Origin of the sequence: Vibrio minamisatsumaniensis (assembly GCF_050337445.1) — a bacterium.
Classification (GTDB): domain Bacteria; phylum Pseudomonadota; class Gammaproteobacteria; order Enterobacterales; family Vibrionaceae; genus Vibrio; species Vibrio artabrorum.
Genome location: NZ_JAKJSY010000032.1, coordinates 1 through 47,733, shown reverse-complemented (window position 1 = coordinate 47,733; position 47,733 = coordinate 1). Strand labels below are relative to the sequence as shown.

Genomic DNA, 47,733 nt, shown 5'->3' with positions numbered 1-47,733 from the left:
GTATCAAAAAAAGGTAGCGGAGAGTGGGTTAACACAAAGTATGTCGAGAAAAGGTAACTGCTTGGATAATGCGGTTGCTGAAAACTTTTTTGCTTTACTCAAAACAGAGATGTATCACAACCAAAGCTTTGAAGATGCAGATGCACTGATAGAGAAAATTAAAGAATACATCGAGTACTACAATACCAAACGTATAAAAGTGAAACTAAAAGGCCTGACTCCGATAGAATATCGAACTCAGGCCTTGAAAGCCGCTTAACAGAAATGTCCAACTTTATGGGGTCACTTCATTCCTTGTCTCTTTAGAGTTGAAGGTATGCGGCTTTTTCATTTTACAGATCAGTTTAGGTGTTGTTATTTGTTTAACGTTTGGTCTGCAACGAGTCCGTATGGGATATTAGTAAACACTTTAGGGTTACCTTTTAAAGTCGGCGCTGCGTTCACTTGTTGCCAATCGAGTAACATGATTGCCAACACATTGCGGTGTTCACCGAGCTTAAGATTAAAATCCCCTTTCGTTGAAGGGATCATACCGTGTTTCTTATCGATAGCAGCTTGGATCGCAAGTCGAGTTTTCTCAACAACTGGGTCATCTTTTTGATCGGCGAGTAGGAAGGTGAGTCCGACTTCAGCAATCACATCTTCTTTCGCGCGCAGCAAAATAGTATCGATATTATCTCTGAAGTAGTCGTAGATCCATTGATGCTCTTGTTCGCTAACGTGGTGTTGATAGTATTCTGAGTCGCCAAAGATAATGTGAGTCATACCATAGAGTTTATTGCCGTACTGCTGGCTCGATAGCTTCTTATCTTGTTCGTCTGGGTAGACCTTTTTAAAGGTGTCGACGAATTGATCAACCACATCTTGTTCGCCCAATTGACGTAACCAATAAACCTGGTTCGCTAACTGAGCAGCCCACGCTTTGACCATGTCTTCGTTGGTGACGTATTTTGTGAAGTCATAACGACGAATAATTTCTCGCAGCTTAGCATCGTTGTTATGTTTTAAACCGTACTCATTGGCTCGGGCCATAGAGCCGAGAAGGTCGACACCAATATAGAGGTATTCAGGCATGTGCTTGGTGATATTGTAGCGTCGCACACTACGTTCGTCATGCTCGTTAATATAAGAGGCAACACGTTTTCCCGAATAGAGAGCGATTTGTTCCATCGTCTGAACATCATTAGATAAATAGCTGAGTTTACTCGCTACACGTGCCATATCACTCCATACCGCAGCAGAATACTTATCGTCTAATGTTTGGCGATACATGCGTAATCCGTAATGACCCTCTTTGAAGGCGGGAAGGGTATAAAGTTGACTTTCATAGGTCCTGCGAATGTGATCGGCTGATTGTTTGAAAGATTGTTCATTGGAGTGACGCACATCAACATGATGCTGAGTACTTGGTGTGCTTGGGGTCGGTTTTATCTCTGGTGCCTTTACGGTCTCTTGTGCGTGAACCGTAACGGCAACGGAGGTTGATAGCAATGTCCATAACGCTAGCGTTTTTAACTTCATGTTGTAAGGTGCCAAGCTAATGAGTTGAGTGTATAAAATAGCACTGCTTAATCCTTCAATGTAAGGCTTAAGTCAATACCATGTAAGCTTTATCAGGTGCATTAAGGTTTTTTTGTTGAATAAGTCTCCGTCACTCATTGACGGTGAAGTGATGAATGACTCAATAATGAATGGCGATTGAAAGCAAAGTGTAGATTTTTAACAACTTGTAGGCATACTCAAAGGATTTATAACAAATGCGCCCATTTAAGGCAGTAAACCGAATAAAGTGTTAGAGGTTCGTTAATGCCAAGTCGTTCTAGCAAGTTGTGGCCTGCTAAATTGTTAGCTTCATTATTTTTTGTCGTGGTAGCAAGTTCTATTGAGTTTTTTCACGCTAAGGAACTCACTCACCTTAAGAATGAAGCTAATTCTGAGGCAAAGAAACTATTATCGATTATTCGATCTCGTATAGAAGCGACGATCATCTCAGACATGTATGTGGTTAATAGCTTTTCAACGTTAGTGTCCATTAACCCTCATGGAAGTCAAAAAGATTGGGAGCGGATAGGTCAGAATATTATTCGCGATGGGTTTCATATTAGGCTGATTGCTTTAGCTGAAGACGACGTGCTTAATTTTGTTTATCCAATGGAAGGCAATGCGCAGATCCTTGGTATTGATTACCGCGATCATCCTACCCAGTGGGAGTCGATTGAGATTGCTCGTAATATTGGCAGTACCTTTATCGCTGGGCCCTTTGAGCTATTTCAAGGAGGACAAGCTTTAATTTCGCGTACTCCAATCTTTAGAGACCCGCCCTTTAATAAAGACTATTGGGGCGTTTCGAGTGCAGTGATTGATTTAGAGGCACTACTAGAAGACGTGGGTATTAGCAAGATAGAAAAAAAATATGAGCTAGCGATACGTGGCGCCAATAGTACAGGAAAAGAAGGTGCGGTTTTTTATGGTAGGCAAGAGGTCTTCACCAATGCATTTACAACTGAGCAGGTAAACTTCCCTTATGGTGGGTGGTATCTCGCCTTATCTGGCAATGAACATGTGCTCATGGACGTGCCCTGGTATCGTATCTATGCCGTTAGATTAGTAGGCTACACGTTAACGCTGATTCTTGCGATTGCTTACATTATGATTTACAGGCTTTATCGAATAGCAGATAGTCGCTCAATGCAAGATGAATTGACGATGTTACCTAACCGTCGCTTTTTTATGTGTAGCTTAAAGCAAGCGTTCAAAAGCGTGAAGAAACAGAGAGCACAGACATTTGCCGTGGTGAATATCGATCTCGATGGTTTTAAGGCGATCAACGATACCTACGGTCATGTGGCTGGAGACCAAGTTTTAGTCGAATGTGCTAAGCGAATTAAAAGTCAGTTACGTCGCTCTGATATTGTTGCGAGGATGGGCGGGGACGAGTTCTTAGTTCTATTACCCCGTATACTTGATGAGCAACAGGTGATATCGATTGTTAACCAATTACAAAGTGCTATTTGTGACACTCCGTTAGCCTATGAAGAGCATTTAATTGCTCTTAACATCAGTGTCGGTTGGGTTATTTATAATAACAGTTACAGTGATGTGGATAGTCTATTAAAAGTGGCTGATGAAAAAATGTACCAAAAGAAGCGTCAAGCTCGCTAAGTTGAATAAGGCCTATGATTAGAATTTAGTTGCTGAATGTGAGGAAAAGCTTCAGAATACCGCGCTTTGCTCCGTATCAATGACCAATGATTTGATAAGTAAGAGCTGCAGCAACACTCAGTTTTAGTGTTGCTCATACTAAATGTTATTCAACTGAGAAAATAATCTATGAGTTTTACCTCCCTTGGCCTTTCTGAACCGATCCTTAAAGCTATTGAAGCGCAAGGTTACGATAAGCCATCACCAATTCAAGAGAAAGCCGTACCCGCTGTCCTTACGGGCAAAGATGTTATGGCCGCTGCTCAAACAGGTACAGGTAAAACTGCAGGCTTCACGCTACCTATTCTTGAAATTTTATCAAAAGGCCCTCGCGTACGTCAGAATCAAGTGCGTGCACTGGTGCTAACACCAACTCGTGAGCTTGCTGCGCAAGTGAATGGTAGTGTGGTTAAGTATGGTATTAATCTCCCTCTGACTTCAACGGTAGTGTTTGGTGGCGTGAAAATTAACCCTCAGATGCAAAAACTGCGTAAAGGTAGTGATGTTCTAGTGGCAACACCTGGACGCTTGCTTGATCTCTACAATCAAAATGCTGTGCGTTTCGATCAGCTAGAAATATTGGTACTCGATGAAGCCGATCGCATGCTCGACATGGGCTTCATTCGTGATATCCGTAAGATCTTAGCTTTCTTACCTAAAAACCGACAAAATCTACTGTTCTCGGCGACTTTCTCGGATGATATTCGTAAATTGGCAAAAGGCTTAGTAAATAATCCCGTAGAGATCTCGGTAAGCCCTGCAAACTCGACAGCGAAGACGGTTGAGCAAAGCATTTATCCAGTCGACAAAAATAAAAAAGCCCCAATGCTCGCGAAGTTAATCAAAGATAATGATTGGCGACAGGTGTTGGTTTTTAGCAAAACAAAACATGGCGCGAATAAACTTGCTCGTTTCCTTGAAGAGCAAGACATCACGGCTGCTCCTATTCATGGTAATAAGAGTCAAGGTGCACGTACTAAAGCCTTAGAGAACTTCAAAACAGGCAAGGTTCGCGTGTTGGTCGCGACGGATATCGCCGCTCGTGGTATTGATATCCCGCAACTGCCTCAAGTGGTTAACTTCGACCTTCCACATGTATCAGAAGACTATGTACACCGAATCGGTCGTACAGGCCGTGCTGGTGAAGTCGGTAAAGCAATTTCATTGGTTTGCGCGGATGAAGTGGGTGAACTGTTCGGTATTGAACGCCTTATTCAACAAGTGCTAGAGCGTCGTCAACTTGAAGGGTTCTCACCAGTAAATAAGTTACCTGAGTCTCGATTAGATTCACGTCCAATTAAGCCTAAGAAGCCGAAAAAAACACGTGAACATGCTGATGGTCAACGCTCTGGTGAAAATGCTCGTGGGCATAAACCGGCAGGCAAAAACAAGCGTCATGTGTCAGGTACTGGAACGGCGCCAAAGCGTCAGCCTAATTCAGCAAAAAAAGCGACGGATGGTAATTCAGCGGTAGCAGCGGATGATAAGTCGGTCAGAAACAACGGCAGTAACTATAAGCGTGGTAATGCGGCGAGCAAGCCTTCTACTAATAACTCAGGCTCTCAAAACACTTTGGGTAAACCAACGGGCTCAGGGAAACCTAACAAGTCAGGTTATAGTGGACACACTGGGCCAAGCAAGTCTTCGAATAAGCCAACGACAAGCAGGCCATCGACGAATAAACCGTCTAGAGCGCGTACTAAGCCAGCAGCGCAGAAGTAGTTCCTTTTTGAGAGGATGGTTTACGGACGTTACTTTTTAGTAAAAGGAGCGGTTGGTTAACCCCTTGCTGCAAGTTGTAACCTCGAATAAACGCGAATATTGAATTTCAATGTTCGCGTTTTTTATGTTTGCGACTTCGCGAACACTGAACGTTTTTGACGGGATAAGCTGGAATATTAGGTTCCCACGGCGACTCGTTCATCGTGCTCGGATCTTGAATGCTGTCGCTTTAACCACAAATAGCTTTAACACTCATCACATTTCGCGTAACAGCTTGGCTTGCGAGGGCATTCTCCTCCTCTTGAGCAGATAAGTCTCGCCTCTGTCTCGATTCCACGTTCAATCCAATTGATATTGAGAATCTTGGCTATTGTCGTCAGATCTTTTTTGATGTTACGCGGGATTGCCACAGATCCACCATTGTTAACGCATGATGCTTTTAGTTGCTCTGCGATGTCTCTTGAATTGCCACCTTGAGCGTCAATCGCAGGGTTGAGATCGATGCCTGCACACAATACACGATTGTTGCCCGCGGGATCTGTCATATTGATGGATTCACAGCAGTAGATTCTTGGTTCATCACCCACATTTAAAATAGAGATTTGAGCAGAGCTACCCGCTCGAGGTTCTGATAATCGACGGAATACAGCCCAATGTTGACATGGATCGGCGACGGTTCTCATATTTCCCCAAGGCAGTGGAATCCCATTCCCGCGGTATACCGCTTTGAGCTTCCCTGGCCCATAAGCATCAAAGTAGTGCCAGTGAGGGTAGGGCGATACTACCGTCATTCGGCGCATCGCAACAGAGGGGGAAACTCCAGCTCTTTTGTGAACGTCGATTTCGTAACCCGTGCGGTCGAGCAGCTGTCTAAACGGGACTTTCGGGCACAGTAGCGCGCCAGCAAAGAAACTGGATTCAAAGTCTCGCCATGCCTGAAGAATGTCTTGAGAGTTGAGTTGTGAAGAGCCCGATACTTGATTGTCGTCCCATGTGTTGTTATTACCCACGGAAAGCACACTCTTAAGGCCTTCTTTGCTATGCAGAATGCAATGGCCGATATAAACCGACAGATCGTATTTTAGACGTGTTGGGTACTCTTTAAGAATTTCATTGAGGAAGATAGTGCCGGGAGGTTCGAAAAATGAAGTCACTAGTTGCTTAGCATTAATGCCAAGCTCATCAACCACGTCTTGCGGTGTACGTGTCACCCAACGGATGTTGATTCCTAGGCTTCGAGCAATGTCTATCAGGTCTTCTACGCTCAGGTTAAGACGCTTTAGGCCAACTTCCTCAGCGGCGCGCTCTAGGTCTGGGAAGTGGTTTTGGTTGCTCTCTTGGTGCGCTCGAATCAAGAGGTGCGCAAACTGACGGCCTGAAATTCCAGTTTGTGACAGCATCTCAGGAATCGCTATTTGTAGGATATCGTTCGAGAAAAGAAAACTCGGCTCGAGTGCCATACCACTGATCCCCCCGCGATTCCCTTTGTCAGGTGCAATGGCTTGTTGTTCTGATTCGTCGTCGAGGAACCATGTTGGGTTCTTCTGAAAGACCTGCGCAATCACTTCCAGCATGTCGATACTTGGAACCCGTTTTCCACGTTCAATCATGGAAAGGTAAGAAACGGAAGGTGCGTACTCTGGGTTGATTCTGATACAACGCGCAGACAGATCTTCCATGGTTAAATGATTACGTTTTCTTAGGTTACGTATTTTCGTGCCTAGGAAATGAGACTGACGAACTAAACTTTTTGACAAGGCCATATTTGTAAAATTCACATTGTAAAATTTTTGTTGTGAAATTGTATGCAAAAAAGCGCTAATCTACAAACTAAGCAATTCACAAAATGACAAATAAATTAAACGTTAGTTTGGAATAATTGCTCTAGGACACATTTTAGCTGCAGAAATCGGTGGTTATCACCGAACTGGTCAAGAGGGAAAGACTATGAATATGCTTACATTCGATAAAACAGAAATCCAAAAACAAACAAAACCCTTTATCGCTGAAGCTGTCTTTGCCGTCGAGACAATCAGTGCAAGCCAGCAAACTGAAAAGCAAGTGAAAGCAAAGCAGTTACTTGATCGACTATTCCCTCTCGAGAATGGCTCACATCAAGACGTAACCAGCTACGTCGTCGATTACCATCATGTCATGGCTTACTTCAAAGGTGGCCAACACAGTGGTCTGAAGCACCCTAAGCAATTTGTGGCTTATATGGGGGAGAAATGTGACCCAGATTCAATCTTGTTCCGAGATGGCAGTGGAAGCCACTTAGAGGTGATGTTTGGTTGTCACAAAGGGACGGGTTGTATTGAACTGGTAGAAATCGATGATATTCAGTTGGAATCATGCACCACGTTTGGTCAATCACCAATGGAAGCAACCACCACAATGCGTGAAGAGACTATTGCTGCGATGCGCCACTGGATCAGTTTGATTCAAGGTGATGCAAAGGGTAAACTAAAGGCATCCAGTGAAGATAAAGAGTTTAGAGCAAAAAGTGGTGAAGATTACTGCCTCAATTACTGCTACCAACTTTAGCAACAAGAAGCAGGTTTTCGTTGACTATAGGATTAAAGTCAGTAGTTAATAAACCGACGTACAGCCGACAAAAAAGCCCCAAAGATTAACGCAGCAGTTATCTTTGGGGCTTTTTGATGTTCTTTTTAAACGTACGTTGATTAATGTTTCACTGGTTTTCGTTGAGTCGTGTCATTGATAAACCTAAAGAGGCATGACTCGATTTCGGCCAAGAGACTTCGCTTCATAAAGTAGTTTATCGGTACGCTCGATCAGTGATTGAGCAGCTTCACCAGGCTCAAGCTCAGCGACACCAAACGACGCTGTGATATTGCCGACTTGCTTTCCGCTGCGACGGTCTTTGATCGACAGCTTTTCTAGAGAGCGTCGATTGGTATCAGCGAGTTGGCGAGTCATACGGAGTGATTTATTGGGTACGATAAGCGCAAATTCTTCACCACCAAATCGATAGGCACAAATGCCGTCTCGACAACTTAATTTCAGTTTACGAGCGATGCCTTTGAGTACCATATCGCCAAATAAGTGGCCATAAGTATCGTTGAAATCTTTAAAGTGATCGATGTCGAGAAGGATTAAACAAAAAGATTGTTTCGCTTCACACAAGGTTTCTAAATCTCGTTCGAAAGAACGACGGTTATAGAGTCCTGTTGTATTGTCAAAGAGCGCATCCCTTTGCACTTCGACAAGTTGAGCTTTAAGTTTGGTGATTTCTAACGCTGCAGCGTTCAGTTGAGAATTTAAGAATTTGGTCGAGTGGCGAATATGATGAGATTCTGAAACGAGTTGGCGGACTAGAGACATCACTTCATCAATAGAGAAACTATCATGTTCGACACCGGCTAAACCCGCAAAGCTTTTGTCGATCATATCAGAGAAAGCAGAGGTGTCTATGAGCGTATCGTTCATCGAATTCGAAACTTCAGAAACCAGCAATTCCAAATTCGCTCGAAGATCGTTGATATTAGTTTCAGCTTTGCTAGCAACATAATCGTTGTAAAGTTGTTCACTAACAGCCGGTGGGCAAATGCTGTAGTGTTCAAGAATGCCATCCATCTCTTCATTCAGTTGTGGGATCGCATTATCCACATAAGTGTACCAGAGTGCGTAATTTGCAGGTGTGGTAGACACTCTATTTTTCATCATGAGAGGTACCGCTTTTTTTAGATTAGCGGTGGATTTTTGAAATTCGTCTTTTTTCATTATTTCTACTGCATATTTTAAACTAGCTCAAGCCACTGGTTGACAAGGTTAGCGGATTTCAAAGGATTTTGCTTTAAAAATTATGAAATTAGCAGTTAGAAGCGCATAAAACACACATTTATAGTGTGGATATATTGCATACATATTGAAATTTCGAGTATGCCGATGACTATTTGGCTAGGCATCGACTTATCAGCGGGGCTACAAAAGAGGGTTTTTGTTACGGCAAAATTAGCCGGTTATCGTGGGGATTTGTCTCAACTTTGTGACCAGAGCATGGATGTTGAGTTTTGAGTTATAAGGTTTGGCGGATTAAGAGGATGTCGCTTGAAATCTTAAAGAGGGAGAAAGATTGATGGATAGATGTAAAAAAGCGCCGATATAAATCAGCGCTTTAAAGTTCTTTTTAGCTAGAAGCTAATTATTGAGCAACAACGTTTGCTGCTTGTAGGCCTTTTTGACCGTTTTCAACTTCGAAAGAAACCTTTTGGCCTTCTTTCAGAGTTTTGAAACCTTCTGAAGCGATTGCACGGAAGTGTACGAATACGTCAGCACCGCCGTTGTCTTGAGAAATGAAGCCGAAACCTTTCTCTTCGTTAAACCATTTTACAGTGCCAGTATTTGTGTTAGACATAATTTGTCCCTTATTCATAAATTTTAATTGTTGATTGCATTACTGCAATGCGCTGATAATTGAATTATTTAATATTACTGCGAAATAAGGAAAAACTACTTACAAAAACGGGTAACGATTTTACATGTCAATTTTTTACTATTCATCTAACTTAAATAACTCCGGCTAACAGAGCGAATGCATGTTAACACAGTCTTTCGAGAAGTACACGCATAGATTGTGAAATACTTCTTTTTGTTGTGTAGTGTTGGCTGGCAAAAAACACCGATACAGTGATGATTTTGTCACTTCGCCAAGCACGATAGTAGAGAAGGACAACCTCAGTATCCTTCTCTCCGGTAAGTATAGACGAGATTAGCGCTTGAAGTTGATATCTTCTGTCTGATCTAAGTTAATTTTTGTTTTAGCAGGTTGAGTCTCTGCAATCACTTTACCGTGGCGTATTGAGTACTGGACTGGTACTTGGCGGCGCACCGCATCAAAGCCATTGTCAGCAGGAAGAATCAGCAAGCTACCAGGCTTACCTTCTTCAATACCGAAGTTGTCTTGAATGTTAAGCGTTCGAGCTGAGTTCTTGCTGATCAAATCAAGTGAGGTGTTGATTTGGTCGTAGCCCATAACCTGTGTTACGTGCAGACCCATGTGTAAGACTTGAAGCATATTCGCTGTACCCAGTGGGTACCATGGGTCAAACACATCATCGTGGCCGAAACACACATTAATATCAGCCGCGAGCATCTCTTTTACGCGTGTGACACCACGGCGTTTCGGGTAATCGTCGAAACGGCCCTGCAAGTGAATGTTCACTAACGGGTTTGCCACGAAGTTGATACCAGACATCTTCAATAGACGGAATAGACGAGATGCGTAAGCGCCGTTGTACGACCCCATTGCTGTGGTGTGGCTAGCGGTTACTTTCTCGCCCATTTCAAACTTATGAGCAAGGGCGGCTAATGTTTCCACAAAGCGAGACTGTTCGTCGTCGATCTCATCACAGTGAACATCGATCAGGCAGTCGTACTTGCGTGCCAGTTCGAACACGTAATGCAGAGATTCAACACCGTATTCACGAGTGAATTCGAAGTGAGGGATAGCCCCAATAACGTCAGCGCCGATCTTCACGGCTTCTTCAAGTAACTCTTTGCCGTTAGGGTATGAAAGAATGCCTTCTTGAGGGAATGCAACGATCTGGATGTCGACCCACTCTTTCATCTCTTCACGAACTTCAACCATCGCTCTTAACGCAACGAGTGTTGGGTCTGACACATCAACGTGTGTACGAACGTGTTGAACACCGTTAGCTATCTGCCATTTCAGTGTTTGCTTAGCTCGAGACTTCACGTCTTCGATTGATAGCAGTTCTTTACGCTCGGCCCAACGCTCTATACCTTCAAACAAAGTACCAGAGATGTTCCAGTTCGGCTCACCGGCGGTTTGAGTGGTATCTAGGTGGATGTGCGGTTCACAGAAAGGAGTAACGGCAATGCCACCTTCAGCATCAAGGATCTCACCTTGATGATTGATTGGCGCGTCATTATCGAGAATGCGAGAAAATTGACCATTTTCAATCAGAATCTGTTTCAAGCCCTCTTGGTCTTGAAGTTTCGCGTTCTTGATTAATAAGGTTGTCATAGTGTGTCCTTAAGCAGCCTGAGATTTCAGAGCTGTTTTGTTCAATAGAGGATTAAGCACGAGGTAACTGATAGCACCACCTAACACGGCGTTCAAAGGAACAACGCCAGGTAGGAAGTGACCAGCGGCTACGCCTGTTGCTACCGCGATAATGCCAGCCCAGTTAACGGTTTGGAACTCTGCATTTGCAAAATCTTTGTAACGTTTGCGGTTCGCGAAGAAGTCGGCGATGATTACGCCCCCAATGGGTGGAATCGCTAGCGAAAGGAAGGTTAACCAACCAACGAAGTTGTTGTATAACCAAAGCGCGAAAATCGTACCGATAATGCCGTTAATGATAGACATTGTCGTGCTTGAGCGGCCGGTGATATTAGAAAAGCCAAGACCTGATGCATAAAGTGCATTTTCATTGGTTGTCCAGATATTCAAGCCAAGCACGATGATGGCTGGAAGCAGTAGACCTTGCGCAATCATCACATCTGAAATGTCAGCTTGACCGGTTGCTGCTGCGCCTGCTGCGCCTGCTGCGCCGAAGATAAACATCAGTGAGTTACCGATAAAGAACGCGACCATGGTAATTAACACTGCGCTCGCTGGTCTTTTACCGAAGCGAACGAAATCGGCGGTCAACGTACCCGCACTGACGAACGAACCAACAACCATTGCCAGAGCCATTGAGAAGTCCATTGGCGTCTCAGGTTTAATCAGTTGCAGTTGCTCTAGTCCCCCCACACTGTGCACGGCAGTCAGTACTGAGTAACCACCCAGAATCGCAATCGCAGGCACCGCAATCGCTGAAAGCACCATGAGTGCTTTGATACCGAAATACACCGTACCCGTCATCAACAAGCCAGATACGATAATTAAGGTGTTAGTATCAATGCCGGTTGCTTTTTGTACTGGAATAGCAAACATCGCAACACCCACACCAAACCAACCGACTTGTGTACCACCAAGTAGCGCAGAAGGAAGCCATGAGCCTTTAGTACCGAAAGAGAAACGAGCAAGAAGATGAGTAGAGAGGCCAGTAGATGAGCCGATGTAGCCAAGAAAAGAAGTGTAAATACCGAGGATTAGGTTACCGATGAGAACGGCGAGGAAGAAATCGTTGAATGAAAGACCTGTCCCGAGTGAACCACCTGTCCACATACTTGCAGAGAAGAAAGTGAGTCCTAGCATTACCATGGTGAGTGAAGCGACTCCTTTCCTAGCCGATGTAGGAACCGGCCCTAGACTGTAGTTATTATCAGCAGCCATTTTTTACCTCCGCAAATGATCAAAATTAAAATTAACGGTCGCCATATTGCAGGCAAACGTGCGCATTATTGTGATATAAATCACATAGTCAATGCTAATTTTATCAGTAAAGGTGATTTGAAATCAGTTATGGTATTAATTGTCATATAAAACATAAGGTTAATTTCTGCTTTTTTTTCAAAAAAAGAAATAGAAAACGTTTTCTATAACATATTCGTTATCGACTGTTCTTGGTTGGCCTGGAATATTGATTGTTATGATATTTGAACGGGTATCTGTATCGAAAGAAGAGCGGTGAGCCAAACTACAGGCAAAAAAATAGCCAATCGCAATACTCGCAATTGGCCTATATATTTTGTGAACAAGAGTAGGTTCACTAACAACGTCAGTTGGCTAGGTGACCCTCGGCTTAAGAAGGGTCAATATGTCCATTGCAGTTAGTGTGCCAACTTTTAAAATCACGTAAAAACGTTAGTTTTATAGCAATCTGGTGCGTATTTGAGCACCAGATTTGCGTTTTTGTAATGTGTTTTTGCAAAGTGCAATTGCATTTTGCAAAAAAAAGGCCGTGATCTGTTGATAACTTAAGGTAGCACAGATAGTCGATAGTATTCAGGAGGCTCTACCCATTGTTTAAAATGACTACAGCTTGTCGATAGAGACTGTGGGTTTACCTAACCACTGGCGCCAGGGGAGTGACAATGTCACAAAAATGGTTGCCGCATAGAGCATCGACCAACTTAAACAGATAAACACCAAGGTACAGATGACCAATGAGAGCATGGCTGTGTATCTAGAAGCGCCTGTCAGCAATCGGCAAGCGGCTAACATCGCGAGCAGATAAACCAGAACAAAAATACCGTTGGCGAGCTTGAGAAAGAACTCAAGGTCCAGATTAGAGAGTTCACCAATCACACACGAGATAAGCACGACAAAGCCAATTACTAACGTTGGGTAAAGTGGTACGCCGCGGCTGTTCAGTTGAGCCATTCTACTTGTAGGAGCATGTTGACGAGCTTGAGCCCAGATCATTCGTGATAGGCTTTGTGTATAAAGGTTGAGGCTGGCAAAGCAAGCAAAGAACCCAAGCACACTAATCACGGTCTTGAAGCCATTACCAAACAGTTGCTCTGTTACCCAAGGAATGGATGTCGCATCGAATTCAGGTGAACCGTAAGCGCCCAGTTTAAGAATCACGACGGAACAAGCCCAGTACACTAACCCCGCAACAAAACAGCCTGCAATGATGGCGATTGGAAAGTCACGTTGTGGATTTTTGAACTCCTCTCCCATGTGGGCAAAAGCTTCTATTCCGACAAAGCACCAAAACATGACAGCCAAAGCAGCGCCGATAGACCACATTGAATCGGACGAGATGGTTGGAAGAGTCACATCGGCTACCGTGATGTTGGCTTTCCAGACAAAAGCGCTAACCAAGGCGAAAATCGATAACGCAATTGCGGTTTGTAAGCGGCCAGAAGATTTACTGCCCAGTAAATTGACGGCAATAAGCAGAGCGACGGTAAAGGACTGAGCACCCAGTGGGGTGTCGAGAGGGGTGGGTAACAATTGTTGAGCAAAGCCACCTGCCAACGCAATGGCCGCTGGAATACCGACAGGAATAACGCTCACAAATAACCATGCCACGCTGGTTTCTAATCGCTCATTGAACGCCTGACGCACAAAGTAGGCTGTGCCACCCGCATTCGGGTAGCGTTTTCCTAATGCTGCGAAGGTCAGTGCAATCGGGCAAATAGCGATAAATAGGATTAACCAAGCGAGTAGAGACAACTGTCCGGCAATACCTGCTGCGATCGCAGGTATCATAAATAATCCCGTGCCTAGCAAGGTCGTCGACAGTTGTCCGATTCCTGAAATAAGCGTGATTTCTTGTTTGAGTTGTGTCATTCGCTCTCCTAGCTATTTGATTTTGGTCACGGTCTTCCAGTAACTTTCTTCTGGTGTGTGTGAAGCTATGATTGAGAGCATACATTGTCGACATCAATAATACAGCTAGCGAAACGTCGTAACAGACCGTCATTTTAACGGTATTAATCCGATTCAGCGTGAAAGTGTCGGCTGTCAGAATGGCTGTTATAAGTAGGAAAGTTGTGTCAAATTAGCCGTTATAAATAGAACAGTAAGTGGAAAGAATCAGAAGCATGGATAAATTTGATCGTCAGATTTTGGCTATTCTCAAAACCAATGCACGATGCTCAGTGAGTGATATCGCCCGAGATGTCAGCCTCTCGCGCTCGGCGGTGAACGCCAGAATCAAGAAACTGGAAAGCGACAAAGTGATTACGGGCTACTGCGCTCAAGTGGCAGAGCCTAACCAACCAAAGAATGTGTGCGCTTATATCTTGTTGAAGTTCGACATGTCGAGTAGTGACCATAGTTGTGAGTCTTACGCGGAACAAATCCAGAGTATCGATGAGGTGCAATGGTGCCACTCGATTAGCGGTGAGACCGATATGATGCTTTATGTTGAAGTTGAAAGTATGGAGAGCTTGAACCGAGTTCGCGATCAGCTGCAAAGCTATCCAGATCTGCGCCACTTAATGACTCATACGGTTTTGACCGAGTTTTTCAACAAACAGAATGCGACGGTGCATTCATGTTAGGCAATATCAACTTAAACTTACTGCGCTCTCTGCATGTACTTCTTGAAGAGTGTCATGTAAGCCGGTCTGCCCAACGCCTGCATATCACACAATCCGCTGTGAGCCGTCAACTCAGCCAGTTACGAGATTTGTGTGGTGACCCTTTGCTGGTCCGTGATGGCAATAAACTGGTGCCGACCAACCGTGCACTGCTACTCAAAGACAAACTCGACGACCTGTTTGGCGAGTTTGACCACCTGTTAGATGATAAACCCTTCGAACCACAAGACTGGCAGGGTGAATTGGTGTTGTCTTCGAGTGATTATGTCGCTCAGTATATTCTTCCAGTGATTGTGGCAGAGGTGTCCGCTGAAGCGCCGAACATCAATTTGGCTTATCGCCTGTGGCAGCCAAACTACCTTGAAGCACTGAACGATTCGGGGATTCACTTGGCTTCTAGTATGTTTCCCACAAAGCCTGAACATGTCTCAAGCATCAAACTTGGCGAAGATAAGTCGGTGTGTTTGATGCGCAAGTCGCACCCATTGGCTCAACAAGCGGTGTTGAGTGCAGAAGATATTGTTCACTACTCTCACATCAAAGTGACGGGTGGCGGAGATAAAGACAGCTACGCGGACATAGCATTGAAGAAGCAAGGGCTGAAACGAAGAGTGGCTTTGCAGGTCCCGTTCTTTTCATCCGCTGGCACTGTGTTAATGCAAGACGACTATCTGATGATCGTGCCAGAACATATCGCCTATAACCTAGGTCGACACCTCGATACTAGCTACTTTTCATTGCCATTTAATACGGAAATGCATACCTATTGGTTAATGTGGCACCCTAAATATGACAACGACTCTGCTCACAAATGGGCGCGGGAAAAAGCATTCCAAGCCATGCAAAAGTCGAGTTACAATATCAGTATGACTTGAAATCATAAGTGTGATGATAATCTTTGATTTCAAATAATACCTCCTGCGAATTATGGTCAGTGCCAAGTATTGAGTATTAAGCGTAGAGCGTTCAGCTGGAACGCTTTATTTTATTAGGAATGGAATGATGACAGTAACAATTTGGTTTTCTTTATTAGCGATTTGCTTGTTGGGTGCCATGTCTCCGGGCCCAAGCTTGGCGATGATTGCTAAGCACAGTTTAGCTGGTGGCCGTATGAACGGGCTTATCGCAGCTTGGTCACACGCCGCGGGCATCGGTATTTATGCGTTCGCAACCATTGTTGGTTTGGCCGTTGTGCTTGAGCAATCACCCATGTTGTTTAAAGGTATTAGTTTAGCGGGTGCGGCTTATCTGCTTTATCTCGGCGTAAATGCATTGCGTTCGAAAGGTGGTGTTGCCGCGAAATTAGAAGCGGGTGAACAGGTGAGTTACATACAGTCTGCTCGCGAGGCTTTCTTGATTTCTATCTTGAGCCCTAAGATTGCGCTGTTCTTTATCGCTCTGTTTAGCCAATTTGTGGCGTTAGGTAACGAGCTCAGCAATCAAGTGATTATTGTTTCAACACCGCTGATTGTTGATGGGCTTTGGTACACCTTTATCACCTTGGTACTGTCTAGTCCGTTGATTGTTGAACGTATTCGCTTGAAAGCTCAGTTGATTGATCGACTATCTGGCGTGGTGTTGATCTTGCTTGCTGTTCGTGTCGTGTGGACGATATAGCAATGCGCGATAAGAATAAGTAACGAGACATTCACGAGAAACAATACACATTAAAAAAGGCTCACTAGACATTATCTAGTGAGCCTTTTTGATTTCTATGTTTGGCTGTGACAGATTTGAGTTTGTTAGCCTTCAGAATTTAGCACGGCATCCAACTTCGCCATCGACTCTGAGAAGTAGGGGTTGTAAGTCAAACGTGCATGGTTTTTGCCGTCTTCGCGATAGCCCCAAGCTGAGTACCAAACCTCACTGGTTGCGTTGCATTGTTCTTCAAAGCCTTCTGCCTGACCATTGGAGCAAATCTTTTCGCTACCATTGATTCCGTAGTAAGGGTTGTTTGGTGAGAACAGTAAGCCCATGTGAGAGCCGTTCGAGATACGTTGCTCTGGAATTTTCATGCTGTACTGAACAGCGCGAGGATCCTCGAGAGTCGTCTCTCCTTGCCAAACCAACACATTATTTGGATTCGGCATCGATTCAGTAAACGTTTGCTGAACGTAGTTGGTGTCAATCACGCTGTCGCCTTCACTCATCATAATAAACACGGGTTTGTCGAAGTGCTTATCTTGTAAGTCATCACGTACGACTTCTGATGTCTCGTAGTAAACCGAGGCACCGTTCATAGGCAATGAGTTATAACGCAAAATATTATCTTCAGGATCTTGATCAGCCCAAGTGATAAAGTAGCTTGCTAGCCCTGCGTATTGAACAGCAGACGAGCTCGGTTGAAACGCCGGAGAGAACAGCAGTAACCCAGAGATCTTTGGATCGTTCATCGCCTGTGAAGTCACGAGGTTTGCACCCGTTGAATAGCCGCCTAGCCAAACAGAATCATACTCTTGCTCAAGTAACTTCGTATGATGAGCCACCACCCCTTGCCAATCTTCTAGGCTCGGCTGCATTAAGTCACCCACGCGACTGCCGTGACCTGGTAGCAATACGGTTCTCACTAAGTAACCTTGCTCTGCCAAATGGGTAGCGATGTCTTTAAATGAGTAAGGTGAGTCGCCTAATCCATGAACCAATAACACCGCCTTACCGTTTGGCGAGGTGGGTTGATACTCGGTTGGTGAATTGAGTTGGATCTCGAGTTGCTTGTCTTCGGTCATGAACACGCGGTTTTTCCATAGCCAATCTTGAGTTTCATTGACGTAGGCATCAAAGCTATCTTGCTGATAGCTAGGCAAGTTTGGCGATGTTTCGTAAGCGGGTATCGGTGTCTCGTTGGAGCAAGCAACGAGACTTAAAGTCGTTAAGGCCAGCAGTGCTAAGAGGGGCTTTCTTTGCATTATGTCATCTTGTCTCTGTTGTGCTTACACTCTGTTTGAAACTAGAGTTTAGGTTACTTTTTGCTTGAAAGATCTTCGTATTCACCTTCAATAACACCAGCATCATGGGTTGATGACTGACGAGTGTTCATGTGAGCTGCGAAACCTTGTTTCTTCATTTGATTCTGAATGCGCTTGCCAGTAATTAAAGCTGCAATAGCTAAAGGAATTGCAAGGATCAAGCTTGTGAATAACGCTAAAAGGCCAGTAAACAATGCAACAATCGTAACTAATATATTTTTCATATTCATTCCTCTTTTTCTATGTTGTTACTTTATCGCTTCTATTCTGAACGAAACATGAACACCGTTAATTAATTTCCGAGAGTCATTATGACACGGGTGTGTGCTGTTGTGGGTTTTATATGCAGTCATAATCACGCATAAAAAATATGGAATAAAAACTAAGTTCAATAAAATCAGTGATTTAAAAGTTGGCACGCTTGATGCTCTATAGAGTTCGCAATAAGTCACGGTAAGCAAAGTACTTACCGTTAATAAAAATTACTGGAGCCCTATATGTTCTGCATTCAATGTGAACAAACCATTCAAACCCCAACCGTAAAAGGCTGTTCTTTCGCACAAGGTATGTGTGGTAAAACGTCGGAAGTATCCGACCTTCAAGACGTGTTGGTGCATTCTCTTCAAGGTGTTTCTTTTTGGGCCAATTTGGGCCGTGCTTGTGATGTTATTGATACTGAAATCGACGAGTGGGCGCCAAAAGCGTTTTTCGCAACACTGACTAACGTTAACTTCGACCCTGTTCGTATCATTGAATTTGCACAGCAATCTCACGAGTTTAAGCAGCGTTTAGAACAACAGGTACGTGCGGCTGCTACGTTGATCGGTTTTGAAATCCCAGCACTTTCAGCTGCTGCGCAATTCGATCTGCCAACGGACTCTTCAGAGTTATTGGCACTAGCCCCTCAAGCGGCGGTAAACCGTGGTCACGACTCTCAACACGAAGATGTGATTGGTCTTCGCCTTCTTTGTCTTTACGGGCTAAAAGGTGCAGCAGCTTACATGGAGCACGCACGTGTTCTTGGTCAAACTGACAATGCTATCTTTGCTGAATACCATGAAATCATGGCTTTTCTAGGTACGGATCCATCAGATTTAAAACAACTGTTAGATACGTCTATGCAGATTGGCTTGATGAACTACAAAGTCATGGAAATGCTGGATAAAGGCGAGACAGATACATTTGGTCACCCTCAACCAACAACCGTGAATGTGAAGACGAAGCAAGGTCACTGTATCCTTGTGTCTGGTCACGACTTGCATGATCTAGAAAAGATCCTTCAACAAACGGAAGGTAAGGGCATTAACGTTTACACCAACGGGGAGATGCTACCTGCACACGGCTACCCTGAACTGAACAAGTACCCACACCTTGCAGGTAACTACGGCAGCGCTTGGCAGAACCAGCAAAAAGAATTTGCGAACTTCCCAGGTGCGATCGTCATGACATCTAACTGTCTGCTTAACCCAGATGTGGGCTCATACGCTGACCGCCTATTTACGCGTAGCATCGTAGGCTGGCCGGGTGTTGCTCACCTTGAAGGTGACGATTTCAGTGCAGTGATCGATTGTGCACTCGCGCAAGAAGGCTTCAAGCATGACGAGATCGAGCAAATGATCACTGTCGGTTTTGGTCGTAATGCACTGATGGAAGCCGCGCCTGCGGTGGTTGAGCAAGTGAAAGAAGGCAACATCAAGCACTTCTTCCTAGTGGGTGGATGTGACGGCGACAAATCTGAGCGTAGTTACTACACAGACTTCACAGCACAAGTACCTGACGATTCAGTTATCCTGACATTGGCGTGTGGTAAATTCCGTTTCAACAAAAACCAATTTGGTGACATTAACGGTATTCCACGTTTGCTCGATGTGGGTCAATGTAACGATGCATACTCTGCGATTCAGCTGGCTATTGCACTGTCTCAAGAGTTTGATTGTGGTATCAACGAACTACCACTAACGCTGGTTCTTTCTTGGTTCGAGCAAAAAGCGATCGTTATCCTGCTTACCCTGTTTGCGCTTGGTGTGAAAGGCATCTACACCGGCCCAACCGCACCCGCTTTCCTAACCGAGAACCTATTGAAGATTATTCAAGATGAGTTCGATATGCGTTCTATCTCAACGCCAGAGCAAGATCTTAAAACAATCTTAGCGGCTTAATTTAAGCCAACTCTAAGCCTCGTTGTTGTGATGTTTTTTAAAACAAACAGCGGCGGGGCTTTTTCGATTTAACTCTTTAGTCATTTAATCATCAGTAAGGTACACGAACTATGTATGCATGGTCGGATAGCGATTCAATCAATTTAGTGTGTTTAAAGAAATGGCACGAGACGCCAGATACGGTCAGCTTTGAGCTTGGCAGTATTCCACAAGACTTACATTTCAATTTTAAGCCAGGGCAATTCGTTACTCTGGGTTTGGAGACGCCGACGAAAACGGATTACCGTGCTTATTCTGTAGCGTCTTGTCCTGAAGATAACCGACTGAAACTGACGGTAAAGCGTGTGGAAGGTGGTTTGGTTTCGAACTTTATTGTTGATGAGCTTGATGAAGGTGATGAGGTTTCTGTATTGAAGCCGGCAGGCGCGTTTAACTGCATTGATTGCATACCAACAGCGACAAATAAAGTCACTTTAGTCAGCGCGGGGTGCGGGATCACCCCTGTGATGGCGATGGTAAAATATTGGCTGGCTCAAGGCGGTGAGATTGACATCGATTTTGTTCATATAGCGCGTAATCGGCATGAGACTATCTACTTTGAAGAACTTCATCAGCTCGATGAATTACATGCCAATTTCAACTTAAAACTGCTGCTAAAAGACAACGAAGGAACAACCGCCCCTCAAGGTCGTTTAGATAAAAACGGCTTGGTGAAACTGAGCCCAGATATCTTAGAGAGAACCGTTTACCTGTGTGGGCCTGTGGGTTTCATGCAAGATATTGAAAGTTATCTGAAAGAACTTGAGTTCAACATGGATAATTTCTATCAAGAAAGCTTTACGCCTGCTACTCAGAATGCTCAATCAGAAGAGTCACAGGCGGAAGCGGCTGCGGGTTCAAACGGTGCTGTTAAGGTATTTGTTCCTGCATTTGGCGCAGAAGTGGAAGCGGAAACGGGCACCCCATTGGCGGATTCATTAGAAAAAGCAGGCGTGCCAATTATTATCGCTTGTCGCAGTGGGATTTGTGGTTCGTGTAAATGCAAAGTGACCAAAGGATCCGTGGAATCAAGCAGCCAAGAGACATTGACACCAGAACAGATTGAACAGGGTTACGTACTTGCGTGTTCCAGCTCGATTCAGTCAGATGTTGAGGTGGCGTTATAACAGACGTGAAGTGTGGCTTTGCAAGAGTGATGAAGACAAGGTCTTGTCATCGAGATAAAAGTTAGGGCGCTAGATGTAAAAAGGCCACCTAGATCCGTTAGAGAGAACAGATCTAAGTGGCAACCCTCTTGTCGATACGAGGAAGTACAGCAAAAGGGGGCGAAGCTAAGCCCTCTCAGCTTTCGCAGATATCGTTATTATGCTGTGGCGCTTTTTGTGCTGGAAATATCTATAAGCGCGAAGTTGATTCAACGTTAGGGTATGTCTTGTAACGGACACCCATCATCTGTTCCATACAGTGAACAACTTGGCAGCTGTAACCAAACTCGTTATCGTACCAAATGTACAGCACCGCACGGTTGTCTTGTGCAATAGTCGCCACACCGTCAATCACTCCTGGGTGACGAGATCCAACCAAGTCTGTAGATACAATCTCAGTCGAGTCTGTGTAATCGATTTGTGCAGACAAAGCAGAAGACAGCGCCATTTCACGTAGGTACTCGTTCAACTCTTCTTTGTTTGTACCTTTCTCAAGGTTTAGGTTCGCTACTGCCATTGAAACGTTTGGCGTAGGTACGCGAATCGCATTACCTGTTAGCTTGCCTTCCATTTCTGGCATCGCTTTTGATACCGCTTTAGCAGCGCCGGTCGATGTTAGAACCATGTTCAATGAAGCAGCACGACCACGACGATCACCTGAGTGGAAGTTATCGATTAGGTTTTGATCATTGGTAAATGAGTGCACCGTTTCGATGTGACCAGACAGCACGCCAAACTTGTCGTGAACCGCTTTCAGTACTGGCGTGATTGCGTTGGTGGTACAGCTTGCTGCAGAGATGATCGTGTCTTCTGGCTGAATAACATTTTCATTCACACCAAATACCACGTTCTTGATGTCACCTTTGCCTGGCGCAGTCAGTAGAACTTTTTTCGCACCGTTACACGCAATGTGTTGGCTCAGGCCTTCCGTGTCACGCCATACGCCTGTGTTATCAACCACAAGTGCGTTTTCAATACCGTAAGCCGTGTAATCCACTTCTTGTGGTTTGTTTGCGTAGATAACTTGGATGAAGTTACCGTTAACGATGATCGCTTTGCGTTGCTGGTCTACAACAATGCTGCCATTGAATTGGCCGTGTACAGAGTCGCGACGAAGTAGGTTAGCACGTTTTTCTAGGTCGCCATCTTTGCCGCCACGTACAACGATTGCACGTAAACGAAGTGGATAACCCGGGCCACTTTTCTCGATCAATAGACGAGTGAGCAGGCGGCCAATACGACCAAAACCGTACAGTACAACGTCACGAGGTTCTGTCATCGCATCGCCTGCAAGCGATTCGATGAGTGCCGTTTGTAGGAAATCATCCAATCCATGTGTGTCTTCGCGATCTTGCCAGAATGCATGCGCAAGGCGACCCACATCGATGCGACATGGAGACAGGTTCATAGAGAGAAGATGTTGAATGATAGGTTGAGTTTGCTCTGTGGTGAGTGCTGAGCCTGTGTAACGTTTTGCGATGCGGTGAGCTTTGATAATATCGATAGTGGTCGCGTTAACTAGGGTCTTACCAAAGAGGATAACTTCAACGCCTTTTTGGCGATACAACTGACCTAAAGTAGGAGCGATGGATTCTGCAATAGTTTGACTTGTTTGCCAGTCTTGGAGGTGCTTTTCGGGACTCATCTTTACTCGGGACCTTTCACGTTAATTTTTGAAAGCACTGCGAGTGTTGGTTCGCCATAGTGCATCGGGGAATTGAGTGATCGAAGCGATAGTGATCTTTAATGCCACTTTAAATACGCTCGATATGCCTTGTGTATAACTTGTAAATTTTATGTGGCGGGATTGTAGGGTCTGAAGGGTTATTCTGCTAGGAAAAATAAAGACAGCTAGATTAGCTGTTAACTTGGGTTTATATCGCGAAAATACGGGCTTTCTATACAGATAAAGCCTATTGACTTTAATGATTTGTAGCACTTGTTTTTCGCCAAAAAATACTCACATCAAAATATGGCTTGTAATTAGGGGGAGCGCTCATCAAGGGTGTGATCACCTGCTCAAGTTACATTTAAATGGTAAACAACAGATGAATGAAGCAAGCGTTTTTCCTATTTGATCGGGGGATAAGGCAAAGCTGAGTGCGAAAAAGGGATCAAGCAAACGATTCGACCTCACAAATTTCAATTTTTATTGCCGATCCACGCCTCTTTACAGAAAGATTTAAAGAAATATCGCCCAGTTTTAAAGTTTAGAGACCCGTATTCGTTGGTGATGAATGCTCAAATTTGAACCAGAGTATCGTTGGTTGATATTCAATTAGATCAATAATCTCTTGTAATGTTCTACTCTTAAAAAGGTTGGGTAAGATTTTCGTCGGGAAGGGAGTCGTTATAAAAATGATAAATATGTCAATTAGATGGCGTCTTATTTTTCTGTCTGTAGTTTCTGTATTCATCATGTTTGGGTTTACAGCCAATGAGGTGTTAAAGAACGAAAAGAAGATGAACCACCTTGAAACAACACGGATTAAGGTTGCTGCACTTCAATCTTTTAATGCTATTTCAAGTGGTGCTTATCGATGGCTGTTTCTATCGAATGACTCCTCTGAGGCCAGCCCGTTACTTTTAACCTTACAAGCGGAATTGGATAGGCTCACTCAGTACCAAAGACAACTTCAGCAAGTTGACGCCAACTGGAGCGTCGAACCACAGATGGTGGAACTTAAGAGTGTGTTGGGGAGCCTGGCTGGTACGAACCAAAGCCTTCGCCAAATACAGTTGGCAGAGCGTGCGTTTGATTTGCTAAAAGACGTATTAATGGAGCTGTCTGAATACCGTATTACCTTAGCCGATGAAAACATCAGCCAGGCCGATGCGACGTTTGTTAATCTTATCAATTATGTGTTTTGGACTCAGCGAGAAGCGTGGTTAAGTTACCGTTTGTATCGTTCGCCAGAGCTCAACAGTCAATACTTATCAAGCTATGTTGGGGCTTTAGAAAGGCAACAACAGTTGCTAGATACATTTTTTCGATCAGGTAGTCGTTCGTCGGCTATGAGAAAACTGTTAGACACTTTCTCCAAAGATCAATTTCAAGATGATTTTAAAGTGCGACTCCTAAAAGGAGATGTTTCGTCACCAGATATATATGAGCATGTTGAAGTCTTAGAGAGAAAGAAGCAGGCTATTTCAGAAGCCGTTAGCGCTTACACTCAACAACTGCAATCGAATTTAGCCAGAAATATTGCGTTGCAGAAAAGACAAGCTTTGGTGATGACACTGTTGATTATTACGGTTTCAAGTGTTCTGTTGTGGTTGGGTATCGCAACGTCGCTGCGCTTAAATAGAAACTTATCTCTGATCTTAAAAGGGGTTTCCGAGTGTGCGAATAGTTACGGTAAACCCACGGTTATTGCCATTAAGGGGAACGATGAACTTGCTGAGTTTACTCAAACGTTAAATCGAGTGATGGAGCGCAATCATCAACACAACAAAGAGTTGATAGAAGCAAAAGAAAATGCGGTTTCGGCAAATAAAGCCAAAAGTGCATTTTTAGCGAACATGTCTCATGAAATACGCACACCACTCAACGGAATTGTCGGTATGACGGAGATTCTATCGCAAAGCCAATTGAGTGCGAATCAACAAGAAGTGCTGAGAGACATTGAATCGTCTTCTCACTCATTGTTGGTTCTACTGAATGACATCCTCGATTTGTCTAAAATTGAATCGGGCAATTTAATGTTGTCGCCAAATAATGCCGACTTGCGGGAAGTGGTTTATGACTCAGTGAGTACCATCTTATCAAAAGCGGCAAGTAAGGGGATCGAGCTTGATATTAATATCGACTCCCAAATACCACCTCAATTGTTCTTTGATGAGTATCGCGTTAAACAGGTACTGACCAATCTGCTTTCTAATGCCATCAAGTTTACGTCCAAGGGCACAATTGCAACGGATATTGCGTATACCCCGATGTCTTTGGGGCGAGGTAAGCTTGAATGCCGTGTTTCTGATACCGGTGTGGGGATTGAACCCGAGAAGCTTGACTCTATTTTTGACCCCTTCACTCAAGAAGATGGCAGTATTACTCGCCAATTCGGTGGTACAGGGTTAGGGCTTGCAATTTGTCGGCAACTTGCTGATTTGATGGGGGGGACTATTACAGCGCATTCGATAAAAGGCGAGGGGACAACGTTCACTTTTTGTTTGTATGTTGACACCGTTGAAGCCCATATTCATCGCTTCAACACCTTAAATACCATAACGATTATCTCGAACTCCTTTCACTATCTCGATCAACTGGTGAAAGAGTGTAAGCGCTTGAATGTTCGCCCCCATATTGTTGCATCGGTGTTGGATCTCGATGAAAACGTGGAAGCAAGTGATGTCATACTTTATTGCTATACACAGCATCATCCGATGGAGAAAGATCTGGTGGCGCTCAAGGGACGATATCCTCTTTCTCCTGTTATCGTTTGCCAGCATCACTTATTTAAAAGCAATTCAGTACCTGAGATGGTTCACTCGACCCATACGCTGCCATTTTTGGGAAGACGATTCTTAAGTAGCCTGCGATCGCTTGATGCAGGAGAAGAAACCATTCCGGAAGCGGAGCAAAAAGAAGAAGTTCGTTCTCTGAATCGACGTGTTTTGATTGTAGAAGATAATCTAATGAATCAGAAGATAGCGAGTTTCTTTCTCAAACAAGCGGGTTACGAATACTTGATTGCCAGTAACGGGCAGGAAGCCGTAGATGCGATCACGCAAGGCGCTCAGTTTGATGCTATTTTAATGGATTGTATGATGCCAGTGATGGATGGAATTACCGCGACTCAAGCCATTCGACAATGGGAACTTGAGCAGCAAGCTACACCAATGCCAATTATAGCCCTAACGGCCAGTGTGTTAGAAGAAGACATCAAAGATTGCTTTGCGGCGGGCATGAACGCTTACTTGCCAAAACCTTATAAATCCCACCAGCTATACGACCTATTCAGTCGCCTCAATATTGTCTAATCAATATAGGATTGAATCTATTTCAGGGGGCTCGTGACTCTTGTTCGGAAGGGTAAACAAAGTCAATCAGAGCCTATTTTGAGTTTAGAGTTGGTCATAGAGGCTAAGATTAACGTACAAAAAAACCCACTACTAAGAGTGGGCCTCTAATATTCTTGCAAGTCAATTAACGAGGTTAGATTATTTCTTACCTTGAGTTTGCTTGTCTTCTTCTGTTAGCTCACGAATACGACGACTGATGTCGCGACGAGCTTTAGAAATCTCTGCGCTCTTAATGATGTGATCATCAACACGGTCTTCGTAGTCAGCTTTCATGTTTTTGATAATGCCTAGGATTTCATCATGCGTCATTTCTGGCTTGATGTAATCAAGTAGGTTATCAAGAAGGTCGACACGCTTGCGGTTGTCACGAACTTTCTTTTCGTTGTCTAAAAGTTCACGTTTCAGTTTATTCTTACGTCGTGCTTGGCTAACAATTTCAAATACGCTGCTCATAGATACCTTTTCCTAATCGTCAAATACGTTGTCTGGTTCTGATTAAAGCACATCAATTGATGATGTAACAGTCTTTAGATCAAAGCAAAAGGAAGGTTGTTTAATTATTCGTCATTCTCGCTGATGTGTGATTGTTTTTCTCTAACGGTTCAAGTTAGTATCCTATCTAGATCCTGCATTGATACGACATGTGAAATGAATCAACAGCAACGAGAAACAAAAGATTTGGACGACAATGTGACAGAACCTTCAACCGAGCAACAAAAGCTTCGTGATGCGTATGTACAAGAGCGTACTTATATGGAAGTCGTAGAAATAGAATTAAATCGTTCTAAGATCATAATGATTGACGAACAAGGCAGAAAAAAACGAATCTCCATTCTGTCTGAGCACTAGTCATCAGTGACTGCATTGTTAGGTGTTGGGATGGAATGATTAAAATAATAAAAAGGAAAAACGATGAATACAGTACTTTCCCCTATTGAAGCGAGAATCATTGGCTGTTTGATCGAGAAAGAGGTTACGACCCCTGATCATTACCCTTTGACGCTGAACAGCTTAACAACGGCTTGTAACCAAAAAAGCAACCGCGATCCCGTTCTTTCTCTGTCAGAATCGGAGGTTTTAGATGCGGTTGATGGTTTGATAACGCGTCGTATGGTGAGCGACGAAAGCCGTTTCAATAGTCGTGTAAACAAGTATCAACATCGTTTCTGCAATACTGAATTCGGTGATCTGCAATTCACAGAGCAAGAGCGCGCCATCACCTGTTGCATGTTATTACGTGGTGCGCAAACACCGGGTGAACTTCGCACTCGAACGGGACGCCTCGCAAATTTCAGTGACGTAAAAGAAGTAGAAACTACACTTGAGAAGCTAGCTGCGAGAGAGGCGGGCGCTTTAGTGGTAAAACTACCACGCGAAGCGGGTAAGCGTGAATCTCGTTACCAACATTTACTGAGTGGTGAGGTTGATGTTGAAGCATGTTCGACGGCATCTGTGAGTGCGACAATACCTTCTGCAACCCACGAAAAATTTGAAGAACTCGAAGCCGAAATAGTAAACCTACGAGCTGAAGTCGCTGAGCTGAAAGCTTTGGTTGATTCACTGCTTTAAAATGTCTGAGTCTGATAAAAGTGCGGATTGGGTCGTGTACTTGATCCGCAATAGCCATAATGCCCTTTATTGTGGTGTGACGAATAATTTGCAACGTCGTTTTAAACAACATCAAATAGGCAAAGGAGCCAAAGCCCTCAAAGGGAAAGGCCCACTTGAACTCGTTTGGAGCTTAGTTGTCCGTTCAAAAAGTGAAGCGTTGAAAACAGAATACGCGATTAAACAATGGCCCAAATCTCGTAAAGAAAATTTGGTATCACGCAAATTAATGATTGAGTGGGACAAAGACAAAATTCAGTATATCGAAATCTCATAATTCATGGCCAGATATCCATCATTAATCGACTCATAAATCGTTGGAAGCTTCACGAACGTTTTAGTCAAGGACTGAAATGTAAAAGCTAATTTTTTCTCTGATATTAGAATGACTTGATACCTTCACTCATCACCTCGACTCTTAATTTCAAATTGACACATCACTCATTTAGAGTGCGTTCTTCGTGATTTTTGGACGCTATCATTTATCATCGTTGTCCTACATAATATCGTCCAGCCGTACAAAGAGATGGTGTCACGCTAGGTCAAAAATGAGCCAAAGTAGCTCATATAAAACGAGAAAAATATGAAACGTTTATTGATGTTGTTTGGACTGGCCGTATTTTCCGCGACCGCCCTCTCTGATGAAACCCATGTCCTTAATGGCTATTGGGGATACCAAGAGTACCTTTCCACGTTCCCCGAACAAAAAACGCTAACCGATAAAATGATTGAAGCGGTGAAGAGTTCCCCAGTGCCTTTGAAGCGTTCTCAAGACAAGCCTGTTACGATTGCTGTTGTGTATCCAGGCCAACAGATCTCCGATTATTGGGTTCGAAATATCAAAGCTTTTGAGAAGCGTCTCGATTTGTTAGGTATTAATTATAAAATAAATCAAGTATTTACTCGTGTTAATGCTGATTTGGTTCAACAAAGTATCTCGCTGAAAGAGGCGATTGAAAACAAGATGGATTACTTGATCTTCACGTTAGATACTACGCGACATCGCAAGTTTATTGAGCACGTACTGAACTCTACAGACACCAAACTGATTCTACAAAATATTACAACACCAGTACGAGTGTGGGCGGATAGGCAGCCGTTCATGTATGTGGGGTTTGATCATGTGATAGGCAGTTTAATGTTGGCGGATTATTTTAAATCGGTAGCGAAACCAAGTAGTCAATACTCCGTTCTATATCGGTCTGAAGGTCATATCAGTGATGCTCGCGGGGATACTTTTATCCATGAGTTAGATAGTGATACTGATTTTATTCTCAAGTCTTCGTTTTACACAAAATCAGACAAAGAAAGTGGCTATCAAGCCGCTAAAATCAGCATTGCGAAAGATAAGGATCTAGACTTTATTTATGCATGTTCAACGGATGTCGCTCTGGGGGCAGTAAAAGCGATTCGTGAGTCAGGTAGCGATGTTTTAATCAACGGCTGGGGAGGCGGCTCAGCTGAGCTTGAAGCTATTGAAAAAGGCGACTTAGATGTGACCGTTATGAGAATAAATGACGATACGGGGATTGCAATGGCTGAGGCCATCAAATGGGACCTTGAGGGGGCGGAAGTTCCTACGGTTTACTCGGGTGAGTTTAAAGTTGTGACTAAAGATGATACGGCAGAACGCATTTCAGAACTTAAGAAGCGAGCATTTAGGTACTCAGATCAATAATGAACAAAAGATATGCCAACACACCAAGGAACACCTTAGCCAAATTAATTACGCGAATCATTATTCTAGTGATAGGCGTGATGGCGCTTGGCGTACTTATCCATAATTATGAGACCAGCAGTAGTATCGTAAAACAAGAGACTAATCGAACAGTTCAACAAACTTCTAGTCTAATCCAAAACATGTTTGATTACCGTTTGTCTGTACTGCAAATTTATCAAGACAGTAGTTCACACAGTGAGATTATTAGCGAGTTTCTTAGAACCAAAAACGAAGATGCTCTGAGCAACTTTTTCATTGGCTTAGACCAACATGAGCCGGAGTATGCTCCTGATTTACGCTTTGCGTATACTCATAGCGGCTTAGTTTGGGAAGATGGGAACAGTCAATTTTATGGGTTAGATCATGCTTCACTTGAGACGATCTCTAACGAGGTATCGTTCAATAGTAATTGGCATTTTTTAAAGTTAACGACCAGTAGTGGTGAACGCCACTTGTTAGTTAGAAGAACTCCGATCATTGATAATCCGACCGGCGAGGTTCTTGGCCAGTTGTATATTGCCATCGTACTTGATAACAACTTCTCTCTTGCGGGATCGATTCAACGCGGCAGTAATTGCGAAAATATCGTTATTGTCGCGCATGATAGTGCAGTGACATCGACATTAAGTGGTGATGAAAGCTATACGATAAAAGACATCCTCAACTATAAAATATACGAACAATTACCCCGTCATTTCGTGACAATTGCGACGATTAAGATCAACGCCGTTGAAGCCCCCATTACCATACGAGCTGTGCAAAAAAATACGAACTTCATTGCGTTAGAGCGGAACTACGAGCATGCAATCCTGGCGGTGCTTGTGGTGATTATCTTCATGTATTATTTTGCGCGAGCTTGGATTCAAAGAAGGGTGGCGGGAGAGTTAGATAAGTTAATGCATTTTACTCGCTCAGTCAGTAATGGCGAAGAGTATAATAAGTTCGCAGGGTCCAATATTTTCGAGTTTCATCATATTGGCTGTACCTTGGAAGACACCTTTGAGCGCTTGTCGGAACAGAACCAGAAGTTTCAAGACCTCTTTAACTTCGCTCACTCTCCTATTTTGGTCTGGTCAGAGAAAGGTGACTTAATTCAGATGAACCCAGCAGCGCGCATGACATTGTTTGATGGAGATAACAACTATAGTGCGATGGCTCAAGAATTTGAGCAACGAATGTTGCCAAATATTCACATGGTGGCTCAAGGCGCGAAGCTGACGGGCATTAACGTCCCCATTGGTGAGAAGGTGTTTCGTTGGAATATGTCAGCCATTCGTGTTGAGCATGGCATCACAGGTGTCGTGGTACAAGGACAAGATATTACAAAACTGATTGAAGCAGAGAGACAGGCTGATCGAGCCAGAGAAGAAGCTGAGCATCTTGCCAGCGTCCGTACTGATTTCTTAGCGAAGATGAGCCATGAGATTCGCACGCCACTCAACGGTATTTTGGGTGTTTCTCAGTTATTGAAGCGCTCTTTACACAATGAAGATAATCGAGGTCAGGTTGATGTACTTTGCAATAGTGCGGAGCATTTATTGGCGGTACTGAACGATATTTTAGACTTCTCAAAGATAGAGCAAGGTCAGTTCAATATTAAAAAGAAAGACTTTCACTTAGGTGAGTTGGTCAATATGTTAGAAAGTGTCTATCGCCCACTTTGTGAGGGTAAGGCTATCTCGTTGACGATTGTAAACCACTTAGTGGATGATATTGAGATAAACACAGACCAAATACGTTTGAACCAAATCATGTTTAACCTGCTGAGTAATGCGCTTAAGTTCACGCATCAAGGTGGTATTTCAATCAGTTTTGAACTAGAAAATATGTGCAATTCCAAGCATGCGAACTTGATTGTTCGAGTAAAAGATACCGGAATTGGTATTGATGAAAGTAAAATAGACGTTGTCTTTGAACCTTTTATGCAAGCAGAAGAGACCACGACTCGTGAGTATGGTGGTACTGGCCTTGGGTTAACAATTGTAAAGAACCTAGTCGATATGCTAGAGGGGGGCATACAAGTAAACAGTGTTAAAGATCGTGGTTCTGAGTTCATCATAGACATTCCAGTGGAACTGAATTCCAAGCCACAATTGGACGTTAAGTCCCAAACGGATATCGAAACCAGTGCATTATTTAATCGGTCTTTAAAAGTACTGCTAGTCGAAGATAATCACACCAATGCCTTTATCGCCCAGGCTTTCTGTAAAAAGTATGGAATGGACGTTACTTGGGCAAAGGACGGTTTAGCCGCGATAGAAATGGCGAAAACCACGACCTTTGACCTTATCTTGATGGACAATCAACTTCCCAATCTCGGTGGTGTAGAGACGACTCAGAAACTAAGAGGTGAACTGAATGTTACTGCGCCAATTTACGCGTGCACGGCTGATGCTCAAATGTCGACCAGAGACAGTTTTATGGCTGCGGGAGCGAATTACGTGATTGTTAAACCGATTAAAGAAGAGTCGCTGCACCAAGCTTTTGTACATTTTAAACAGTCTTATTGGAATGATGCTAACCATTAGCCTAAGGGGGGAAGAATCGGTGAACAGACCATGATTCACTCGCTTGTTTATTGATAGCAACCTTGCTTGTTCTTATCTTCTATTACTCTTGGCAGAAAACAAGATAAACTATGGCATTTTATCGATAAAATGGAGAATGATTGAATGGAACTGAAAACCTTTTTAGAAGCACTGAAAAAAGCCCCCGAGAGCGTCGAGTTTGAAGACACAATGCAAGTGATTGATGCCTATTATGATTTCTTTGAGAGTCAATTTCGCAATGGCGATGTGGTCAACGCAGCAGGGCAAAATAATGGTTCGTGTAAGATTTTTGCTTTCGGTTTAGAGCAAGGCTTCTCTGAGCAGCAAACATTGGCGTGTTTTGGGCAATTTTATCGCAACGATGTCCTTGGCTTCCCTGACAATACCGATCATCAAAATATTCGCAACTTTATGACTCATGGTTGGGGTGGGGTCGCATTTTCGCAGCCGGCACTGATTGCAAAAGTTAAGTAGACGCAAACCTGAATAACCTCGGTATATTAAAGCGAGACAATGAATGCTCGCTTTAATATTGCTTATAATCCGGTTCGAGAATTACTCGATAGGGAGTGAGGATAGGCACTGACGACACAGGCAAACGCCCGCATTGGGAGCACTAGTGGTTTCACGCTTCTCTAATGAAAAGCACCAACATGTCTCTTTTCCCGAACGGATATCACATTGTGCGTGTTCACCGCATTGTGGACATTGGTGAGTGGAATTCGCACCACTTAAGTTGCGCATTACCGTTCCTCTTTCGCTTTCAGATAATCCTGCCCAGCCTATGATCTCGTCCATCGTTCGATGGCAACCACTGCAAATACCGCCGTTATTTTTACAAGCCGCTCGGCAAGGAGTTTTCATTGATAGGTACCGTGATGAATGAGAGCTGAAATGTAACATATTTGTCCCCTTTTGCAGAGCCATGAACCTCACGAATTGATCAAGTAAAATCGACAAATCACCTCGTAATGTCGAGACTTTTCATGTAGCATCTGGCCCCTTTTATTGAGTTGGGGGATGTCATGTTCATTGGATTTGATTATGGAACGGCGAACTGTTCTGTTGCGGCAATGGTCAATGGAGAGCCCAGTTTGTTACCACTAGAAGGTCACAACCACTACATTCCATCCACCGTCTTCGCCCCCACTCGTGAAAGTGTGTCGGAGCATCTATTTCGTCATTTGAACATCAAACCGAGTGATGCGGTGGGAGAGCAAGTATTACGACGTGCAATTGCTCTAAACCGAGAAGAGAGCATCGACTTAGAACCAGAAGATATGGCATTTGGTCAGGCGGCGTTGGATCTTTATTTAGAAGACCCTCGCGATGTATATTACGTTAAATCTCCTAAATCTTTTCTTGGGGCGAGCGGGCTGCACGATGTTCAGATAAGCTTTTTTGAAGATCTAGTGTGCGCCATGATGGCGAATATCAAACACCAAGCTGAACGTACGACTCAAGAAACGATCAAACAAGCGGTTATCGGTCGACCGATCAACTTTCATGGTCGAGGTGGTGAAGACGCCAACCGACAAGCCGAACATATTCTTGCGCGCGCAGCCAAGCGTGCCGGTTTTGTCGATATCGCTTTTCAATTTGAACCTGTGGCAGCGGGGCTTGATTACGAAAGTACCCTAACTGAAAACCAAACGGTATTGGTTGTGGATATTGGTGGTGGTACGACCGATTGTTCCCTGTTAGAGATGGGCCCAACTTGGTGTGGTAAAACAGACCGCACCCAGAGTTTATTGGCTCACAGTGGGCAACGGGTTGGCGGTAATGACCTCGATATTTATCTTGCATTCAAGCAGTTAATGTCCCCTTTTGGTATGGGGAGCAAAAGCACTTCGGGTATTGATATGCCGTTGACTCAATTTTGGAATCCCATTGCGATTAACAATGTTGAAGCTCAGAAAAATTTCTATTCTCGAGAAAACTTAGCGGCATTGAAATTGCTTCGTAAAGAAGCGTCAGAACCTCACAAACTCGATCGCTTAATGAGGGCTTATCACGATACTCTCGGATACAGTATTGTGCGCCGAGCAGAAGAAACCAAAATTGCGTTAGCCGAATCTGCTCAATATCGAACCGCGATTAACGTGGCTTCTGAGTTGGTTGAAGTCGATATCTCTGTAGAGCAGATGGTTGAAGCGATTGAGAGTCCGAAATCGAAAATGATTGAATTAGTGAATGAAGCGATTCAACAGGGGCAGAAAAAGCCAGATGTGATTTACATGACAGGAGGCTCAGCTCGATCTCCAATTTTGCGCCAAGCGGTCGAACAAGCCGTGCCGAATGTACCGATTGTCAGCGGTAACTATTTTGGTTCCGTAACCGCGGGTCTCGCTCGTTGGGCAGAGGTATGCTTCAAATAGGAATTGAGCGGGAGATCAGAATTTCATTCATGGTCATCATCTTGTCGAAGATTCTCTCTTTATGATGCGGTAAACTCTGTTCTCCAAAAAATCGTTCAGGGACAGACTATGAGCAGCATTGTAGATCAGGAACAATTAATGAATTCGAAACGGACAGCAACACCAACGAAAGTACTGTGTGTTGGGCGTAATTATGTCGATCATATTGAAGAGCTTAATAATGCGATCCCTGATTCGATGGTGGTTTTCAACAAACCGAGTACCAGCGTGACCTCATCCTTAAGCGCTTTTCATCAAGAAGCTTTACATTACGAAGCTGAAATTTGCTTCATCGTGGAAAGGGGGGAATATTCGGCGGTGGGCTTAGGGCTAGATCTGACTAAACGTGCTCTTCAAAATACACTGAAAACTCAAGGGTTACCTTGGGAACGCGCTAAGGCATTTGATGGTTCCGCCGTCTTAAGTCGTTTTGTGCCAATGGATAACTTGGATCTCGCTGACTTAAACTTAGAGTTATTCATCAATTGTGTCCGTGTTCAAAAAGGGCACGTTCAACAGATGCTTTACTCTCCACAGACGATTCTCGACGAGTTATCTTCTTACACGACTTTGATCGATGGTGATGTTGTAATGACAGGCACACCTAAAGGCGTTGGCGAAGTTCATCGAGGCGACATATTCCTCGGTCGTCTCAAGTGTGGTGAAACCACATTGATTGAGATCGAGTGGGTGGCGAGTTAACTTAGCGAATCAAAAATGAACGCATAGAGCATTCATTTTTGATTCTATTGAGTGTAAATTGTCGTCTTTGAATACCGAGTGAACGCTCGCTTTATCGATTAAGAGTTCAACTCTTTTTGGTGCTGTTCAATCAGTTTTTCCATATGCAGCTCACCGCGCAGGCGAGTGTCTTCATAGGTTTCTGTTCCTTCATATTTCGTGACGGTTTCATAGTAAACTTTAACCTTTGGTTCTGTGCCAGAAGGTCGTACGATAATTCGTGAACCGTCTGCAAGGTGATAAATCAATACGTCACTTGTCGGTAGGTGAATCGTTTCGGTGTTGCCACCAACGATGAATCGCAAAGAAGATTGCAGATCTTCAATCACAGAGATAGCCATCCCACCGATTTTTTTAGGTTGCTCTGCTCTGAGCTTGGACCCAATTGAGGGTGAATCTGGGGCTAGGGCAATACTGCGTTGGGCATTGGTATGCACGCCATGCTCAAACGAAATTTGAGCGAGGAGATCCCAAACCGTTTGACCTTGAGACTTAAGTTCTTCAACCAGTTGAGCGAAAATTACAAGTGCAGACAGCCCATCTTTATCCCGTACTTGTGTCCCAATGGTATAACCTAGAGCTTCTTCATAAGCGAACAAGAACTCGTTGTTTTCATCTTCTAATTGCATGCCGATATTGGCCAACCATTTAAAACCTGTCAGTGTTTGGAAATAAGTCGCACCATGGGATTGAGCCACTTTTTCAAGCAAGGTTGAAGAGACAATACTGTTCCCAACGAGCGGTTTTTTGCTGTGAGGTTGTGATAGTAAGTAATGCGCGAATAGCACACCGACTTGGTCGCCCGTCAGCATCTTATAGGACCTATCTTTGGTTCTAACCGCAACCGCAAACCTGTCTGCATCGGGATCGTTGGCACAAGCGATATCGGCATCGACTTTTTTCGCAAGGTTGACCACAAGATCCATCGCGCCTTGTTCTTCTGGATTTGGGAAGTTAACCGTCGGAAAGTGACCATCAGGTTCTCGTTGTTCCGGTACACTGAACACCTTGTGGAATCCGGCATCGTGGAGCAGATCTTAGGCCATTTGGGCGCCTACACCATGCATCGCGGTGTAAGTAATGGTGGTATTTGCAGATTCAATACTGTGGTTTACATAGCGACTTTGATTGATCGCTGCACGATAAGTTTGATAATAGCCCTCAGTAAGCCACACTAACTTACCTTGTTTTTCTGCATCGCACAGGCTCATTAAAGGGATGGGTTTAGTCGATGCGATGTCGATTTCATTGGCAATGCCAGTATCGTGTGGGGGAATGATTTGTGCGCCATTCTCCCAGTACACTTTGAAACCATTGTATTCTGGCGGGTTGTGGCTGGCCGTCACCACAACAGCGGCCGCAGCGTTGAAATGCTTAATACCAAAAGCGACGATAGGTGTCGCAGCGACATTCGCTGTTAGGTAGACCTTAATACCCAAAGCCGTAAGCACAGAAGCGGTATCAATCGCGAATTGCTTTGAATCTAAACGTCCGTCATAGCCAACCACGACCCCACGCAAACAGGCATTGGCTATATGTTCAATTAAATAGTGACCCAACCCGGTTGCGGTCTCTTGTATGACTAAGCGGTTCATTCTATTTGGACCACATCCAACTTTGCCGCGAAGTCCCGCAGTCCCAAACTCTAATCGTTGAATAAAGCGATCGCTTATCTCGTCGTTCATTCGCTGATCTATGAGGTGTTGAAGCTCTTCACGAGTTCTTGGATCTGGGTCCCTTGCTAACCAATTCATTGCATCTTGCATAATCACTCAACCTTTTGATGTATGTATGACTCACTGTTGATTTAATTTAAATGATATTGATTATCATTTCTATAAAGACAATCGTAAAACTCGATATAAAATAAATTCCAACGGCAAGAGGGCATGTAGATTCAGCCACTTCAAATAATTGACTGTTTAGTAAGTACACTTACCTTGAACAATTGGACATCACTAACTAGCCTTTTACATAAATATAACAAAGTTTAACCAATTCGCCGTTTTTGAATCTTTCATGGAAATATCCAATGTTTTGAGCCGGATGGGTGCATAGGTTGAAATGAGGTCAGCAGTTCGTTTACCAGCTACTTCCATGTGAGTTGTCGATTGAGATTGCGCCTTTTGATGTGTCGCGGAATAGCAATGAATGTTGTCAGGCTCGCAGTGACGTTTAAGTTGCACGTATCCAATTAGGAAGGATAAGGAGAGATCTTTTGAAAAGATTATTGGTCAGGCTAGCGTGGTTTTTGAATGGTTTGGTTGTGCTTTTAGTCTCACCTTTGGTGTATGCAAGTCGTGAATACAACATGACAAAGGGTGTCACTGAGATTAGCGGACAAGTGTATGAGCTTCATATGCTGATTTTCTACATTTGTTGTGCGATCGCTTTCGTTGTCTTTGGGGTGATGTTTTATTCGATATTGAGACACCGAAAGTCGAAAGGGGCGGTAGCCGCTCATTTTCATGAAAGCACCAAAGTCGAAATCCTGTGGACGATCATTCCGATCATTATCCTCATCGCTATGGCCATACCAGCCACCAAGACTTTGATCGCGATGGAAGACACCACCCAATCCGATCTGACCATTAAAATCACGGGATCACAATGGAAATGGCATTACAGCTATTTTGGTGAAGATGTTGAATTTTTCAGCCTTCTAGCGACCAGTGACAAAGAGATTGAAGGCATTGAAGTGAAAGGCGCGCATTACTTGCTAGAAGTTGATAAGCCGCTTGTACTGCCTGTTGACCGAAAAGTCCGTTTCCTAATGACTTCCGACGATGTGATTCACTCATGGTGGGTACCAGCATTCGCCGTTAAGAAAGATACCATTCCCGGTTTTATTAATGAGGCATGGACAAAAATTGATCAGCCCGGTGTCTACCGAGGTCAGTGTGCAGAGTTGTGTGGTCGCGCTCATGGTTTCATGCCGATAGTGGTACATGCTATGGAAGAAGACGATTTTGACGTCTGGTTAACAGAACAGAAAGCGCTCGCGCTCGCCGAGCAACAAGCCGCAAAAGATGCATTAGATGCGTCACTTTCTTTGGAAGAGCTCACAGCACTTGGTCAAGAGGTCTATAAAACTCGCTGTGCAGTTTGTCACCAAGTCAGTGGCGAAGGGATTCCCGGAGCATTCCCAGCCATCAAAGGAAGTCCTGTTGCCCTTGGCGATGTGGATGCTCACATCGATATCATTGTTTATGGTCGTGGTGGTACGGCAATGCAAGCATTCGATAATCAGTTGACGGAGAAAGAGATCGCAGCGGTTGTCACGTATCAACGAAACGCTTGGGGAAATGACACTGGTGATCTTGTTCAGGCTGCCGATGTGAATGCTTATAAAGCCAAGCAAGCTGGCGGAGGTCAAGCCGTTGACCAACAAGGATCATCGGACGAAGCACAAAACAAGGCTAAGGAGCAGTTATGAGTTCACCCATCAATAAGCCGGTGAAATCGGCTCCAGCAGAAGATCAAGCCTTAAGTCATTCAGTGCAAGGTCCTGTTGATTATCCTGATCAACCTATGGATGCCCCCGACTCACATGCCGCACCGACAGGCTGGTCTCGCTGGCTATACTCGACTAACCACAAAGATATCGGAACACTCTACCTCTGGTTCAGTTTTGCGATGTTCTTGACTGGCGGCGCGATGGCGATGGTGATTCGTGCGGAGCTATTCCAACCGGGTTTACAGCTTGTTGAGCCAGATTTCTTTAATCAAATGACGACCGTTCACGGCCTAATCATGGTGTTTGGTGCGGTGATGCCAGCTTTTACAGGGTTGGCGAACTGGATGATCCCGATGATGATTGGCGCGCCCGATATGGCGTTGCCACGAATGAACAACCTCAGTTTCTGGATCTTGCCTTTTGCGTTTCTCATTCTCATCGGATCTTTATTTACAGAGGGGGGCGGCCCGAGCTTTGGTTGGACCTTTTATGCACCACTCTCGACAACTTATGGCCCAGACAGTACCGCGTTATTCGTATTCTCAGTTCATATTATGGGGATCAGCTCGATCATGGGGGCGATTAACGTGATCGTAACCATTGTCAACATGAGAGCGCCGGGCATGACTTGGTTCAAGCTACCGATGTTCGTATGGACTTGGTTAATTACTGCTTTCTTGCTGATAGCCGTGATGCCCGTGCTCGCGGGAGCTGTGACCATGGTATTGACTGATAAGTACTTTGGAACGAGCTTTTTTGATGCCGCTGGTGGTGGGGATCCGGTAATGTTCCAGCACATTTTCTGGTTCTTTGGGCATCCTGAAGTGTACATCATGATCTTGCCATCTTTTGGCATTATCTCAGCCATCATCCCCGCATTCAGTGGCAAACGTCTGTTTGGTTATCACTCGATGGTGTACGCGACTTGTAGTATCGCATTGTTGTCATTCTTGGTTTGGGCGCATCACATGTTCACCACGGGTATGCCAGTCTTTGCTGAACTGTTCTTCATGTATTGCACCATGTTGATTGCAGTGCCGACCGGTGTGAAAGTATTCAACTGGGTAGCGACCATGTGGCGTGGGGCGCTAACCTTTGAAACCCCCATGCTGTTTGCGATTGCCTTTATTGTTCTGTTTACGATTGGTGGGTTATCTGGATTGATGCTCGCTATCGTGCCCGCTGATTTCCAATATCACGATACTTATTTTGTGGTGGCGCACTTTCACTATGTTTTGGTAACCGGGGCTGTGTTCTCAATTATGGCCGCCGCCTATTACTGGCTGCCGAAATGGACAGGGCATATGTACGACCACAAGCTCAGCCTGTGGCACTTCTGGACGTCGGTGATTTCAGTCAATGTACTGTTCTTCCCGATGCACTTTTTAGGGTTAGCGGGTATGCCGCGTCGTATTCCTGATTATGCGATTCAGTTTGCTGATGTTAACCAAGTCGTGTCGATTGGTGGTTTTGCCTTTGGGTTGTCTCAGCTGATTTTCTTATGGTTGGCTATTAAGTGTGTAAGAGGGGGCGAGCCTGCACCAAGCAAACCTTGGGACAGAGCTGAAGGTCTTGAGTGGACAGTACCAAGCCCTGCGCCTCACCACACCTTTACTCACCCACCTAAAGTGGATTAGAGGGTAGAACCATGAGTGATAAGCAAAGTGATCAAGATAAAAACCAACCCAAACGTTCATCCAAAAAGCTGACGGGCTACTTGGTGTTGAGCGTGGTTGCGATGTTTGGCTTCGGTTTCGCTTTGGTGCCACTCTACGATGTGATGTGTGAGGCCTTAGGCATTAATGGTAAAACCAATACCGTTTCAGCGGTGCAACCTCAGGGAATGCAGCCCGATTATTCTCGTACGGTTCGAGTCGAATTCATGTCCCACATCAAGCCTGATATGCCATGGCAGTTTTCACCGGAAGTTCGAGTGTTAAACGTTCACCCTGGTGAGGTGGTTCAAACCAACTACATTGCCAAAAATCTTTCTGATGCCTCATTGGTTGGTCAAGCTGTACCATCGGTTTCGCCGGGGATGGGGGCAACTTACTTCAATAAGATGGAATGCTTTTGCTTTAATCAGCAACCATTAGACGGGCACAAAAGCGCAGAAATGGGTTTGATTTTTTACATTGAGCCCGATATTCCAGAGTCGATACACACGCTTACGCTCTCTTACACGCTGTTTAACATCACGAGTCAGGTGAGTGGAGAGGCAAGTAAGCCTGAAGTGAGTACATCAACATTGAGCACACTCGCAAGTAACTAGGGAATTACAGAACCAGTATCAACATAAGGAGTTGAGCAATGAGTTCTAAAAAGGAAGTTTATTTCGTTCCACATCAAAGCCATTGGCCATTAGTCGGTGCCGTTGCGCTGTTTCTTGTCGCGGTGGGGGCTGGTTTAACTGTTCAGTACATGGGAACGGACTCTGCTGGTGGTGTGTTTGGCAAGGTGGTTCTGTTGGTTGGGTTTTGTGTGCTGCTTTACATGCTCGCAGGTTGGTTTAGTAACGTCATTACAGAATCATTGAGCGGGCTCTATTCTGAGCAGATTTCTCGATCGTTTCGACAGGGAATGAGCTGGTTTATTTTCTCTGAAATTATGTTCTTCGGCGCTTTTTTTGGTGCACTTTTTTACGCTCGGATGATTTCAGTGCCATGGCTTGGTGGGGCAGGGAATAACGCCATGACGCACGAAGTGCTGTGGCCGATGTTTCAATCAGTGTGGCCGCTCACCACCACTCCAGATGGTGTGACAACTCAAGCCATGCCTTGGCAAGGTATCCCTCTTAAGAACACCATTATTCTGTTGCTTTCCTCTGTGACGCTGCACATGGCACATATCAGCCTTGAACAAAATAAGCGCATGGCGTTGATCGTCTGGTTAGAGATAACCATTGTTCTGGCTGGCTTCTTTCTGTTCTTCCAAGTTGAAGAGTACCTTCACGCTTATCAAGATATGGGGCTGACACTTCAATCGGGTATCTACGGTAATACCTTCTTCTTACTGACTGGATTCCATGGTTTGCATGTCTGTTTAGGAACCCTCTTTTTGGTTGTGTTGCTGGTAAGGGTTGCGAAAGACCACTTTACTCCGAAAGACCATTTTGCATTTCAGGCGGGCAGTTGGTATTGGCACTTTGTTGATGTGGTTTGGCTAGGGTTGTTCGTCTTTGTGTATGTTCTCTAAGGCGTCACAAAAGCGTTAATACGGTCGTGGATTCGGCGTGATGGCACCAGAGGCTAAAGCGAGCAATAACAGTAACACCACAACGGCAGACAGTATGACTCGACGACCCAAGAAGTGACTGAGTCGTTGTCCATTATGCTTACCTGAGGCGATTTGAATTAGGCCTTTCATCAAGTTAAAAGCGATAAAAAACAGTAAAGCGACCAATACCATTTTAAATAACAACACAAAGGCAGATGACGACATAGTGATAACTCCAAACCGTTCGATTGATGAACAACAAAAGTTCCGCAGTAAAGGTTTTTGGATAGCGGTTGTTTTAACTGTGGTTTCAGTCGGCATTTTAATCAAGTTGGGAGCGTGGCAGTTAGACAGAGGTAACGAGAAATTACGTTACGAACAACGATTAATTGAAAGAGCACAGCAACCCTCTCAGCCGCTAGATGTGGTGATTTCCCAATGGCAAAGTGCACGTTTATCTGCGCAAGCGCCATCAGCGAATCCAACGCTTAACGGTGTAAAGGTCAATATAGAATTAGCAAGTACCAGTGGTTGGGTGTTCTTGTTGGATAATCAGATTAACCAAGGAAAGGTGGGGTATGTAATTTACATGCTGGTTGAGTGTCTGAGGCAAGGTGGGACGAGCCCTATATTGGTCGACCTTGGTTTTGTAGAGGCAAATAAAGATCGAAGCGAGCTTCCGCAACTCGGTAATATCACACTGCCAACCAATATGTCTGGGCGTTTGTATACACGCTCGGTTAACCCACTCAGTCAGGAACTCGGGTTAGAAAAGACGACACCGACTCGAATTCAAAACCTAAACATTGCTGCGTTATCACAGTACACCGGGCAAGAAGTGCTGCCCTTTGTCTTCCAACCTCAGAGCTTAGATTCGTGGCCTTATGAGATGTTATGGCGACCAACAGCGATGAAGTCTGACAAACACTTTGGTTATTCGGTTCAGTGGTTCGTTATGGCGGCTGTGCTGTTGTTTTTGATGATATTGATTGGCTATCGGTATCTCACCACAACATCTAAGACAGGGAATAAAGATGGGTAAGTCTCAAGCACAAGTGAACAGGGAAAATGTGGATGCAAACATGGCTGAGCTGAAAAGTCGTCAGACTAGGGGGCGTTTGGTGTTAATCGGCTTGGTGTTGATTTTTGCTTTACCTGCGATTATCGCCAAAACTGTATTGGATCAGAATTGGTATACCTCCGGTGTCACTAATTCGGGTGAATTGGTCGAACCAAGAACCACACTCGCAGATTTCGGCGTAACGGTTCCCATGGCCGGTGAGGGATGGTTAGTGGGTTATATCGCGCCAACGGAGTGCGAAAGCTTGTGTGAACAACAGCTCCACTATTTGAATCAAAGCTATTTAGCGTTAGGGAAAAACAAAGAGCGAGTGACCGTCGTTGTCTTTGTCTCAGAGGGCAGCTCGTTATCGGGTTCCCTGCATAAGCCTGATTTGTCTTTGTTAGCGGGGGGAGATCAGTTAAGTCGTGAGTTTGCACCAGCTTCGATTGTCATCATTGACCCTCTCGGGCAATTGGTTATGGAATACAAGAGCGTTGCTGATTCTTCGCAGCTCGTGAGCCAGTCGAAAGGGATGATCCATGATCTAAGAAAGCTACTTAAGCTGTCACGTGTTGGGTAGTTGTTCAGTATTATCCGATAGCATTACGGCTGGGTGTTGTTAGCGAAAGGGAATAAGTATAGGGAGATAAACGATGCAAAATAAAGCCCCCAATTTACTGATGCTCATAATGAGATTGACCATCTTGTTAACCCTTACCGTGATTGTACTCGGTGCTTACACTCGTTTGTCGGATGCTGGCCTTGGCTGCCCTGATTGGCCAGGATGTTATGGAAAGATCACGGTACCTTCTGACGCGTTAGCAGTGAATGAAGCGAATCGACAATTCCCAGAGCGAGCTCTCGAAGCCGATAAAGCTTGGATAGAGATGATACATCGCTACTTTGCCGGCTCGTTAGGTATGCTCATTTTCGTGGTCGTTGCTTGGTGTATCAAAAAGAACATCACATCGATGGGACTGCCATTACTCATCTCTGCAACCGTGATCTTTCAGGCTCTACTTGGCATGTGGACGGTCACCCTCAAGCTAATGCCTGTCGTGGTGATGGCGCATTTAATGGGGGGCTTTACACTGTTGTCCCTTCTTTGCTTACTCTATTGCCGCCTATCAAATATTCAAAGCCGTTTTGGTGAGCCTGTTTATTCGTCAAAACTTAAAGCGTGGGCGTTGTTTGGAGCCGTCGTGGTTATCGGCCAGATCTTATTAGGTGGCTGGACTTCATCCAACTATGCTGCTCTTGTGTGTACCCAATTACCGATTTGTGAAGGGAACTGGACGAATTATCTCGATTTCAAACGCGCTTTCGACTTTGCTCAAAGTGGGTATGACAACTACGAGTTTGGTGTGCTGGAATACCCCGCGAGGTTAACCATACATGTGATGCATCGTTTTGGCGCTATTGTTGCCAGCGTAACGGTGTTGATGGTTGTTTATCAACTTTGGAAGCTAGATAGAGCGCCTCATAAAAAATTGAGCGCAATGATCGCGACGGTGCTGTTTATTCAAGTCGGTTTAGGAATAAGTAATGTCGTGTTTCAGTTACCGATATTCATTGCTGTTTTACACAATCTAATGGCCGCCATGTTACTCGTGAGTTTGGTTGTAGCGAATGTTGTGGTGTGGCAACACAAGCCGAGTGAATATTTGGTGAAGAGTAAGGTATGACAAGGAGGTAATCATGGTCAGTCGAACGTCGACACAACATAGCGTGGTGGCCCAAACTGCGGCTTCAAAACATGAGTTGGTCTCGAAAAATAAAGCAACTTGGCGGGTTTACTTAACCCTGACCAAGCCCAAAGTGGTAGCCCTGATGTTGCTAACTGCATTAGTGGGTATGTGTTTGGCTGTGCCGAGCGGATTGCCCTTACAACAAACCGTGTTTGGAATGATTGGGATAGGGATGATGGCGGGATCGGCCGCTGCATTTAACCACTTGATCGATAAAAAGATCGATGGCCAGATGACTCGAACAAGCCGACGCCCCTTGCCCTCAGGAGAGTTGAATAGTGTGCGTGTATTCGGCTTTGCCGCGGTGATCGGGTTACTTGGATTCGCCACGCTGGTGGTATGGGTAAACCAACTTACGGCTTGGCTAACCTTTGCCAGCTTATTAGGTTATGCGGTGATTTATACCCTGTACTTGAAGCGAGCGACGCCACAAAACATCGTGATAGCAGGGATAGCTGGCGCAATGCCCCCGTTATTGGGCTGGACGGCGGTGACCAACGAACTGCATTCCAACGCTTGGTTGTTGGTGATGGTCATTTTTATTTGGACACCGCCGCACTTCTGGGCGCTGGCAATTCATCGTCGTGACGAGTATGCCAAGGTGAACATCCCGATGCTGCCGGTGACTCACGGAATCGAATATACCAAGACCTCTATTTTGCTCTATACCTTGTTGCTTAGCATTGTATGCGTATTGCCTGTGTTGGTTGGCATGAGCAGTTGGATATACTTGAGTGCTTCTTTATTGCTTAACGGTGGATTTGTTTACCACGCCTGGGTACTTAAATATCGAGATGAACCGCATTGGGCGATGAAGACCTTTAAGTTCTCGATTTATCATCTCATGATCTTGTTTGTCGCTCTGTTGGTGGATCATTACTTGCTTTGACGCTTATCGTCGGATGCGTCTTGTTCCGTCCATCGATGGATCGCATATCACAACCAAACCTTTGTTTTCCACTAACCTTGCCCTGACATGCCATGTATCAAACGGTAGATAATTGATTGATACAAATTATACAAAGGATCCGATATGGAGTTCTCAGAACAAGACAGAGAAGCGTTGTTTCAAACGTGGATGTCACATAAATCGCGTATGCGAATTACGCAAATGGAATTTTCCAAGAAGTTAGGCATGAGTCAGCTTGACTTCTCAAAAGTGCTAAGAGGACAGGCACCATTAACCATGTCTTTTGTTAGTCACTTTTGTCGTTTGCTGCATTTAGATCCTAAAACTGTGTTCCCTTCTCTAACAGAAAACAGCGAATCTGGCCCTAAGGTGGTGTATTTGAAAAGTGTCATGAGTGTGGATGGTGACATTCAAAATGCTTATATCGAAGGCAATCAAGTTATTGTCGAATATGCTCATACCGTTCAGCCTCACTCATTGTGAAAGCTCGTCTTAATTCCCCCCTTTTTCTACAACTTATTTACTCACAGCGGCGCAAGCTCAGTGGGAGTATAAGCGAACAAAACTGAGAGAGTGAAAGTGAGAAATTGAGAGTGCGTTGGGGCGGGGATAGAGAGTGACTGGCGCACCGCCCAAAAGGTTAACCACTATTGGCTTTCATATTTAAATGATATGCTACCCAACACCAATGATGCATAGAAAGAACCCGTCATGCTTGAAAAAGAGAACCTCATCAAACTCGCGAGAATGCAAATGCCATTTGGCAAATACACAGGTCGTGTATTGATCGACCTCCCTGAAGAATATTTGCTGTGGTTTGCCAATAAAAAACAGTTTCCTTCGGGAGAGTTGGGTGATTTAATGCAGTTATGTTTAGCTCTCAAGATTGAGGGCTTAGATTCTGTAGTGAAGCCACTTAAGTATGATAATTAGCCCTAAAATCTATAACTATGCTCGGGTTAGCACCACCAAACAGTTGCAAGGTGTTGGTTTAGAAACACAGCAGCAGAAAAGCGTCCTCGAAAACCTATCGCAAGAATATAACCTTCCTATAAATGATGAGAACTTTGTTGATCATGGGTTAAGTGCATACCATGGCAAACATAAAGAAGGGGCTCTTGGACTTGTGTTATCTCGAATCGAAAGTGGCGAGATATCCTCCGGTAGTATCCTTGTCGTGTTCTCTCTTGATCGTCTCTCACGAGAAACTGTTAACGTTGCTATGGAGCAACTACTAAGTATTATCAATCGTGGTGTGCGTGTATATACGCATATTGATGGAAAAATGTTTGATGCACGGAGTATAAACCTTACCGCAGACCTTATTGTTTCTTTGATCACGATGCAGCGCGCAAATGAAGAATCGTTGACTAAAAGTAAACGAGTTAAGGCTGCAATGAGAGAAGGGTTGAGACGATGGAGGGAAACAGGGCAACCACAAAGTACTTTGGGGCGCGTTCCTTTTTGGATAGATCAAAAAACCAATACATTAAATAGTAATGCTGACGGTGTTCGCAAGGCTATTGAGTTATACCTCAACAGTGTAGGGGTGCTAAAGATCAAAAAACATCTTGACGAATATTATCATTACTCACCAGTAAGGAAAAACAATCGCCAAAACGTAGACATCGATAGGTGGGATTATACAGCAATTAGTGAGCTCTTTAATAAGCCAAGTCTTATAGGAGAAAAACACATTACGATAGATGACACTGTATATCGATTAGAGAATTATTATCCTCCGATTGTGGATGAAATAACGTTTGAAAAATTAAAAAGAATTAAAGCTGCTAAAGGTGGGCGAGCACCTGAAACCGGAGCGGTACATTTACTTAAAGGATTGGTTAAATGTAAAACGTGCGGTAGCTCGATGGTATACGTTGATAAAGGACGTGGTAACAGTGCTATCAATTATGTATGTGGTTTTGCTGCGAAAGGTAACCATAGTCGAGAGAATTACAGCACTCAGATGTTAGAGCTTGTCACTCTTGCTGTTTGTAGAGATAAATACCTTGTTTCAACGATTGATTCAGAAGAATTAGAAACTAAAAAAATTAGTCTAGAAAATCAAAAAGAAGAGTTAAATGCTAACTGCTAAC

42 protein-coding genes and 1 pseudogene are annotated in these 47,733 nt (G+C 44.3%); 29 read left to right on the top strand and 14 right to left on the bottom strand.

Annotated elements, in window-relative coordinates; all coding sequences use genetic code 11:
• Positions 1 to 259 (top strand): IS3 family transposase (locus tag L4B77_RS09145; protein ID WP_429748586.1); only part of this gene is annotated, 259 nt, incomplete at its 5' end.
• Positions 260 to 354: 95 nt separating this feature from the next.
• Here the strand turns inward: L4B77_RS09145 and L4B77_RS09140 are convergent.
• The gene (locus L4B77_RS09140; protein ID WP_429749939.1) at positions 355 to 1,521 is read right to left on the bottom strand and encodes a DUF3541 domain-containing protein; all 1,167 of its coding nucleotides are present in this window, start codon (positions 1,519 to 1,521) and stop codon (positions 355 to 357) included.
• Positions 1,522 to 1,806: 285 nt separating this feature from the next.
• On the opposite strand from L4B77_RS09140, the gene L4B77_RS09135 reads away from it, so the two are divergent.
• On the top strand, positions 1,807 to 3,162 hold the full coding sequence (locus L4B77_RS09135; protein ID WP_372040286.1) for a diguanylate cyclase: 1,356 nt from the start codon (positions 1,807 to 1,809) through the stop codon (positions 3,160 to 3,162).
• A gap of 168 nt (positions 3,163 to 3,330) precedes the next feature.
• Positions 3,331 to 4,923, top strand: a complete 1,593-nt coding sequence (locus L4B77_RS09130) for a DEAD/DEAH box helicase (protein ID WP_429749936.1) — start codon at positions 3,331 to 3,333, stop codon at positions 4,921 to 4,923.
• A gap of 245 nt (positions 4,924 to 5,168) precedes the next feature.
• Here L4B77_RS09130 and L4B77_RS09125 read toward each other — a convergent pair whose 3' ends face one another.
• Entirely contained in the window at positions 5,169 to 6,701 is a 1,533-nt protein-coding gene (locus L4B77_RS09125) for a DUF3612 domain-containing protein (RefSeq protein ID WP_261840292.1), read from the bottom strand.
• A gap of 169 nt (positions 6,702 to 6,870) precedes the next feature.
• On the opposite strand from L4B77_RS09125, the gene L4B77_RS09120 reads away from it, so the two are divergent.
• Complete coding sequence (locus L4B77_RS09120; protein ID WP_429749934.1) at positions 6,871 to 7,467, top strand: aldolase/citrate lyase/malate synthase family protein; 597 nt, start codon at positions 6,871 to 6,873, stop codon at positions 7,465 to 7,467.
• A gap of 183 nt (positions 7,468 to 7,650) precedes the next feature.
• On the opposite strand, the gene L4B77_RS09115 is transcribed toward L4B77_RS09120, so the two are convergent.
• The 5 genes from L4B77_RS09115 to yjeH form a co-directional block, all read right to left on the bottom strand.
• Positions 7,651 to 8,667 carry a GGDEF domain-containing protein gene (locus L4B77_RS09115; protein ID WP_429749932.1) on the bottom strand — a complete coding sequence of 339 codons (1,017 nt, stop codon included), beginning with the start codon at positions 8,665 to 8,667 and terminating at the stop codon, positions 7,651 to 7,653.
• Positions 8,668 to 9,088: 421 nt separating this feature from the next.
• On the bottom strand, positions 9,089 to 9,301 hold the full coding sequence (gene cspE, locus L4B77_RS09110) for a transcription antiterminator/RNA stability regulator CspE (RefSeq protein ID WP_004730009.1): 213 nt from the start codon (positions 9,299 to 9,301) through the stop codon (positions 9,089 to 9,091).
• A 354-nt stretch (positions 9,302 to 9,655) separates the two neighbouring features.
• Complete coding sequence (locus L4B77_RS09105) at positions 9,656 to 10,933, bottom strand: cytosine deaminase (protein WP_261840289.1); 1,278 nt, start codon at positions 10,931 to 10,933, stop codon at positions 9,656 to 9,658.
• 9 nt (positions 10,934 to 10,942) lie between these two features.
• Positions 10,943 to 12,190 carry a cytosine permease gene (gene codB / locus L4B77_RS09100; protein ID WP_429749923.1) on the bottom strand — a complete coding sequence of 416 codons (1,248 nt, stop codon included), beginning with the start codon at positions 12,188 to 12,190 and terminating at the stop codon, positions 10,943 to 10,945.
• A 642-nt stretch (positions 12,191 to 12,832) separates the two neighbouring features.
• The gene (gene yjeH, locus L4B77_RS09095) at positions 12,833 to 14,098 is read right to left on the bottom strand and encodes an L-methionine/branched-chain amino acid transporter (RefSeq protein WP_429749921.1); all 1,266 of its coding nucleotides are present in this window, start codon (positions 14,096 to 14,098) and stop codon (positions 12,833 to 12,835) included.
• 254 nt (positions 14,099 to 14,352) lie between these two features.
• Between yjeH and L4B77_RS09090 the strand changes: the two genes are divergently transcribed.
• The 3 genes from L4B77_RS09090 to L4B77_RS09080 all read left to right on the top strand — a co-directional run bounded on the left by L4B77_RS09090 (position 14,353) and on the right by L4B77_RS09080 (position 16,470).
• Positions 14,353 to 14,814 carry an Lrp/AsnC family transcriptional regulator gene (locus L4B77_RS09090; protein WP_261840286.1) on the top strand — a complete coding sequence of 154 codons (462 nt, stop codon included), beginning with the start codon at positions 14,353 to 14,355 and terminating at the stop codon, positions 14,812 to 14,814.
• Positions 14,808 to 15,728, top strand: a complete 921-nt coding sequence (locus tag L4B77_RS09085; RefSeq protein ID WP_429749919.1) for a LysR family transcriptional regulator — start codon at positions 14,808 to 14,810, stop codon at positions 15,726 to 15,728. The genes L4B77_RS09090 and L4B77_RS09085 overlap by 7 nt, the downstream gene beginning before the upstream one ends.
• Positions 15,729 to 15,855: 127 nt before the next feature.
• Entirely contained in the window at positions 15,856 to 16,470 is a 615-nt protein-coding gene (locus tag L4B77_RS09080; RefSeq protein ID WP_429749944.1) for a LysE family translocator, read from the top strand.
• Between the two features lie 125 nt (positions 16,471 to 16,595).
• Here the strand turns inward: L4B77_RS09080 and L4B77_RS09075 are convergent, their stop codons facing one another.
• Positions 16,596 to 17,759, bottom strand: coding sequence for an alpha/beta hydrolase (locus tag L4B77_RS09075; RefSeq protein ID WP_429749917.1), 1,164 nt, complete (start codon positions 17,757 to 17,759; stop codon positions 16,596 to 16,598).
• A 53-nt stretch (positions 17,760 to 17,812) separates the two neighbouring features.
• The gene (locus L4B77_RS09070; protein WP_213865175.1) at positions 17,813 to 18,043 is read right to left on the bottom strand and encodes a hypothetical protein; all 231 of its coding nucleotides are present in this window, start codon (positions 18,041 to 18,043) and stop codon (positions 17,813 to 17,815) included.
• Between the two features lie 273 nt (positions 18,044 to 18,316).
• Between L4B77_RS09070 and hcp the strand changes: the two genes are divergently transcribed.
• Both hcp and L4B77_RS09060 read left to right on the top strand, forming a co-directional pair.
• Positions 18,317 to 19,978, top strand: a complete 1,662-nt coding sequence (gene hcp, locus L4B77_RS09065) for a hydroxylamine reductase (protein ID WP_429749915.1) — start codon at positions 18,317 to 18,319, stop codon at positions 19,976 to 19,978.
• Between the two features lie 110 nt (positions 19,979 to 20,088).
• Positions 20,089 to 21,144: an FAD-binding oxidoreductase gene (locus tag L4B77_RS09060; protein ID WP_429749913.1), complete on the top strand. Its 1,056-nt coding sequence runs from the start codon at positions 20,089 to 20,091 to the stop codon at positions 21,142 to 21,144.
• Between the two features lie 229 nt (positions 21,145 to 21,373).
• Here L4B77_RS09060 and L4B77_RS09055 read toward each other — a convergent pair whose 3' ends face one another.
• Positions 21,374 to 22,828 (bottom strand): glyceraldehyde-3-phosphate dehydrogenase, encoded by a 1,455-nt coding sequence (locus L4B77_RS09055; protein WP_429749911.1) that lies wholly within the window; start codon positions 22,826 to 22,828, stop codon positions 21,374 to 21,376.
• A 773-nt stretch (positions 22,829 to 23,601) separates the two neighbouring features.
• Between L4B77_RS09055 and L4B77_RS09050 the strand changes: the two genes are divergently transcribed.
• Positions 23,602 to 26,163, top strand: a complete 2,562-nt coding sequence (locus tag L4B77_RS09050; protein ID WP_429749942.1) for a hybrid sensor histidine kinase/response regulator — start codon at positions 23,602 to 23,604, stop codon at positions 26,161 to 26,163.
• 180 nt (positions 26,164 to 26,343) lie between these two features.
• Here the strand turns inward: L4B77_RS09050 and L4B77_RS09045 are convergent, their stop codons facing one another.
• Positions 26,344 to 26,658: a DUF496 family protein gene (locus tag L4B77_RS09045; RefSeq protein ID WP_261840280.1), complete on the bottom strand. Its 315-nt coding sequence runs from the start codon at positions 26,656 to 26,658 to the stop codon at positions 26,344 to 26,346.
• A 195-nt stretch (positions 26,659 to 26,853) separates the two neighbouring features.
• Here L4B77_RS09045 and L4B77_RS09040 point away from each other — a divergent pair, with 195 nt between their 5' ends.
• The 6 genes from L4B77_RS09040 (at position 26,854) to L4B77_RS09015 (ending at position 32,556) form a co-directional block, all read left to right on the top strand.
• Positions 26,854 to 27,054, top strand: a complete 201-nt coding sequence (locus L4B77_RS09040) for a hypothetical protein (RefSeq protein WP_429749909.1) — start codon at positions 26,854 to 26,856, stop codon at positions 27,052 to 27,054.
• A 63-nt stretch (positions 27,055 to 27,117) separates the two neighbouring features.
• Complete coding sequence (locus L4B77_RS09035; protein ID WP_429749907.1) at positions 27,118 to 27,774, top strand: YceH family protein; 657 nt, start codon at positions 27,118 to 27,120, stop codon at positions 27,772 to 27,774.
• Between the two features lies 1 nt (position 27,775).
• Positions 27,776 to 28,090: a GIY-YIG nuclease family protein gene (locus L4B77_RS09030; protein ID WP_261840277.1), complete on the top strand. Its 315-nt coding sequence runs from the start codon at positions 27,776 to 27,778 to the stop codon at positions 28,088 to 28,090.
• Positions 28,091 to 28,396: 306 nt separating this feature from the next.
• Positions 28,397 to 29,491, top strand: a complete 1,095-nt coding sequence (locus L4B77_RS09025; RefSeq protein ID WP_429749904.1) for a substrate-binding domain-containing protein — start codon at positions 28,397 to 28,399, stop codon at positions 29,489 to 29,491.
• On the top strand, positions 29,491 to 32,061 hold the full coding sequence (gene luxQ, locus L4B77_RS09020; RefSeq protein WP_429749902.1) for a quorum-sensing autoinducer 2 sensor kinase/phosphatase LuxQ: 2,571 nt from the start codon (positions 29,491 to 29,493) through the stop codon (positions 32,059 to 32,061). Before L4B77_RS09025 ends, luxQ begins: the two co-directional genes overlap by 1 nt.
• 144 nt (positions 32,062 to 32,205) lie before the next feature.
• Positions 32,206 to 32,556 carry a HopJ type III effector protein gene (locus tag L4B77_RS09015; protein ID WP_429749900.1) on the top strand — a complete coding sequence of 117 codons (351 nt, stop codon included), beginning with the start codon at positions 32,206 to 32,208 and terminating at the stop codon, positions 32,554 to 32,556.
• A gap of 81 nt (positions 32,557 to 32,637) precedes the next feature.
• Here the strand turns inward: L4B77_RS09015 and L4B77_RS09010 are convergent, their stop codons facing one another.
• Positions 32,638 to 32,946, bottom strand: coding sequence for a cysteine-rich CWC family protein (locus L4B77_RS09010; protein WP_261840273.1), 309 nt, complete (start codon positions 32,944 to 32,946; stop codon positions 32,638 to 32,640).
• A 161-nt stretch (positions 32,947 to 33,107) separates the two neighbouring features.
• On the opposite strand from L4B77_RS09010, the gene yegD reads away from it, so the two are divergent.
• Both yegD and L4B77_RS09000 read left to right on the top strand, forming a co-directional pair.
• Complete coding sequence (yegD, locus tag L4B77_RS09005; RefSeq protein WP_429749898.1) at positions 33,108 to 34,460, top strand: molecular chaperone; 1,353 nt, start codon at positions 33,108 to 33,110, stop codon at positions 34,458 to 34,460.
• Positions 34,461 to 34,568: 108 nt separating this feature from the next.
• Entirely contained in the window at positions 34,569 to 35,201 is a 633-nt protein-coding gene (locus tag L4B77_RS09000; protein WP_261840271.1) for a fumarylacetoacetate hydrolase family protein, read from the top strand.
• 98 nt (positions 35,202 to 35,299) lie between these two features.
• Here L4B77_RS09000 and L4B77_RS08995 read toward each other — a convergent pair.
• Positions 35,300 to 37,006 (bottom strand): annotated as a pseudogene (locus tag L4B77_RS08995) (phospho-sugar mutase).
• A 452-nt stretch (positions 37,007 to 37,458) separates the two neighbouring features.
• Here L4B77_RS08995 and coxB point away from each other — a divergent pair.
• The 4 genes from coxB to L4B77_RS08975 are packed head-to-tail and all read left to right on the top strand — an operon-like array spanning position 37,459 to position 41,892.
• Positions 37,459 to 38,676: a cytochrome c oxidase subunit II gene (gene coxB / locus L4B77_RS08990; RefSeq protein WP_372040273.1), complete on the top strand. Its 1,218-nt coding sequence runs from the start codon at positions 37,459 to 37,461 to the stop codon at positions 38,674 to 38,676.
• The gene (gene ctaD / locus L4B77_RS08985) at positions 38,673 to 40,334 is read left to right on the top strand and encodes a cytochrome c oxidase subunit I (RefSeq protein ID WP_429749896.1); all 1,662 of its coding nucleotides are present in this window, start codon (positions 38,673 to 38,675) and stop codon (positions 40,332 to 40,334) included. Before coxB ends, ctaD begins: the two co-directional genes overlap by 4 nt.
• An 11-nt stretch (positions 40,335 to 40,345) precedes the next feature.
• Positions 40,346 to 40,969 (top strand): cytochrome c oxidase assembly protein, encoded by a 624-nt coding sequence (locus L4B77_RS08980; RefSeq protein WP_429749894.1) that lies wholly within the window; start codon positions 40,346 to 40,348, stop codon positions 40,967 to 40,969.
• 38 nt (positions 40,970 to 41,007) lie between these two features.
• Entirely contained in the window at positions 41,008 to 41,892 is an 885-nt protein-coding gene (locus tag L4B77_RS08975) for a cytochrome c oxidase subunit 3 (protein WP_429749892.1), read from the top strand.
• A 15-nt stretch (positions 41,893 to 41,907) separates the two neighbouring features.
• Here L4B77_RS08975 and L4B77_RS08970 read toward each other — a convergent pair whose 3' ends face one another.
• A complete protein-coding gene (locus L4B77_RS08970; RefSeq protein ID WP_261840265.1) occupies positions 41,908 to 42,138 on the bottom strand; it encodes a DUF2909 domain-containing protein in 231 nt (76 codons plus the stop codon).
• Here L4B77_RS08970 and L4B77_RS08965 point away from each other — a divergent pair.
• The 7 genes from L4B77_RS08965 to L4B77_RS08935 all read left to right on the top strand — a co-directional run bounded on the left by L4B77_RS08965 (position 42,050) and on the right by L4B77_RS08935 (position 47,732).
• The gene (locus L4B77_RS08965) at positions 42,050 to 42,955 is read left to right on the top strand and encodes an SURF1 family protein (protein WP_261840763.1); all 906 of its coding nucleotides are present in this window, start codon (positions 42,050 to 42,052) and stop codon (positions 42,953 to 42,955) included. The two genes, L4B77_RS08970 and L4B77_RS08965, sit on opposite strands and share 89 nt — an antisense overlap.
• Complete coding sequence (locus tag L4B77_RS08960; RefSeq protein ID WP_261840264.1) at positions 42,948 to 43,556, top strand: hypothetical protein; 609 nt, start codon at positions 42,948 to 42,950, stop codon at positions 43,554 to 43,556. Before L4B77_RS08965 ends, L4B77_RS08960 begins: the two co-directional genes overlap by 8 nt.
• A 73-nt stretch (positions 43,557 to 43,629) precedes the next feature.
• The gene (locus L4B77_RS08955) at positions 43,630 to 44,661 is read left to right on the top strand and encodes a COX15/CtaA family protein (RefSeq protein WP_429749890.1); all 1,032 of its coding nucleotides are present in this window, start codon (positions 43,630 to 43,632) and stop codon (positions 44,659 to 44,661) included.
• A 13-nt stretch (positions 44,662 to 44,674) separates the two neighbouring features.
• A complete protein-coding gene (gene cyoE / locus L4B77_RS08950) occupies positions 44,675 to 45,613 on the top strand; it encodes a heme o synthase (protein ID WP_429749888.1) in 939 nt (312 codons plus the stop codon).
• Between the two features lie 144 nt (positions 45,614 to 45,757).
• Complete coding sequence (locus tag L4B77_RS08945; RefSeq protein WP_261840261.1) at positions 45,758 to 46,117, top strand: helix-turn-helix transcriptional regulator; 360 nt, start codon at positions 45,758 to 45,760, stop codon at positions 46,115 to 46,117.
• Positions 46,118 to 46,345: 228 nt separating this feature from the next.
• The gene (locus L4B77_RS08940) at positions 46,346 to 46,567 is read left to right on the top strand and encodes a DUF3820 family protein (RefSeq protein ID WP_429749886.1); all 222 of its coding nucleotides are present in this window, start codon (positions 46,346 to 46,348) and stop codon (positions 46,565 to 46,567) included.
• On the top strand, positions 46,557 to 47,732 hold the full coding sequence (locus L4B77_RS08935; protein WP_429749885.1) for a recombinase family protein: 1,176 nt from the start codon (positions 46,557 to 46,559) through the stop codon (positions 47,730 to 47,732). Before L4B77_RS08940 ends, L4B77_RS08935 begins: the two co-directional genes overlap by 11 nt.
• Position 47,733: the final 1 nt, after the last annotated feature.

Bases quoted from the DNA above. Each gene is read 5' to 3' on its own strand.
- L4B77_RS09120 (WP_429749934.1), top strand. From the start codon at position 6,871: ATGAATATGCTTACATTCGATAAAACAGAAATCCAAAAACAAACAAAA.
- L4B77_RS09140 (WP_429749939.1), bottom strand. From the start codon at position 1,521: ATGAAGTTAAAAACGCTAGCGTTATGGACATTGCTATCAACCTCCGTT.
- L4B77_RS09045 (WP_261840280.1), bottom strand. From the start codon at position 26,658: ATGAGCAGCGTATTTGAAATTGTTAGCCAAGCACGACGTAAGAATAAA.
- L4B77_RS09105 (WP_261840289.1), bottom strand. From the start codon at position 10,933: ATGACAACCTTATTAATCAAGAACGCGAAACTTCAAGACCAAGAGGGC.
- hcp (WP_429749915.1), top strand. From the start codon at position 18,317: ATGTTCTGCATTCAATGTGAACAAACCATTCAAACCCCAACCGTAAAA.
- L4B77_RS08955 (WP_429749890.1), top strand. From the start codon at position 43,630: ATGCAAAATAAAGCCCCCAATTTACTGATGCTCATAATGAGATTGACC.
- L4B77_RS09130 (WP_429749936.1), top strand. From the start codon at position 3,331: ATGAGTTTTACCTCCCTTGGCCTTTCTGAACCGATCCTTAAAGCTATT.
- L4B77_RS08945 (WP_261840261.1), top strand. From the start codon at position 45,758: ATGGAGTTCTCAGAACAAGACAGAGAAGCGTTGTTTCAAACGTGGATG.
- L4B77_RS09135 (WP_372040286.1), top strand. From the start codon at position 1,807: ATGCCAAGTCGTTCTAGCAAGTTGTGGCCTGCTAAATTGTTAGCTTCA.
- L4B77_RS09010 (WP_261840273.1), bottom strand. From the start codon at position 32,946: ATGAAAACTCCTTGCCGAGCGGCTTGTAAAAATAACGGCGGTATTTGC.
- L4B77_RS09000 (WP_261840271.1), top strand. From the start codon at position 34,569: ATGAGCAGCATTGTAGATCAGGAACAATTAATGAATTCGAAACGGACA.
- L4B77_RS09085 (WP_429749919.1), top strand. From the start codon at position 14,808: ATGTTAGGCAATATCAACTTAAACTTACTGCGCTCTCTGCATGTACTT.
- cyoE (WP_429749888.1), top strand. From the start codon at position 44,675: ATGGTCAGTCGAACGTCGACACAACATAGCGTGGTGGCCCAAACTGCG.
- yegD (WP_429749898.1), top strand. From the start codon at position 33,108: ATGTTCATTGGATTTGATTATGGAACGGCGAACTGTTCTGTTGCGGCA.
- L4B77_RS09090 (WP_261840286.1), top strand. From the start codon at position 14,353: ATGGATAAATTTGATCGTCAGATTTTGGCTATTCTCAAAACCAATGCA.
- L4B77_RS08975 (WP_429749892.1), top strand. From the start codon at position 41,008: ATGAGTTCTAAAAAGGAAGTTTATTTCGTTCCACATCAAAGCCATTGG.
- L4B77_RS09055 (WP_429749911.1), bottom strand. From the start codon at position 22,828: ATGAGTCCCGAAAAGCACCTCCAAGACTGGCAAACAAGTCAAACTATT.
- L4B77_RS09070 (WP_213865175.1), bottom strand. From the start codon at position 18,043: ATGAAAAATATATTAGTTACGATTGTTGCATTGTTTACTGGCCTTTTA.
- L4B77_RS09015 (WP_429749900.1), top strand. From the start codon at position 32,206: ATGGAACTGAAAACCTTTTTAGAAGCACTGAAAAAAGCCCCCGAGAGC.
- L4B77_RS09080 (WP_429749944.1), top strand. From the start codon at position 15,856: ATGACAGTAACAATTTGGTTTTCTTTATTAGCGATTTGCTTGTTGGGT.
- L4B77_RS09115 (WP_429749932.1), bottom strand. From the start codon at position 8,667: ATGAAAAAAGACGAATTTCAAAAATCCACCGCTAATCTAAAAAAAGCG.
- L4B77_RS09035 (WP_429749907.1), top strand. From the start codon at position 27,118: ATGAATACAGTACTTTCCCCTATTGAAGCGAGAATCATTGGCTGTTTG.
- L4B77_RS09075 (WP_429749917.1), bottom strand. From the start codon at position 17,759: ATGCAAAGAAAGCCCCTCTTAGCACTGCTGGCCTTAACGACTTTAAGT.
- L4B77_RS09050 (WP_429749942.1), top strand. From the start codon at position 23,602: ATGTTTGGGTTTACAGCCAATGAGGTGTTAAAGAACGAAAAGAAGATG.
- cspE (WP_004730009.1), bottom strand. From the start codon at position 9,301: ATGTCTAACACAAATACTGGCACTGTAAAATGGTTTAACGAAGAGAAA.
- L4B77_RS09030 (WP_261840277.1), top strand. From the start codon at position 27,776: ATGTCTGAGTCTGATAAAAGTGCGGATTGGGTCGTGTACTTGATCCGC.
- yjeH (WP_429749921.1), bottom strand. From the start codon at position 14,098: ATGACACAACTCAAACAAGAAATCACGCTTATTTCAGGAATCGGACAA.
- ctaD (WP_429749896.1), top strand. From the start codon at position 38,673: ATGAGTTCACCCATCAATAAGCCGGTGAAATCGGCTCCAGCAGAAGAT.
- L4B77_RS09025 (WP_429749904.1), top strand. From the start codon at position 28,397: ATGAAACGTTTATTGATGTTGTTTGGACTGGCCGTATTTTCCGCGACC.
- luxQ (WP_429749902.1), top strand. From the start codon at position 29,491: ATGAACAAAAGATATGCCAACACACCAAGGAACACCTTAGCCAAATTA.
- L4B77_RS08935 (WP_429749885.1), top strand. From the start codon at position 46,557: ATGATAATTAGCCCTAAAATCTATAACTATGCTCGGGTTAGCACCACC.
- L4B77_RS08980 (WP_429749894.1), top strand. From the start codon at position 40,346: ATGAGTGATAAGCAAAGTGATCAAGATAAAAACCAACCCAAACGTTCA.
- codB (WP_429749923.1), bottom strand. From the start codon at position 12,190: ATGGCTGCTGATAATAACTACAGTCTAGGGCCGGTTCCTACATCGGCT.
- L4B77_RS09060 (WP_429749913.1), top strand. From the start codon at position 20,089: ATGTATGCATGGTCGGATAGCGATTCAATCAATTTAGTGTGTTTAAAG.
- L4B77_RS09040 (WP_429749909.1), top strand. From the start codon at position 26,854: ATGAATCAACAGCAACGAGAAACAAAAGATTTGGACGACAATGTGACA.
- L4B77_RS08960 (WP_261840264.1), top strand. From the start codon at position 42,948: ATGGGTAAGTCTCAAGCACAAGTGAACAGGGAAAATGTGGATGCAAAC.
- L4B77_RS08940 (WP_429749886.1), top strand. From the start codon at position 46,346: ATGCTTGAAAAAGAGAACCTCATCAAACTCGCGAGAATGCAAATGCCA.
- L4B77_RS08970 (WP_261840265.1), bottom strand. From the start codon at position 42,138: ATGTCGTCATCTGCCTTTGTGTTGTTATTTAAAATGGTATTGGTCGCT.